General features: G+C 70.4%; 43 protein-coding genes, 1 tRNA gene and 1 pseudogene (1 of these 45 running past the window's edge). 17 read left to right on the top strand and 28 right to left on the bottom strand.

All coding sequences use genetic code 11. The features are described 5' to 3' along the window. The 7 genes from glgB to ACLBX9_RS32085 all read right to left on the bottom strand — a co-directional run. A protein-coding gene (glgB, locus tag ACLBX9_RS32115) for a 1,4-alpha-glucan branching protein GlgB (protein WP_447721745.1) crosses the window boundary here: on the bottom strand, window positions 1-2169 show its 5' portion. 114 nt of this gene lie to the left of the window's left edge; only the first 2169 of its 2283 coding nucleotides appear in the window; its start codon is at window positions 2167-2169; the stop codon falls past the left edge of the window. Continuing rightward, window positions 2166-5444 (bottom strand): maltose alpha-D-glucosyltransferase, encoded by a 3279-nt coding sequence (gene treS, locus ACLBX9_RS32110; RefSeq protein WP_447721744.1) that lies wholly within the window; start codon window positions 5442-5444, stop codon window positions 2166-2168. The genes glgB and treS overlap by 4 nt, the downstream gene beginning before the upstream one ends. 149 nt (window positions 5445-5593) lie before the next feature. After that, complete coding sequence (locus ACLBX9_RS32105; RefSeq protein WP_010687038.1) at window positions 5594-8989, bottom strand: maltotransferase domain-containing protein; 3396 nt, start codon at window positions 8987-8989, stop codon at window positions 5594-5596. Between the two features lie 235 nt (window positions 8990-9224). After that, window positions 9225-14138, bottom strand: a complete 4914-nt coding sequence (locus ACLBX9_RS32100; RefSeq protein ID WP_447721743.1) for a malto-oligosyltrehalose synthase — start codon at window positions 14136-14138, stop codon at window positions 9225-9227. Further along, on the bottom strand, window positions 14135-15940 hold the full coding sequence (treZ, locus tag ACLBX9_RS32095; protein WP_447721742.1) for a malto-oligosyltrehalose trehalohydrolase: 1806 nt from the start codon (window positions 15938-15940) through the stop codon (window positions 14135-14137). Before treZ ends, ACLBX9_RS32100 begins: the two co-directional genes overlap by 4 nt. Window positions 15941-16162: 222 nt before the next feature. Continuing rightward, the gene (glgX, locus tag ACLBX9_RS32090) at window positions 16163-18289 is read right to left on the bottom strand and encodes a glycogen debranching protein GlgX (protein ID WP_010687035.1); all 2127 of its coding nucleotides are present in this window, start codon (window positions 18287-18289) and stop codon (window positions 16163-16165) included. A 66-nt stretch (window positions 18290-18355) separates the two neighbouring features. Then, the gene (locus tag ACLBX9_RS32085; RefSeq protein WP_039894761.1) at window positions 18356-19780 is read right to left on the bottom strand and encodes an alpha,alpha-trehalose-phosphate synthase (UDP-forming); all 1425 of its coding nucleotides are present in this window, start codon (window positions 19778-19780) and stop codon (window positions 18356-18358) included. Window positions 19781-20312: 532 nt separating this feature from the next. On the opposite strand from ACLBX9_RS32085, the gene ACLBX9_RS32080 reads away from it, so the two are divergent. From ACLBX9_RS32080 to ACLBX9_RS32065, 4 genes are all read left to right on the top strand, one after another. Then, complete coding sequence (locus ACLBX9_RS32080; protein WP_010687032.1) at window positions 20313-20846, top strand: hypothetical protein; 534 nt, start codon at window positions 20313-20315, stop codon at window positions 20844-20846. 4 nt (window positions 20847-20850) lie between these two features. Continuing rightward, the gene (locus ACLBX9_RS32075; RefSeq protein WP_010687031.1) at window positions 20851-21276 is read left to right on the top strand and encodes a phage holin family protein; all 426 of its coding nucleotides are present in this window, start codon (window positions 20851-20853) and stop codon (window positions 21274-21276) included. Window positions 21277-21281: 5 nt separating this feature from the next. Further along, window positions 21282-21653, top strand: a complete 372-nt coding sequence (locus ACLBX9_RS32070) for a DUF3618 domain-containing protein (protein WP_447721741.1) — start codon at window positions 21282-21284, stop codon at window positions 21651-21653. Window positions 21654-21755: 102 nt separating this feature from the next. Beyond that, window positions 21756-22550, top strand: coding sequence for a hypothetical protein (locus tag ACLBX9_RS32065; protein WP_447721740.1), 795 nt, complete (start codon window positions 21756-21758; stop codon window positions 22548-22550). Window positions 22551-22735: 185 nt separating this feature from the next. Here ACLBX9_RS32065 and ACLBX9_RS32060 read toward each other — a convergent pair whose 3' ends face one another. Further along, a complete protein-coding gene (locus tag ACLBX9_RS32060) occupies window positions 22736-24265 on the bottom strand; it encodes a malonate--CoA ligase (protein WP_447721739.1) in 1530 nt (509 codons plus the stop codon). Between the two features lie 74 nt (window positions 24266-24339). After that, complete coding sequence (locus ACLBX9_RS32055; protein ID WP_447721738.1) at window positions 24340-24837, bottom strand: monooxygenase family protein; 498 nt, start codon at window positions 24835-24837, stop codon at window positions 24340-24342. A gap of 45 nt (window positions 24838-24882) precedes the next feature. On the opposite strand from ACLBX9_RS32055, the gene ACLBX9_RS32050 reads away from it, so the two are divergent. Next, the gene (locus tag ACLBX9_RS32050; protein ID WP_447721737.1) at window positions 24883-25470 is read left to right on the top strand and encodes a TetR/AcrR family transcriptional regulator; all 588 of its coding nucleotides are present in this window, start codon (window positions 24883-24885) and stop codon (window positions 25468-25470) included. A 113-nt stretch (window positions 25471-25583) separates the two neighbouring features. Here ACLBX9_RS32050 and ACLBX9_RS32045 read toward each other — a convergent pair whose 3' ends face one another. Together ACLBX9_RS32045 and ACLBX9_RS32040 are read right to left on the bottom strand one after the other, a co-directional pair. After that, window positions 25584-26993 carry a malonyl-CoA decarboxylase gene (locus ACLBX9_RS32045; protein ID WP_447721736.1) on the bottom strand — a complete coding sequence of 470 codons (1410 nt, stop codon included), beginning with the start codon at window positions 26991-26993 and terminating at the stop codon, window positions 25584-25586. Between the two features lie 257 nt (window positions 26994-27250). After that, window positions 27251-27442: a hypothetical protein gene (locus ACLBX9_RS32040; RefSeq protein ID WP_010687024.1), complete on the bottom strand. Its 192-nt coding sequence runs from the start codon at window positions 27440-27442 to the stop codon at window positions 27251-27253. 355 nt (window positions 27443-27797) lie between these two features. Here ACLBX9_RS32040 and ACLBX9_RS32035 point away from each other — a divergent pair, with 355 nt between their 5' ends. Then, complete coding sequence (locus ACLBX9_RS32035) at window positions 27798-28973, top strand: MFS transporter (protein WP_039894739.1); 1176 nt, start codon at window positions 27798-27800, stop codon at window positions 28971-28973. On the opposite strand, the gene cobD is transcribed toward ACLBX9_RS32035, so the two are convergent. Next, window positions 28966-29985, bottom strand: a complete 1020-nt coding sequence (cobD, locus tag ACLBX9_RS32030; RefSeq protein ID WP_447721735.1) for a threonine-phosphate decarboxylase CobD — start codon at window positions 29983-29985, stop codon at window positions 28966-28968. The two genes, ACLBX9_RS32035 and cobD, sit on opposite strands and share 8 nt — an antisense overlap. Between cobD and cbiB the strand changes: the two genes are divergently transcribed. Both cbiB and ACLBX9_RS32020 read left to right on the top strand, forming a co-directional pair. Next, window positions 29977-30972 carry an adenosylcobinamide-phosphate synthase CbiB gene (gene cbiB, locus ACLBX9_RS32025; RefSeq protein WP_039894737.1) on the top strand — a complete coding sequence of 332 codons (996 nt, stop codon included), beginning with the start codon at window positions 29977-29979 and terminating at the stop codon, window positions 30970-30972. The two genes, cobD and cbiB, sit on opposite strands and share 9 nt — an antisense overlap. 77 nt (window positions 30973-31049) lie before the next feature. Continuing rightward, window positions 31050-31964, top strand: coding sequence for an NAD(P)-dependent oxidoreductase (locus ACLBX9_RS32020; protein ID WP_447721734.1), 915 nt, complete (start codon window positions 31050-31052; stop codon window positions 31962-31964). Between the two features lie 142 nt (window positions 31965-32106). Here ACLBX9_RS32020 and ACLBX9_RS32015 read toward each other — a convergent pair whose 3' ends face one another. The 5 genes from ACLBX9_RS32015 to cobU all read right to left on the bottom strand — a co-directional run bounded on the left by ACLBX9_RS32015 (window position 32107) and on the right by cobU (window position 36417). Continuing rightward, a complete protein-coding gene (locus ACLBX9_RS32015) occupies window positions 32107-32283 on the bottom strand; it encodes a hypothetical protein (RefSeq protein ID WP_010687019.1) in 177 nt (58 codons plus the stop codon). Between the two features lie 101 nt (window positions 32284-32384). Beyond that, window positions 32385-33731: an MFS transporter gene (locus ACLBX9_RS32010; RefSeq protein WP_010687018.1), complete on the bottom strand. Its 1347-nt coding sequence runs from the start codon at window positions 33729-33731 to the stop codon at window positions 32385-32387. 78 nt (window positions 33732-33809) lie between these two features. Further along, window positions 33810-35252, bottom strand: a complete 1443-nt coding sequence (locus tag ACLBX9_RS32005; protein WP_447721733.1) for a cobyric acid synthase — start codon at window positions 35250-35252, stop codon at window positions 33810-33812. A 23-nt stretch (window positions 35253-35275) separates the two neighbouring features. Beyond that, a complete protein-coding gene (gene cobO / locus ACLBX9_RS32000) occupies window positions 35276-35878 on the bottom strand; it encodes a cob(I)yrinic acid a,c-diamide adenosyltransferase (protein ID WP_447721732.1) in 603 nt (200 codons plus the stop codon). After that, entirely contained in the window at window positions 35875-36417 is a 543-nt protein-coding gene (gene cobU, locus ACLBX9_RS31995) for a bifunctional adenosylcobinamide kinase/adenosylcobinamide-phosphate guanylyltransferase (protein WP_191991858.1), read from the bottom strand. The genes cobO and cobU overlap by 4 nt, the downstream gene beginning before the upstream one ends. Window positions 36418-36523: 106 nt before the next feature. Between cobU and ACLBX9_RS31990 the strand changes: the two genes are divergently transcribed. Next, window positions 36524-36599 (top strand) — tRNA-Glu (locus ACLBX9_RS31990). 221 nt (window positions 36600-36820) lie between these two features. Continuing rightward, complete coding sequence (locus ACLBX9_RS31985; RefSeq protein WP_447721731.1) at window positions 36821-37423, top strand: sigma factor; 603 nt, start codon at window positions 36821-36823, stop codon at window positions 37421-37423. Between the two features lie 264 nt (window positions 37424-37687). Here the strand turns inward: ACLBX9_RS31985 and ACLBX9_RS31980 are convergent, their stop codons facing one another. The 3 genes from ACLBX9_RS31980 to ACLBX9_RS31970 form a co-directional block, all read right to left on the bottom strand. Next, window positions 37688-39556, bottom strand: a complete 1869-nt coding sequence (locus tag ACLBX9_RS31980) for a hypothetical protein (RefSeq protein ID WP_447721730.1) — start codon at window positions 39554-39556, stop codon at window positions 37688-37690. A gap of 290 nt (window positions 39557-39846) precedes the next feature. Further along, entirely contained in the window at window positions 39847-41208 is a 1362-nt protein-coding gene (locus ACLBX9_RS31975) for an HlyD family type I secretion periplasmic adaptor subunit (RefSeq protein ID WP_447721729.1), read from the bottom strand. 3 nt (window positions 41209-41211) lie between these two features. Then, window positions 41212-42975 (bottom strand): type I secretion system permease/ATPase, encoded by a 1764-nt coding sequence (locus ACLBX9_RS31970; RefSeq protein WP_447721728.1) that lies wholly within the window; start codon window positions 42973-42975, stop codon window positions 41212-41214. A 362-nt stretch (window positions 42976-43337) separates the two neighbouring features. Here ACLBX9_RS31970 and ACLBX9_RS31965 point away from each other — a divergent pair, with 362 nt between their 5' ends. Both ACLBX9_RS31965 and ACLBX9_RS31960 read left to right on the top strand, forming a co-directional pair. Next, the gene (locus ACLBX9_RS31965) at window positions 43338-43664 is read left to right on the top strand and encodes a helix-turn-helix domain-containing protein (RefSeq protein WP_010687177.1); all 327 of its coding nucleotides are present in this window, start codon (window positions 43338-43340) and stop codon (window positions 43662-43664) included. A gap of 808 nt (window positions 43665-44472) precedes the next feature. After that, the gene (locus ACLBX9_RS31960) at window positions 44473-45147 is read left to right on the top strand and encodes a sigma-70 family RNA polymerase sigma factor (RefSeq protein WP_447721727.1); all 675 of its coding nucleotides are present in this window, start codon (window positions 44473-44475) and stop codon (window positions 45145-45147) included. Window positions 45148-45427: 280 nt separating this feature from the next. Here ACLBX9_RS31960 and ACLBX9_RS31955 read toward each other — a convergent pair whose 3' ends face one another. Both ACLBX9_RS31955 and ACLBX9_RS31950 read right to left on the bottom strand, forming a co-directional pair. Beyond that, complete coding sequence (locus tag ACLBX9_RS31955) at window positions 45428-45652, bottom strand: hypothetical protein (RefSeq protein ID WP_010687175.1); 225 nt, start codon at window positions 45650-45652, stop codon at window positions 45428-45430. 566 nt (window positions 45653-46218) lie between these two features. Continuing rightward, window positions 46219-46473 (bottom strand): hypothetical protein, encoded by a 255-nt coding sequence (locus tag ACLBX9_RS31950; protein WP_447721726.1) that lies wholly within the window; start codon window positions 46471-46473, stop codon window positions 46219-46221. Between the two features lie 259 nt (window positions 46474-46732). Between ACLBX9_RS31950 and ACLBX9_RS31945 the strand changes: the two genes are divergently transcribed. Further along, on the top strand, window positions 46733-47968 hold the full coding sequence (locus ACLBX9_RS31945) for an MFS transporter (RefSeq protein WP_447721725.1): 1236 nt from the start codon (window positions 46733-46735) through the stop codon (window positions 47966-47968). Between the two features lie 195 nt (window positions 47969-48163). On the opposite strand, the pseudogene ACLBX9_RS31940 reads toward ACLBX9_RS31945, so the two are convergent. From ACLBX9_RS31940 to ACLBX9_RS31930, 3 genes and pseudogenes are all read right to left on the bottom strand, one after another. Then, window positions 48164-48428 (bottom strand): annotated as a pseudogene (locus ACLBX9_RS31940) (integrase core domain-containing protein); the annotation flags it as partial. A 37-nt stretch (window positions 48429-48465) separates the two neighbouring features. Next, a complete protein-coding gene (locus tag ACLBX9_RS31935) occupies window positions 48466-48963 on the bottom strand; it encodes a CinA family protein (protein WP_447721724.1) in 498 nt (165 codons plus the stop codon). Window positions 48964-48977: 14 nt separating this feature from the next. Next, window positions 48978-49199, bottom strand: coding sequence for a hypothetical protein (locus ACLBX9_RS31930; RefSeq protein ID WP_447721723.1), 222 nt, complete (start codon window positions 49197-49199; stop codon window positions 48978-48980). A 218-nt stretch (window positions 49200-49417) separates the two neighbouring features. On the opposite strand from ACLBX9_RS31930, the gene ACLBX9_RS31925 reads away from it, so the two are divergent. Next, window positions 49418-49732: a hypothetical protein gene (locus ACLBX9_RS31925; RefSeq protein WP_010687170.1), complete on the top strand. Its 315-nt coding sequence runs from the start codon at window positions 49418-49420 to the stop codon at window positions 49730-49732. A 1050-nt stretch (window positions 49733-50782) separates the two neighbouring features. Next, window positions 50783-51382 (top strand): hypothetical protein, encoded by a 600-nt coding sequence (locus ACLBX9_RS31920; protein WP_447721722.1) that lies wholly within the window; start codon window positions 50783-50785, stop codon window positions 51380-51382. 86 nt (window positions 51383-51468) lie between these two features. On the opposite strand, the gene ACLBX9_RS31915 is transcribed toward ACLBX9_RS31920, so the two are convergent. Together ACLBX9_RS31915 and ACLBX9_RS31910 are read right to left on the bottom strand one after the other, a co-directional pair. Then, entirely contained in the window at window positions 51469-52359 is an 891-nt protein-coding gene (locus ACLBX9_RS31915; RefSeq protein WP_447721721.1) for a polysaccharide deacetylase family protein, read from the bottom strand. Window positions 52360-52418: 59 nt separating this feature from the next. Next, window positions 52419-53366, bottom strand: a complete 948-nt coding sequence (locus ACLBX9_RS31910) for a UDP-glucuronic acid decarboxylase family protein (RefSeq protein WP_010687166.1) — start codon at window positions 53364-53366, stop codon at window positions 52419-52421. Window positions 53367-53800: 434 nt separating this feature from the next. Here ACLBX9_RS31910 and ACLBX9_RS31905 point away from each other — a divergent pair, with 434 nt between their 5' ends. Both ACLBX9_RS31905 and ACLBX9_RS31900 read left to right on the top strand, forming a co-directional pair. After that, complete coding sequence (locus ACLBX9_RS31905) at window positions 53801-54976, top strand: glycosyltransferase (protein WP_010687165.1); 1176 nt, start codon at window positions 53801-53803, stop codon at window positions 54974-54976. A 799-nt stretch (window positions 54977-55775) separates the two neighbouring features. Next, entirely contained in the window at window positions 55776-56666 is an 891-nt protein-coding gene (locus ACLBX9_RS31900) for an SMP-30/gluconolactonase/LRE family protein (protein ID WP_447721720.1), read from the top strand. A 194-nt stretch (window positions 56667-56860) separates the two neighbouring features. On the opposite strand, the gene ACLBX9_RS31895 is transcribed toward ACLBX9_RS31900, so the two are convergent. Beyond that, the coding region (locus ACLBX9_RS31895; protein WP_447721719.1) for a bifunctional allantoicase/(S)-ureidoglycine aminohydrolase at window positions 56861-57671 on the bottom strand (811 nt) is incomplete at its 5' end.

Raw genomic sequence — 57671 nt, 5'->3', positions numbered from 1 at the left:
GTTCGAACCGCCGTAGATCCCGGCATCCGAGTTGAACGCCTCGCGGTAGAACCCCGCCTGCGGCACGCCGATCCGGTAGCCCTCCCGCGGCACCGGCGTGAAGTTCGCCACCACGATCGCCACCTCGCCGGGCTTGGCGCCCTTGCGGGCCCAGGCGATCACGCTGTTGTCCTGGTCGTCCGCCACCAGCCACTGGAAGCCGGTATGCTCGACGTCGCGGCTGTAGAGGGCGGGCGTCGCGGTGTAGAGCCGGTTGAGGTCGCGGATCACGCTCTGGACGCCCTTGTGCAGGGGATCCTCCAGCAGGTGCCAGTCCAGGCTGTTGTCGTGGTTCCACTCCCGCTCCTGGCCGAACTCACCGCCCATGAACAGCAGCTTCTTGCCGGGATGCCCCCACATGAAGCCGTAATAGGCGCGCAGATTCGCGAATTTCTGCCAGCGGTCGCCCGGCATCTTGCCGAGCAGCGAGCCCTTCCCGTGCACCACCTCGTCATGGGACAGCGGCAGGATGAAATTCTCCGAGAAGGCGTAGAGCAGCCCGAAGGTCAGGTTGTGGTGGTGGTAGCGGCGGTGGATCGGATCCTCCTGCATGTAATGCAGGGTGTCGTGCATCCAGCCCATGTTCCACTTGAAGCCGAAACCCAGGCCGCCCGTGTAGGTCGGGTGCGAGACGCCGGGCCAGGAGGTCGATTCCTCCGCCACCGTGATCGTGCCCGGGGCGTGGCTGTAGGTCGCCTCGTTGGTCTTGCGCATGAAGTCGATGGCGTCGAGATTCTCGTTGCCGCCGTAGCGGTTCGGGATCCACTCGCCCTGGCGCCGCGAATAGTCGAGGTAGAGCATCGACGCCACGGCATCCACCCGCAGGCCGTCGAGGTGGTAGTGCTCCAGCCAGAACCGGGCATTGGCGGCGAGGAACGTCGCCACCTCCGTGCGCCCGAAATTGTAGATGTAGGTGCCCCAGTCCTGGTGGAAGCCCTGCCGGGGGTCGGCGTGCTCGTAGAGGTGGGTGCCGTCGAACAGGCCGAGCCCGTGGGCGTCGAGGGGGAAGTGGCCCGGCACCCAGTCGAGCAGCACGCCGATGCCGGCCTCGTGCGCGGCGTCCACGAAGGCCGCGAAGTCCTCAGGGCTGCCGAAGCGGCTCGTCGGCGCGAACAGCGAGACCGGCTGGTAGCCCCAGGACCCGTCGAACGGGAACTCGGTGATCGGCAGCATCTCGATATGGGTGAAGCCGAGATCCTTGACGTAGGGGATCAGGCGCTCGGCGAGTTCCCGGTAGGTCAGGTAGCGGTTGCCCTCCTCGGGCACCCGCGCCCAGGAGCCGAGATGGACCTCGTAGACCGAGATCGCCGCGTGGCGGGGGTCCTTGGCGCCGCGGGTCGTCATCCAGCCGGAATCGCGCCAGTCGAACTCCCCGGTCCCGTGGGTGACCGAGGCGGTCTCCGGCGGGTGCTGGGCCGCGAAGGCGACCGGGTCGGCCTTGAGCGGCACGAGGGCGCCGTCGGGGCCGCGGATCTCGAACTTGTAGCGCACGCCGGCCTTGAGGCCCGGCACGAACAGCTCCCAGATGCCGCCGTCCTGCCAGAGGCGCATCGGGTGGCGCCGTCCGTCCCACTCGTTGAAGTCGCCGACCACGCTGACCTTGCGGGCGTTGGGCGCCCAGACGGCGAAGCGGAAGCCGTCGATGCCGTCGAGCTGGCCCGACTGGGCGCCGAGCATCCGGTAGACGAGGTTGGTGCCGACCTCGCGCAGAGCCGCCACGTCGTACTGCTCGATGGAGGAGCCGAAGCCGTAGGGGTCGTAGCGGCGGCGCTTGGCGCCGTCCCAGGATTCCACCTCGATCTCGTAGAGGGGCCGGTGCTCGCCCTCGGCCTTCGCGACCCAGAACCCCTCCGGGTGGCGCTTCTCGAACGGCACGGTGCGGCCGTCCATGACCAGGGTGGCGGCCCGCGCCTCGGGCAGCACGGCGCGCACCTCCCAGGCCTTCGGCCCGACCCGGTGGGGGCCGAGCACCGAGAAGGGATCGCCGTGGTTGGCCGCCATCAGCGCGGCGATCGCGTCCGGATGGACGCTCGGCGGCTGCGCGGCGCCGGAGCCCGGGACATCCGCGGACCGCGCCGTCGCCCCCTCCGGGTCGACCCGCGTTGCGAAGGTCTCGTCGATCACCGTCATTCAGATGCTCCGGGCTCGTGTCCGTCCGTGTCCAGAATGGTGAGAACCCCACGGGCGGGGATTTCGATCCAGTCCGGCCGGTTGTTGGCCTCGTAGTCGACCTCGTAGAGCGCCTTGGTCAGCAGGCAGAGGCGCAGCAGCCGGGTCCGGCTCTCCGGATCGGTCACCGCCGCCCGGGAGCCCTCGACGGCCGCCTCGTAGCCGGCGAGGAAGGCCGCCTCGATCATGCCGCGCCACGCGGTGGCGGCGCCCCGCGCCCGCTCCTCGGCATCGGCGAACCGGGCGGCGATCTCGCGGGTCACGGTCTCGGCGCCGTACGCGAAGGAGCGCATCAGTCCGGCGACGTCGCGCAGCGGCATCGACTTGGCCCGGCGCTCGTCGGCCGGGCGCGAGGGCTCGCCCTCGAAGTCGACGATGATCAGGTCGTTCTCGGCGACCAGCACCTGACCCAGGTGGTAGTCGCCGTGGATGCGGGTCTTGTGGGCGCCCCGCACCGGTTCCGCGGAGAGCGCCGCGATCAGCGCCTCGACCTCGCTCCGGCGCTGGCCGAGTTCCGCGCAGGCCGGCTTGCCGGCATCGAGGCCCCGGTCGGCGAGGCCCTTCAGAGCCCGGAAGGCGCGCTCGGCCTGATGGCGCGCGTCGCGGGCCAGCACCGCGAGGTCGTCCTCGCCGAAGGGCTCGGCCGCGAAGGCCGGGTCGTCGGTCCCGATGGCGAGCGCCGCGTGCAATTCGGCGGTGCGCCGCCCGAGCAGGTCCGCCCAGGGCCGGTGGGCCTGGAACGCCTCCTCAGGCGTAGCGGCCTCGCTCTCGGGGGTGAGCACCACGGTCTCGAAGTCCCGGCGCAGGCCCTCCAGCATCAGCGTCCAGGCGTCGCCCTGGTTCATGACGAATTTCTGGAGCACCGCGAGGGCCGTGCGGGTGCCGTCCTCGGCCACGTGTTCGAGCGTGCCGAGCAGGGCGGGCGTATTGGAAAAATCCGCCTGCTCGGTGAGGAAGCGCCCGACCTCGATCTCGGGATGCATGCCCGGCTGCAGACGGCGCAGGAGCTTGAGCATCATCTTCGAGCCGATGGCGATCGAGGTGTTGCTCTGCTCGGCCGAGAGCCGGCGGATGTCGGCCACGTCGACCGTGACCTCCGGGTCGAAGGCCGAGGTGGTGGCGAAGACCAGCCGCCCGCTCTCGGTAGGGATCTCGGTGCCCTCGCGCATGTCGTCGATCAGGCAGGCGGCGAAGTCGTTGGAGCCGGCCGCCCCGTAGAGCAGGCCGGTGCGGGGGCCGCGGCGCACCCGCGCCACCGCGAAGGGCAGCAGCGTCTCGTCCTCGCGGCCCTCGTCGACGCCCACGGGCACGAAGTACTCGTGGCTCTCGCCGTTGGCGAGCTGCACCTGCAGCCGCGGCAGCAGGAAGCGCGCGCTGCCGTCGACGTCCTTCAGGGCGGCGCAGTCGATGACCTTGGTGGCCCTGATCCGCGAGCCCTTGGCGCCGAACCAGCGCCGGCTCATCAGGAACGGCGGCACCACGGTGCGCTCGAAGGCGACGCGCTCCCGCCCGCTCATCAGGGTCTCGATGCCGCCGGTGAGCACCAGGGTGAACAGCTCCGGCGGCTCCTGCTGCGGCCCGACCGCGCCGGAGCGGGCGGCGCTCAAGCTGAACCAGTAGAACCCGTAGGACGGCAGGGTCAGCAGGTAGGGCAGGTCGCCGATCGGCGGGAACTCGGTGCCGCCGGTCAATTCGATCGGCACCGCGGTGCGCAGCTCCGACAGGTCGAGCTGCACCGCCTGCGGCGCCCGGGACAGGTTCGCCACGCACAGGATCCGCTCGTCCTCGTGCTCGCGGATCCAGGCCAGGACCTTGCGGTTGCCCGGATAGAGGAACTGGATCGTGCCGCGCCCCAGGGCGACGCTGTTGTTGCGGATCGCGATCATCCGCCGCGTCCAGTTCAGCAGGCTCGTCTGCGCCTGGGTCTGCGCCTCGACGTTGATCGCGTCGAACCCGTAGATCGGGTCCTGGATCGCCGGCAGGAACAGGCGCTGCGGGTTCGCCCGGGAGAAGCCGCCGTTGCGGTCGGGGGTCCACTGCATGGGCGTGCGCACGCCGTCGCGGTCGCCGAGGTAGATGTTGTCGCCCATCCCGATCTCGTCGCCGTAGTAGAGCACCGGCGTGCCGGGCATCGACAGGACGAGGGACTTCATCAGCTCGATCTTGCGCCGGTCGTTCTCCAGCAGCGGCGCGAGGCGGCGGCGGATGCCGAGGTTGATCCGGGCGCGCCGCTCGGCGGCGTAGAACGACCAGAGGTAGTCACGCTCCTCGGCGGTGACCATTTCCAAGGTCAGCTCGTCGTGGTTCCGCAAGAAAATCGCCCACTGGCAGCCCTCGGGGATCTCCGGGGTCTGGCGCATGATGTCGGTGATCGGGTGCCGGTCCTCCCGGGCGATCGCCATGTACATCCGCGGCATCAGCGGGAAGTGGAACGCCATGTGGCATTCGTCGCCGTCGCCGAAATACTGGGCGGTCTCCTCGGGCCACTGGTTGGCCTCGGCGAGCAGCATCCGGTCCGGGTAGCTGGCGTCGAGCGCGGCGCGGATCGCCTTGATGACGTCGTGCGTCTCGGCGAGGTTCTCGCAGTTCGTGCCGTCGCGCTCGATCAGGTAGGGGATCGCGTCGAGGCGCAGGCCGTCGACGCCCATGTCGAGCCAGTAGCGCATGACCTCGATCACGGCCTCCAGCACGGCCGGGTTGTCGAAGTTCAGGTCCGGCTGGTGGCTGTAGAACCGGTGCCAGAAATACTGCTTGGCGACCGGATCCCAGGTCCAGTTCGAGGCCTCGGTGTCGAGGAAGATGATCCGCGTATCCTTGTACGGCTCGTCGGTGTCCGACCAGACGTAGAACTCGCGCTCCGGCGAGCCGGGGGGCGCCTCGCGGGCGGCCTGGAACCAGGGGTGCTGGTCGCTGGTGTGGTTGATGACGAGCTCGGTGATGACCCGCAGGCCCCGCTCGTGCGCCGCCTCCACGAAGGCCTTGAAGTCGTCCATGGTCCCGTAGGACGGGTTGATGTCCCGGTAGTCGGCGATGTCGTAGCCGTCGTCGCGCAGCGGCGAGGGGTAGAACGGCATCAGCCAGATCGCCGTGACGCCGAGGTCCCGGACGTAGTCGAGGCGCTGGGTCAGGCCCTCGAAGTCCCCGATCCCGTCGTTGTTCGAGTCGAAGAACGACTTGACGTGGATCTGGTAGATGATGGCGTCACGGTACCATTGCGGGTCGCTGCGATCGATCATCGCGTCGCTGCCTCATCGGTCGAATCTGACGGAACCGGCGGGGGGACCGGCCGGGACGCGGGCGGTGGGCCGCCGCGCGGGGTGCAATGGTCGGCGACGGACAAGCCGCCGCCGGTCTCACGTGTCATGGTCGAGTGCCACGGGCGGCCTCAGCCCGCAACCCGCCGCGGCGCCCGGAGGCGCCAGATGACGCAGGACCGCTCCGCCGGGTCGAGGGCGATCCGGTGGGTCTTGCCGCGCAGCTCGAACCGGTAGCCCTGCAGCAGATCCTCGACCTCGACGGCCCCGTCATCGGGCAAGCCGAACAGCCAGAGCGGCACCTCGTAGGTGCATTCCTGGCGGTTCTTCGGATCGAGGTTGACCATGGTGAAGATGCAGTTGTCGCGCTCCGGCGTCGCCTTGGCGTAGGCGATGATCTGATCGTTCCAGGCGCCCGTGAAGGTGACGTTGCGGAAGTCCCAGAGGGCGGGATTCTCGCGCCGGATCCTGTTGAGCTTGACGATGTGCTCGCGGATGTTGCCGGGCCGGTCGTAGTCCCAGGCCTTCAGCTCGTACTTTTCCGAGTTGAGGTACTCCTCCTTGCCCGGGTACGGCGCGGCCTCGCACAGCTCGAAGCCGTTGTAGATGCCGTAGACCGACGAGAGGGTCGCGGCGAGCGTGCCGCGGATGACGAAGCCCGCGCGCCCGCTGGTCTGGAGGAAGTACGGGTTGATGTCGGGCGTGTTGGCGAAGAAATTCGGGCGGTAATACTCGCCCATCTCGCCGGCCAGCTCCAGGGCGTAGTCGGTCAGTTCCTGCTTGGTGTTGCGCCACGTGAAGTAGGTGTAGCTCTGCTGGTAGCCGGCCTTGGCGAGCTTCTTCATCATCTTCGGCCGGGTGAAGGCCTCGGCGAGGAAGATCGCGTCCGGATAGCGGCCGTTGACCTCGCCGATCACCCATTCCCAGAACGGGATCGGCTTGGTGTGCGGGTTGTCGACCCGGAAGATGCGCACGCCCCGGGCGCACCAGCCGAGCAGGATGTCGCGCAATTCGATCCAGAGCGAGGGCAGGGCACCGCCGTAGAAATGGACGTTCGAGATGTCCTCGTACTTCTTCGGCGGGTTCTCGGCGAATTTCAGCGTGCCGTCGGGGCGCCACTCGAACCATTCCGGGTGGTTCTTGATCCAGGGATGGTCGGGCGAGCACTGGATCGCGAAGTCGAGGGCGATCTCCATCCCGTAGGCGTGGCTCGCCGCGACCAGCCGCTCGAAATCCGCGAGCGTGCCGAGGTCCGGGTGCACGGCCTCGTGGCCGCCCTCCTCCGAGCCCACCGCGTAGACCGAGCCGACATCGCCGGGCTCGGCCTTGAGGGTGTTGTTCTTCCCCTTGCGGTTGGTGCGGCCCACGGGATGGATCGGCGTGAAGTAGAGGACGTCGAAGCCGAGCTCGCGGATCTCGGGCAGGCGCCGGATGACGTCGTCGAAGGTGCCGTGGCGATTCACGTCCATCGACTGGGAGCGCGGGAAGATCTCGTACCAGGCGGAGAACCGGGCCGCGAGGCGGTCGGCGATCACCGGCAGGGTCACGGGATACCGGGTGAGGTTCACCCGCTCGGCGTTCCGGCGCACGAGGCGCGACGCGTCGGGCTGGAGGATCCGGTCGAGCTGGGCGGCCGAGCCGGTCTCCTCGGCGGCGAGCGCCGCCACGAGCGCGGCGAGGCGCTCGGCGTCGCGGCCGCCCCGGGTGCGCGCCAGGGAGGCGGCGGTCCCGACCAGCGCCACGCCCTCGATCGTCTCCAGGCGGACGTCGACGCCGGCGGCGCGCTTCTTCAGGGTGTCGCGCACCCAGGACGAGAACGCGTCGCGCCACGCGATCAGGGTGAACTCGTAGCGGGCGTTCCGCTCCAGGGGGAAGTGCCCGGCCCAGCGGTCGTTGTCGACGAAGACCATCGGGTCCTCGCGCCAGGTCTCGCCGCCGGACTTGTCGCTGCCGGCGACCCGCGACAGGATCGCGGCGTCGATGATCTCGTGGCCGTCGGAGAAGATGTCGGCCTCGACCCGCAGGGACTCGCCGACGATCCGCTTCACCGCCGAGCGGCCGCCGTCGAGTTCGGGGCTCACCGCCTCGATCACCACCCGGCCCTCGCCGTCCGGGATCCCGCGGGCGGGAAGCCGGGCGACCTCCTGGGCGTTGGCGGCGAGGATGCGCAGCTCGCCGGGCATCAGGTCGATGGCGCTGCCGGGGTGGAAGGCGATCGGCTCGGCCTCGGGCGTCCGGTCGACGAAGGCGCCGAGCAGGCCGCCGGTGCGGGCGATGAGCGCGCCGGCCTCCACCGGCACCGGCTTGTCGGTCGGGTTGTAGAGCACGATCAGCCCGTGCCGGGCCGAGGCCGGGTGGCCGGTGTCGAAGCGGGCGAGCGCCACGAGATCGCTGTCGGGGGATGAGATCCGGACCTGCGCGCCCTCGACGTTGGCGGCCGGCAGCTCCGCCCGCAGGGCGTTGATCGCCCGGATGGACGCGGAGATGTCGATGCCGGTCTCGTTCTCGCGGTCACGCGGGGTGGTCTCGACCACGTGCAGCGCCCGGCGGTAGCCCCACTCGTAGCCGATCGGCATCAGCACGCCCGCCGAGAAGAAGGCGGCCAGCGCGTAGCGGGTGCGCAGGTGCTGCGCCACGGCCTCGGGGCCGCCGCCGATGTCGGCGGCCAGCCGCTTCATGTCGTGGTTCTCGGGGAAGGCGATGGAGGGGGCGAGCACCCGCAGGCGCTCGTACTGCTCCAGCGCCCAGGGCTTCTTCAGGTCCCACCACGCGAAGGAGTTGAACAGGTAGTCGAAGCCGGCGCCGGCCGTGGCCCGGGCCTCCTCGAAGGTGCAGCCGAGCGTTTCGGCGGCGAACAGGCAGGCAGCGTCGCGCTCTTTGGCCTGCCCGATCAGCACCCGCCACGTCTCCGGCGGCACCTTGTAGGCGGCGTCGCACCGGAAGCCCTTCACGCCGAGCCCCTGGAGATGCGCCACGTAGGCGCCCCAGATCCGGGTCAGCGTGTCCCGGGCGGCCGGCGTGTGATAGTCGAGCTCGGCCAGATCACCCCAGACGGTGCGGATCGACGGGTCGTCCGGGTCGACGGCGGCCGGGTGCATGATCGAGCCGTCGGGCTCCTTCATGAACAGGTCGGGCCGCTCGGTGGCGAGCCGCGCGTCGTCGGCGGTGTGGTTGATCACGAGGTCGGTCATCACCGACAGGCCCAGCGCCTGTGCGGCGGTGCAGAAGCGGCGGATCTGTTCGTCGTCCGGCGTGCCGTCGGGGTCGCGGAAGCGCTCGTCCAGCCGCTCCGGATCGGCCACCGCGTAGAGGCTCTTCGATCCGCCGGTCTGGTGGAACGGGTTGAGGTAGATCCAGTCGAAGCCGAGGGCCGCGATCCGCGGCAATTCGGCGGTCCAGTCCGCGACGCGCCCGACCAGGAGCGGGAACAGGTTGTAGATCCGCGGCCCCTCGGCCCGGGGCGCGAGCGAGGCCGGCAGGACGGCCTCGGCTCCGGACGTCGCGGCGGCTTTGGTCGGTGCGTTCATGCGGCCCCTCGGCTCCCCTTCCCTGTGTCGTAACGCCCGAACCGCGCGGGTGTGCCGCGCGGATCGGCCCGACATGTCTCAGCAGAGTTGCGTGACACGGCTGCGGAGGGAGAGCAGGTCGAAACACCCCGACCGCCGCCATCCCTGCGAGCGCAGCGAAGCAATCCAGAAGCGCCACGCCTGCCGAGGTCGCGTGTCCCTGGATCGCTTCGCTGCGCCCGCGATGACAAAGGGATCACGCGTCCCGCCGCAGCACCGCGTAGGGCAGGTCGCGCAGGAGGGTGCCGAGATCGGCCCCGTCGCCTTCCCCCTGCCCTTCGATCACCCGCCCCGTCGCGAGATCCCGCCAGCGGGTCCCGGCCCCGAGATCGACCCGGGTGCCCGCGAAGGCCTCCCCCGACCAGACCGCCTCCCCGACGAAGCCCGCCACCAGCCGCGGCACCGCCACGAACAGGTCGCCGCCCTCCTGGCCGGGATCGGTCCGCCGGTAGGCGAGCACGTGGTCGGCGCGCGAACCCGTCGCGTCGACCGGCTCGTAGGCGGCGCTCGCATAGAAATCCGGGCGCTCGGCCCGCTCGGCGAGGAGCCGCGTCAGGGTCGCCTGCTTGACCCGCCCGTCCGGCCAGTGCGCCAGAAGCGCCGCCGGTTCGCCGCCCTCTTCCAGCATCCGCTCCAGGGCCGGGTAGTCCACCGGGCGGCGGTTGTCGGGATCGACGAAGGAGAAGTCCCAGATCTCGGTGCCCTGGTAGGTGTCGGGCAGGCCCGGCAGGGTGCATTTCAGGACCGTCCGGCCGAGGCTCGCCAGCATGCCGAGATGGGCGAGCCGCCGGGCGAAGGGCCGGAGCTCCGCCAAGAAATCCGAGCCCGGGGCGATCAGCGCCGTAAACAGCTTCCGGACCGCGCCCTCGTAGACGTCGTCGACGTTGACCCAGCTCGACCGGCGCTTGCCCTCGCGCATGGCCTTCTCGCCATAGGCGATCAGACGATCGCGGAAAGCCTCGATCGCCCCGGGCTCATCCCGCTCCAGCAGCTCCAGGGGCCAGGCGCCCAGGATGGCCTGGAAGAACATCCACTGGTCGTTGGCGTCGGGGGCCGGCTCGCCGTCGATGCGCGCGAGGTGGGGACCGGCCGTCCGCTGCCACAGGTCCCAGGCCTTGGCCCATTCCTCGGGGATCTCCGAGAGGGCGAGCAGCCGCGTGCGGGCATCCTCGCCGCGCTTGGTGTCGTGGGTCGCGGTGGTGATCATGGCGCTCGGCCAGTCGCGGGCGCGGGCGGTCTGGAGGTCGTGGAAGTGCTCGGCGTCGATGCCGTACTCGCCCGGATCGCCGCCGACCTCGTTGAGGCCGAGGAGACAGGCGTAGCGGTAGAACAGCGTGTCCTCCAGGCTCTTGGCCATGACCGGGCCGGTGAGCTGCTGGAACCGGCGGCGGTAGCGCAGGGCAACCCGCGGGTCCGGCCGGCCGGGGCCCGACGTCTCGATCCGCCCGAGCAGGACGTCGGCGGCGAAGTCGTGGACCGAGCGGTCCGGCAGGCTCGACCAGCGCTTGGCCTTGGCGACGGCGCCCTCGATCAGGCGCACGTCCTCGGGCTCGACCTCCCCCTCCTCCAGCTCCGGCGGCAGGTAGCTGCGGTAGGTCGGGAAGCGCGCGATGATCTCGATCAGCGCCCGGCGCAGCGCGTTGACGGTGAAGTCGCGGGTGCGCCGGTCGGCGTCGGCGACCTCCTTCAGGTCGGAGGTCAGCACCTCCAATTCGCTCGCGAAGCTGATCTCCAGGATCTCGGCCTTGGCGGCGCGGAGCTGGAACCCGTAGGGCTCGTCGAAGCCCGTGGCCCAGGTGTAGAGCCGCTCGACCTTCCCGCGCCGGGATTTGTCGACCAGGATCCCGTCGAGCTGGTTGAGCACGTCGTAGCCCGTGGTCCCGGCCACCGGCCAGGGCCGCAGCCGCTCGCCCGGCTCCAGGATCTTCTCGACGACGACGTAGAAGCCCGGTCCGACCGCTGCCTGGAGCGCCCGCGCGTAGCCCAGCGGGTCGGCGAGGCCGTCGATGTGGTCGATGCGCAACCCGTCGATCCGGCCCTCGCGGACGTGCCGGAACACGGTCTCGTGCGAGCGGTGGAAGATGTCGGACAGCTCGACCCGTAGCCCGGCCAGAGAATTCACGTCGAAGAAGCGGCGGTAGTTGATGTCGCTCGACGCCACCCGCCAGTGAGCGAGCCGGTAGGCCTGCGCCTCCAGCAGCCGGTGCAGCGGCCCGAAACTGTCCGGGCGGCCCTTGAAGCCGTTGAGCAGCGCCAGCGTGCTGGCGGTGGCTTCCTGGATCAGCGGCGACACGCCGTAGATCTCGGCGAGCCGGCGCTTCAGGCCCTCGGCCTCCTCGGGAAAGCTCCTTCTGCGGGTCTCGTCGGGGTCGATGGACATCGCCCGCAGCCGCTCGGAGATGGCGAGCAGTTCCGCGGTGGTGTCGTCGTCCACGGCCCCGATGGCGGCGATCACCCGGTTGAGGATCGTCGGATAGCTCAAGGGGCGGATCGGCAGCTGGTGCTCGTAGTGCCAGACGCTGAAGGCGCCCTTGTCGGGGTCGAATTTCAGCTCCAGCGTGCCCTTCTCCAGGGCTTCGCCGTAGCGGTCGCCGAGGAACGGGATCACGAGGTTGCGCCCGGCCCCGAGCCGCTGCCAGTCGATGTCGAAGGCGTCGGCGAACGGCGACAGCGAGCCCCATTCGAGCACCGAGAGCCACCACGGGTTGTCGGCGCCGCCGACGCCCATGTGGTTCGGGACGATGTCGAGCAGCAGCTTCATCCCGTGGGCGTGCAGCGTCTCGGAGAGCCGGATGAAGCCCTCTTCGCCGCCGAGTTCCGGGTTGATCGCGCCGTGGTCGACGATGTCGTAGCCGTGGGTCGAGCCGGGCCGCGCCGTCTGGAGCGGCGAGGCGTAGACGTGGCTGATCCCGAGCCGGCGCAGGTAGGGGACGATCCGGCCCGCATCCGCGAAGGTGAAGTCCTTGTGGAACTGCAGCCGGTAGGTCGACCGCGGCGGCGGCGCGGCGAGGCGCGCGGCGCCCGAGCGCGGGCCGCGCGCTTCGGCCGAGAGGGCGGCCGCGAGCTTCGCCAGGGGGCCGCCGGGGGCGGCGATGTCCACGAGGTCCCGGTCGAGCTTGCGCCGCCAGTTCGGGTAGCCCTCGGTCGAGCCCGGCACGTTGGCCTGGGCGAGTTCCGAGACCACGTCCTCGTACTGGACCGCCGTGAGCATCGCGGGCGCGCGGGCGAGGTAGCGGGCGGCGGCCTCGAAGGGCGCGGCGTCCGGCGGCTCGGCGGCGGGCAGCAGCTGCTCGGCCGCGAGCGCCTCGGCGAGGCGGCGGCGCTCGACGATGCGCTCGCCCCGCTCCGCCTCGGCCCGCTCCTGGTCGTAGAGGCCGAGCGACTGGCGGGTGTCGGTGTCGACCCCGCGCCACCAGCCGACGAAGGTCGGCAGGTCGTGGGTGGTGATGGCGGTGAGCGCGTCGCGCGGATAGGCCGAGGGCGGCTTGAACCGGCCGTCGGCCTCGCGCTCGAAGGCGAGGATCCGGTAGCTCAGCACCCCGGCCCGCATCAGCGCGTCGGAGAAGCCCTCGGGCGCCGTGCCGAGGTCTTCCGCGATGACGAGGCACTTGTTGCGGTGACTCTCCAGCCGCAGCACCGCCAGCATCGGCTCGAACGGCATGGCCACGTAGGCGCCGGCCTGGGCGCCGGCGCCGAGCGGGATCAGGAACAGGCGAGCGAGCTGGAAGGCGTGGTCGATCCGGATCGCGCCGGCGTGGCGCATGTTGGCCTGGACCAGGGCGCGGAAGGCCGCGAGCCCGTCGCGCTCCATCGCCAGCGGGTCGAAGGCCGGTAGGCCCCAGTTCTGGCCCTTGGGCGCCAGCAGGTCCGGCGGCGCGCCGATGGAGACCTTGTCGGCGAAGCGCTCGGGATGGGACCAGATCTCGGATCCGCCCCGGTCGGCGCCGACCGCGAGGTCGCGGTAGAGCCCGACCCGCATGCCGGCACCCAGCGCCGCCGCGGAGGCCTCGGCGAGCTGCCGGTCGGCGAGGTATTGCAGCCACGCGTGGTAGCCGACGAGCTCCGCGTTCTCCGCCGCGAAGGCCCGCACCGCGTCGGTGCCGGCGCGGCGGTAATCCTCCGGCCAGTCGCCCAGCCAGTGCGCCCCCTGCCCGCGGAAATGCTCGGACAGCGCCTCGAACAGGGCGTGCGATTCGAGATCCTCGCCGCCCTCCTGGCGGAAGCGCGCGAAGCCCGCATCGGTGCCGGCCCGGGCCGGCGACTCGGCCCAGAGGGCCCGGAGCACCGGGTCGAGCACGTCGTGGACGCCCTGGTGGTCGACGAGGGCCGCCTCCCGCAGCGCCGTGATCGCGTCCGCGCGCTCGGCGAGCAGCGCCTCGGCCCGGGAGCCCGCGAGCCCCGGCAGGCTGCGCGGCGCGATGAACAGGGTCTCCAGGAACAGGCGCGAGGACGGCGAGTAGGGCGAGATCTTGGTCCGGTCGGAGCCGAACAGGGCGTGGACCGGGCTCAGCCCCAAAAAGGCCGCCCCGCGCAGGGCGGCCTCGCGGGCGGCCTCGCCGGCATCCGCGTAGGTGCCGATGCCGATATTGGTGGCCGAGCGCAGGCCGTAGAGCTGGGCGGCGAGCCCCCAGTCGGAGGCCCCCTCCTCCGTGTAGGGGCGCGGGCGCCAGCAGCGCTGCGGCGCGGCGATCACCCAGGCCTCGGTGCGGGTCTGCCCGGCCTGCACGGTGAGGCGGTGATAGCCCGGCGTCAGGGGCGGCAGCTCGAAGCCCGGCTCCGCCCCTTGCGGGTTCGCCCGCCCCTCGCGGGCGGTGCCGCGCTCGTCCACGAGGCGCCAGACCAGGGTATGGGGCGCACCGTCCTGCAGGCGCACCGGCACCCGGGCGGCCCGGCGGGCCTCCACGGGCAGGAGCGGCGGGATCAGGCCGCGGCGCAGGTGCTCGACTTGCGCCAGGCTCCCGGCGATCGCCGCCTCGTCCTCCACCGCGAATCCGAGGGCCGCCAGCAGGCCGCGCCGCACCTCCGGCGGCGTCTCGACAGGCTTGCCGAAGGCGTCCGTGTAGCCGGATGCGACGCCGACGAGATCGGCGAGTCTTTCGAGAAGGCTCACGCGCGGGGCTCCGTCAGGAACACGCCGGTCCAGGAGGGCAGATCGCGTCCGGCCCCGTCCGGGGCGTTGGTCCAGACCACACGGGCGCCGCCCGGATCCAGCGCGAAGGCCGCAGCGCCGACATTGGCGACGAAGCGCAGGGTACCGGTGCCGAAGCGCCACGTGCAGTCGACCACGTCCGCCCGCGGCATCGTGGCGGCGGCGCCGTCGTAGCCGGACTTCGCCAGGGGCACGACCACATCGCGGCGCAGCCCCAGGAGCCGCGTCGTCTCGGCAAGCACCTCCCGGTGGGGCGAGCGCTCCCGCTCGGACCAGTCGAGCTTCGAGGCCTCGAAGGTCTCGCGCTCGGTGGGGTCGGGGATCTTCGAGGTGTCATCCGCGAAGGCGGCAAAACTCTTGAACTCCCGGCGGCGGCCGTCGCGCACCGCCTTGTTCAGGTCCTCGTCCGGCGCGAAGTCGACGAAGAACAGGAACGGCGCCGAGGCCGACCATTCCTCGCCCATCCAGAGCATCGGAATCTGCGGCGCCAGCAGGAACCCGGCCCGGGCGAGGTCGAGCTTCTTGGGATCGGCCAGATGGTTGAGCCGCTCGCCGAGCGCCCGGTTGCCGACCTGATCGTGGTTCTGGAGGAAGGTCACGAAGGCGGAAGGCGGCAGGTGCCCGGAGGGTTCGCCGCGGGGATGGTTGCCGAGGGTCGAGAACGGTTCGCCCTGATACGCAAAGCCCTCCGCGAGGCAGCGGGCGAGGTGGGCGACCGGTTTGTCGGCAAAGCTTTTATAGTAGCCGGCGTCCTCGCCCGTCAGCAGGACGTGCCAGCAATGGTGCAGGTCGTCGGCCCACTGCGCGTCGTGCATCTTCGGGCGCCCGGCGGCGTCCCGCTCCAGCCAGCGGGCCTGGTTGGCCTCGTTCTCCAGCATCAGGTGGATCTGCCGGTCGGGGAAGGTTCTCCGGATCGTCTCGCCGAGTTCGGCCAGGAAGTGGCGGGGCGAATCGTCGAGGATCGCGTGGACGGCGTCGAAGCGTAGGCCGTCGAAGCGGTACTCCTCCAGCCAGTACAGGGCGTTCTGGATGAAGTACTGGCGCACCGTGGCGCCGCTCTCCTTGCCGTCGAAGTTGATGCCCGCGCCCCAGGGCGTCTGGTGGCGCTCGGTGAAGAAGGTCTTGGCGTAGGCGTGGAGGTAGTTCCCGGCCGGGCCGAAATGGTTGTAGACCGCGTCGAGGTAGACCATCAGCCCGAGCCCGTGGGCGGCGTCGATCAGGCGCTTGAGGTCGTCCGGGCGGCCGTAGGCGCCGTCGGGGGCGTAGGGTTGGACGCCGTCATAGCCCCAGTTGCGCGAGCCCTTGAAGTCGGCGAGCGGCAGCAATTCGATGGCGGTGACGCCCAGCGCCTTGAGGTCGGGCAGGCGGCCCTGCAGACCGGCATAGGTGCCCTCCGGCGTCGCCGTGCCGACATGGCACTCGTAGATCACCGCCTCCTCGAAGGGCCGCCCGGCCCAGGCCTCGTCGGACCATTCGAAGGCGCGCGGGTCGATCACCTCGCTCAAGCCCGAGACGTCGTCGGGCTGGAAGCGGGAGGCGGGATCGGGGGCGATCAGGTCGCCGTCGATGCGGAAGCCGTAGCGGGCGCCGGGCTTCACGCCGGGCAGGGCGGTGCGCCGCCAGCCGCCGCCGGATTCGGGCAGCGGGTGGTCGACACCGTCGACGACGAGGTCCACGTTCTGGGCGGTGGGCGCCCAGAGGGCGAAGCGGACGCCGCCCTCGACCATCTCGGCCCCGAATTCCATGCTGTGGGCGCGCCGCATCGGGCCACCGTCCTCGTCGTTGGCCGCGCGGAGCGCAAGCGCGGCAGGCTCATCTGTCGTGGGAGAAGGCCCCGGGGTCGATCCGGTTCCCGCAGTGCAGCTATGGCGGATGCGGTGTGTGGCAATGGGGGATGGCGCGCGCGCGTCACCCTCCCCCGCGGAGGGGGGCGGGAGAGCCCGTGGGGCGGTCACCGATCTCATCCTCGAACGGTTTTGCCCCTGTCACCCCGGCACCCACCCGCCCCGGCTCCCGTTCTCCGTCCCGGCCGCCGTCAGCACCAGGACCGTGCGGCCGGGCAGCGGCACCGCGGCTCCCGCTTCGTAGGATGCGGCGTCCGGCGGAAGCGCGCCCTCCGGCGCGCCGGTGTCGAAGACCGGCCTCCACGGTCCGCCCACCACCGGGACGAGGCGGAACGTGACGGCCCCCTCTCCGGCGTTGAACAGCATCAGCAGGCGGTCGCCCGGCCCGCCGTCGTTGCCGATCTGCATGCCGAAGACCTGGAGCCCGTCATCGGACCAGTGGCGCACCTCCATCTCGGTGCCCTCGGGTGCCAGCCAGTGCACGTCGCGCAGGGGCTCGTCCGGATCGATCAGCGCGCCGGTGAAGAAGCGCCGCCGGCACAGGGCCGGCTGGGCGTGGCGCAGGGCCAGCAGGTTGGCCACGAACCCCGTGAGCGCGGGGTCGGGATCGACGCTCCAGTCCATCCAGCTCGTCGGATTGTCCTGGGCGTAGGCGTTGTTGTTGCCGCCCTGGCTGCGGGAGCGCTCGTCGCCCATCAGCAGCATCGGCACGCCCTGGGCCAGAATCACGGTGGCCAGCATGTTGCGCTTCTGCCGGGCACGGACCGCCAGGATGGCCGCATCGTCGGTGTCGCCCTCGACGCCGTAGTTGCGGCTGACGTTGTGGTTATGGCCGTCGCGGTTGTCCTCGCCGTTGGCCGCGTTGTGCTTTTCCTCGTACGCCACCGTGTCGGCGAGCGTGTAGCCGTCGTGGCTCGCGATGAAGTTGACGCTGGCCAGCGGCGAGCGCCCGGAGGGCGCGAACACCTCCCGCGAGCCGGTCAGCCCCTGCGTGACCTTGGCGAGCGTGCCGGAATCGCCCTTCCAGAAGCCGCGCGTCGCGTCGCGGAACTTGTCGTTCCACTCGCTCCAGCCGCGGGGATAGCCGCCGAGCTGGTAGCCCCCCTCCCCGATGTCCCAGGGCTCGGCCACCATCTTGACCCGGGCCAGCACCGGGTCCTGCGCCACCGCCTGGAAGAACGCCGCCCGCGCGCTGAAGGCCAGCGGCGCGCGCCCGAGGCTGGAGGCGAGGTCGAAGCGGAAGCCGGCGATCCCGTAGGCGGTCACCCAGTGGCGCAGGGAATCCAGCACCAGCTGCATCACCCGCGGGTGGCTCACGTCGAAGGTGTTGCCGCAGCCGGTGCAGTCGATGGTGCGGCGCGGGTCGGCGGTGTCGAGCTTGTAGTAGCTGGCGTTGTCGATGCCGCGGAACGACAGGGTCGGGCCGGTATGGTCGCCCTCGGCGGTGTGGTTGTAGACCACGTCGAGCCAGGTCTCGATTCCGGCGGCGTTCAGCTCCCGGATCGCCGCCTTAAGGCTGCCGAGGCCCCCCTCCCCCAGGTAGCGCGGGTCCGGGGCGAAGTAGCCGACGGGTTGATACCCCCAGAAGTTGACGAGGCCCCGCTCCACCAGGAAGCGGTCATCCGCGAAGGCCTGGATCGGCAGGAGTTCCAGGGCGGTCACGCCGAGCTTCACGAGGTGGTCGATGATCGCCGGGTGGGCGAGCGCCGCGTAGGTGCCGCGCTCCGCCTCGGGGATGTCGGGATGGGTGCGGGTCAGCGCCTTGACGTGGGCCTCGTACACCACCGTCTCGGCGAGCGGCCGGCGCACCGGCGTGAGGGCGAGGTCGGGCACCTCGGGGGCGGTGACCACGCATTTCGGCATGTAGACCGCGCTGTCGCGCCGGTCGATCCGGTCCTCCCGCCGGCTCTCGCCGCCCCGCCGGTGCCCGTAGAGCGCGTCGTGCCAGCGGATCCGGCCGCGGATCTCCCGGGCGTAGGGATCGAGCACCAGCTTCGAGGGGTTGAAGCGGTGCCCGGCGGCCGGGTCCCAGGGCCCGTGCACCCGGTAGCCGTAGAGCTGCCCCGGCAGGACCCCGCGCAGATAGCCGTGCCAGACGTCGTCGGTCCGGCACGGCAGCCGGACCGTGCGGGTCTCGTGCCGCTCGCCCGGCTCGAACAGGCAGATGTCGACCGCGGTGGCGTGCTCGGAGAACAGGGCGAAGTTGACGCCGCGCCCGTCGAAATGCGCGCCGAGCGGCGCCGGCACCCCGTCGTCGACGGCGATCATGCGGGGCGTCCGGTCTCGAAGGGGGGCGCGGATGGGGAGGCGCGGGAGGTCAGCGGACGGAGCCGGCTATTCGGCCGCCGCCGCCGTCGTGGTCGGGGGCTCACGCTCGACCGTGCGGAAATTCTCCAGCTCCGCCAGGAAGTTGCGCGCCCACCAGTCGACGTCCTCGCGGGTCATGCGCTCGACCATCGGCTTCCAGCGCGCCAGCCGCTCCGCCTTCGGCATGTAGAGCGCGGCCCGGATCGCCTCCGCCACCTCGAACTTGTCGTAGGGGTTGATCAGCAGCGCCTCGGGCAGCTGCCGGGCGGCGCCGGCGAATTTCGACAGGACCAGCACGCCCGGATCGTCCTCAGCCTGCGCGACCACGTATTCCTTGGCGACGAGGTTCATGCCGTCGCGCATCGGCGTGACGAGCCCGACCCGGGCCGCCCGGTACAGGCCGGCGAGCACGGGGCGCGGATAAGCCTTGGTGATGTACTGGATCGGCGTCCAAGCGGGGTCGCCGAGCGACCCGTTGATCTCGCCGACCTTCTCGTTCACCTCGCGGGCGAGTTGCTCATATTCCGGAACCTCGCTGCGGGATTTGGGCGTGATCTGGATGTAGGTGACGTTGCCGCGCTGGTCTGGGTTCGAGGCGAAGAAGCTCTCCACCGCCTCCATCCGCTCGGGCACGCCCTTCGAGTAGTCGAGCCGGTCGACGCCGATCAGCAGCTTGCGGGTGCGCAGGCCCGCCATGGTCTCGCGCACGACCTTGTTGGCGTTGGCCTTCTCGGCGGCCTCCTTGAAGCCCGCCACGTCGATGCCGATCGGGAAGGCGCGGATCCGGGTGCGGCGGCCGTCGACCATCAGCGAGCCGCCGCCCAGCGGGATCGCCCGCTGGGTATCGACGAGGTTGCGCTGCAGGTTCTGGACGTCGGCCTCGGTCTGCAGGCCGATCAGGTCGTAGTCGACGATGGCGCGCAGCAGTTCGGTGCTGGCCGGCAGCGAGTTGAACACGTCGGCGGCGGGCCAGGGGATGTGGTGGAAGTAGCCGATCGGGTTGTCGAGCCCGAGGCCGCGCAGCTCGGCCGCCAGCGGCAGCAGGTGATAGTCGTGAACCCAGATGATGTCGTCGGGCTCCACCAGCTTGGCGAGGGCGCGGGCGAAGGTCCGGTTCACGCGGCTGTAGCCGGCATAGTCCGAGCGCGAGAACGCGCCGAGACCGAGCCGGTAATGCATGATCGGCCACAGGGCCCGATTCGCGAAGCCGGCGTAGTACTCCAGGTGGTCCTGCGGCGAGAGGTCGACGACGGCGTACTGGACCCGGCCCCGGTCGATCAGCGTCGGCTCCTCGGAGGGCTCCTCCGTGATCGTGCCGCTCCAGCCGAACCACAATCCCTCGTAGGCCGTGAAGGCCTCCTTGACCGCGACGGCCAGGCCGCCCGCCGCCACCGCCTTGCCGCCCTCTTCCGGGACGGCGACGCGGTTCGATACGATCACAAGGCGTGCCACGCGGGTCGGCTCCGGATCAGGGGCGCGGGTCGAGTCGGGATCTCGCCGCGCCTGCATCGGGACATCAACTATATGTCAGAACGCGCGGGGGTCCTGCGCGATCCTTTGTTGTTTCTTAGGGCAACCCGAGTGGGCAGCCCAAGTTGGGGCAACCCAAGCGTGAAGCCGGGCGCGGGTCAAGTCGAGGCGGCGCCCTGCCAGGACAGGGCGATCGCTCCGTTCCCGCGCTGCGTCACGCGCCCCGGCCGCCGGAGGGTACTGGCCGGCGATTTCGGGCGCGTTGTGCAAGCGTGGCGGTTCTGCCAGACAGTGTCTGAACGCAGACTGAGCGTCGCATGAGCGCCGCCTGAGCGCCGCGCCGAGGTGGAGCCGGGTGCAGGCATCCGAGAAAGAAACCCAGGCAGCGCGCAGCCCGCGCCGGCAGCGCAAACGGTGCCGGAACCGGTGAGTGCCCAATCGGTTACTCAGCCATCGCGGGGGCCGCGGTCGCCGCAAGCGGCGCCCACCCTGCGTCGCGAGGAGTGTTTTCGACATGGCCGGCAACGAGTTCCCGCAGGACGCACCCAAGGACCCGCTCGCGGATCCGCTCCACGAGACCTCGCATCAGGCGTCGCACGGGGCCGCGGACGAGCGCGCCCAGTGGCGCGCCCTGCAGGGCGATGTCGAGGGGCTGGCCGATGTGGCGGCCGAGCGCGGGCGGGGGCTCATCGACGCGGCGCGCCTGCAGGCGCAGAGCTATGTCGAGCAGCGCAAGAGCGACGCGGCGCAGTCGGTCCACGACCTCGCCCAGACGATCCGCAATTCCGGCCGCGACCTCGGCGACAAGCCGAACGTGCGCGCCTTCTTCGACAGCGCCGCCGACGGCCTGGAGCAGCTCGGCACCTCGATCGAGCGACGCAGCCTCGGCGACTTCTACAGCGAGGCCGAGTCCTTCGCGCGCCGCGCGCCGGTGGCGGTGGCGGTGGGCACCTTCGTGGCCGGCCTGATCGCCGCCCGCTTCATCAAGTCGTCGAGCTTGCCGCCCGAGGCGCCGGACGGCGACGCCCGCGACAGCTTCCGGGCCTGACGCCATGGCCCAGGGTCCTGATCCCCGCCAGGCGGGCGCCGCCAACGGCGCCTCCAGCATCCAGAGCCTGATCGGCGACGCTCTCCGGGAGACCAACGAGCTCGCCCGCAAGGAGATCGCGCTGTTCCGGGCCGAGATGGCCGGCAACCTCCGCCAGCTCATCGTCGGGCTCGCCTGCATGGTCGGCTCGGCGGTGTTCGCCGTGGTCGCCCTGCTGGTCCTGATCGGTGCCTTCGTGAAGTGGCTCGCCACGATCGTCGGCTCCGAGTGGCTCTCGGCCCTGATCGTCGGCGGCGTGCTGCTGGTCCTCGCCCTCGGGATGGCCCTGTGGGCGCGCAGCGTCCTCTCCCTCTCCACCCTGGCCCCGACGCGCACCACGCGCCAGGTCCGCCAGGATGCCCAGGCCCTGTCGGAGCGCGTGTCCGGATGAGTACGATGAACGACCTCGAGAAGGAGATCGAGGAGAGCCGCGCCCGGCTCGACGACACGATCGACCGCATCCAGGGCCGGCTCTCGGTGCCGAACCTCGTGGACGAGATGCTGGGCAATGCCCGGCGGGTGCCGGCCCTGAATACAACCTACGACAGCGCCCTGGAGGCGGTGCGCCGCAATCCCGTGCCGGTGCTGCTGATCGCGGCGGGCGTCGGACTGCTGTTCAACCGGATGGCGAAGGACGCCCAGCGTCGGCGCACCGAGGTCTCGGCCGCGCGCGTGCCCACCCTGAACACCGGCGCGGCCCGCGGCTACGACCCCGATCTTCCGACGGTTCGCCCGGTCCGCGATCCGCTGGACAAGGCCGAGATCTGACGTCCGGGCGAGGCCGGGACGAAACTTTCACGCGCCCGGCCTGGAGCCGGGCAGACCGGCGCCGAAGGCGGGCCGCCGGGACCGACATCCGAGGACAGCGTCATGACCGACAAGCCCGGCAGCTCTACCCCTTCCAGCACCCCCGAGAAGCTCGCCGCCGAGGCGGGGATGCCGCACGGCGCCGGCGACCGGAGCCTGCGGCCGGATCCGGCTGGCCTCGGCGATCCAGGCGCGCCCGGCACGGCCGCGGGCGACTTCACCCTTCGGCCCGATCCGCGCGGCCTGCACGACCCGCTCCGGCCCGGCGCGGCGACGGGCTCGCACGATGCACCGCATGATGCCGCTTCTGCCGCGAAGGACGGCGTCCGGGCGGCGGGCGACCGCGCCGCCGACCTCGCCGGGCAGGCGCGCCGGACCGTGTCGGACCTCGCCGACGACATCAACGACCGCCTCGGCGGCGCGGCCGACCAGGCGCGCGACCGCGCCTCCGCGGCCTACGACGACGCCCGCGAGCGGGCGGGCGCCCTGCATCGCCGCAACATGCGGGCGCTCGACGACCTGACGAGCCAGGGCATCGACGGGCTGCACCGCGGCCGTACCGCCGTCGAGCGCTTCGTGGACGACAACCCGCTCCTCGTCGGCGTGGTCGGCGTGGCCGCGGGCCTGCTCCTCGGGGCGCTGCTGCCGCGCACCCGCCAGGAGGACCGCAGCATCGGCCCCTGGGCCGACGAGGTCCGCGATCAGGGCCTGCGCTACGCCCGCGAGGTGACCAATATCGGCCGTGAGTTCGTCCAGACCGCCCTGGATCCGGACAACCTCAATGCCGCCGCCCGCAAGGTGGTGGATCCGGACGGCCACAAGCCGCCAGAGGGGGAGCGGACGCAGCATAATCTCTGATCCGGATTTCGGTTCAGGCGCGTCACGCCCACACCGTCATCACGAGCGGAGCGAAGTGACCCAGGGTCGCGCCACGTCCGGAAGCGTGGCGCCGCGCTGGATCGCTTCGCGCCGCTCGCAAGGACGGTGCGGCTTCGATCCCCGGTTCGGTACCCTTTTACCGATGGACCGACCGGGAACCTGAATCAGTCCCGGTACAGCCCCGCATGCGCCTCCCGGAGCAGGTTCTTCTGAACCTTGCCCATGGTGTTGCGCGGCAGCTCGTCCACGAACAGGACGCGCTTGGGGCATTTGAACCGCGCCAGACGTCCCTCCAGGGCGGCCTGCACGCCGGCCTCGTCGGGGCAGCCCGGCCCGCCCACCACCACGGCGGTGACCGCCTCGCCGAAATCCGGGTGCGCCAGCCCGATCACGGCGGATTCGACCACGCCCGGCAACGCGTCGATCTCGGTCTCGACTTCCTTTGGGTAGACGTTGAAGCCACCCGAGATGATCAGGTCCTTGCCCCGCCCGACGATGTGGACGTAGCCCCGGGCATCGACCTTGCCGAGGTCGCCGGTGATGAAGAACCCGTCCGCGCGGAACTCGGCCGCGGTCTTCTCGGCCATCCGCCAGTAGCCCTGGAACACGTTCGGGCCCTTCACCTCGATCATGCCGACCGCATCGGGCCCGAGCATCGCGCCCCCCTCCGGATCGACCACCCGCAGCGACACCCCCGGCAGCGGGAAGCCCACCGTGCCGGCGACCCGGTCGCCGTCGTAGGGGTTCGAGGTGCTCATGTTGGTCTCGGTCATGCCGTAGCGCTCGAGGATGGCGTGACCGGTGCGGGCCTGCCATTCGCGATGCGTCTCGGCGAGCAGCGGCGCCGAGCCCGACACGAACAGGCGCATGCCTCGGGCCGCCTCCGGCGTGAGGCCCGGCTCCTTGAGCAGGCGGGTGTAGAAGGTCGGCACACCCATCATCACGGTCGCCCGGGGCATCAGGCTCAGGATCAGCTTCGGATCGAGCCTGGGCAGGAACAGCATGGAGCCGCCGCTCGCCAGCACCGTGTTGGTCGCCACGAACAGGCCGTGGGTGTGGAACACCGGCAGGGCGTGGATCAGCACGTCGTCGGCGGTGAAGCGCCAATACTCCACCAGCGTCCGGGCGTTCGATGCGAGGTTGTCGTGGGTCAGCATGGCGCCCTTGGAGCGCCCGGTCGTGCCCGACGTGTAGAGGATCGCCGCGAGATCCTCCGGACCCCGGGGGACATCGGCGAAGGCGGCGCCCGCCTCCCCGACCCGGTCCGCCGCCCGGTTTGCGGCTTCCGCGGCGCTGCCGCCGCCCGACCCGTCGAGGGTCCAGATCTGGCGGACCTTCGCGGCGACCTCCGCCAGCGCGTCGCGCCGGCCCGGATCGCAGACGAACACGGTGGGCTCCGCGTCGCCCAGGAAGTAGCCGATCTCCGCCGGGGTGTAGGCGGTGTTGAGCGGCAGGAACACGGCGCCGGCCCGGACCGCGCCGAGATACAGGAAGATGACCTCGGGGCTCTTCTCGACCTGCACGGCCACCCGGTCGCCCGGCTGGACGCCCGCCGCCTGCAGGGCCGCCGCGTAGGCGCCGGAGCGGGCGATCAGGTCCGCGTAAGCGTAGCGGCGCCCGTCGGGCGTCTCGATCACGGTCTTGGCGGGATCGCGGACGCCGTCACGGATCAGGGAGAAGAGGTGGTTCGTCATCGTGAGCTTGAGCTATCACGGGCTGTGTGTCCCGCGCACCCATAGCCGCCCGAATACCCTCTCGGCGAGCCCTTTCAGGCGGCCAGCCGCTGCCGCGAGGACAGGAAGGCGCCTTCGGGCGCGCGTTCTGGTGCGAACAGCCCGAGTCCGGTGGGCGCGGGCATCCCGACATAGATCGCCTCGACCCCGCCCCGGCTATAGGCCTCGTGCCAGAAGCCGGAGCCCTTGGAATCCCGGGAGAAATCCCGCCACCATGTGCGGTGCGGCTCTGAGCGGGTGAAGTGTTCGAGGCTCTCGAGGTCCCGCCAGTACTGTCGCAGGCCGACATGGCTCAGCCCGAAGAACAGGTTCTCGTGCGCGAGCAGCCCGTCCGGCCGGCTCTGCACCGAGGCGGCGATGCCGCGCCCGAGCCCCATCAGGGCGAGCAGGCCGCGCCAGCGCGTCACGCGGAAGCCGAGATAGACGACGACGAGGTCGGGATAGGCGGACAGGTCCACCGAGCGGCGGGCGGGGGCGGCTTGCCGGGTGGCATGCCGGATGGATTGCCGAGACGATGGCTGAGTGGCTTGCACGGCGCGGCCTCCTGCGCTTTGCTTACGGTGTAAACTTGGCGCGTGATGCTTACGGTGTCAACATTGGATCCGGAGAAAAGCTATCATCACGGTGACCTGCGCGCGGCCCTGGTCGCGGCGGCCCTGGACCTGCTCGAGGCGGGTGGCGAGGCGGCGCTCTCGTTGCGGGCGGCGGCGCGCGCCTGCGGGGTGTCGGCGATGGCGCCCTACCGGCATTTTCCCGGCAAAGACGATCTCCTCGAAGCGGTGGCCGCCCGGGGGTTCGAGGATCTCGCCGCGGAGCTGGAGACGGCCGATAGCGCCGCGTCGGGCAGCGAGGCCCTGGCCGCGCAGGGGGCGGCCTACGTGGCCTTCGCCCGACGACGCCCGGCCCTGTTCCGGCTGATGTTCATGCGACCTTGTCGGAAGCCGGGCGCGTCGCGGGCCTACGGAATCCTGGAGCGACGGGCAGCCGCCCTCGCCGGCCCGGGCATGCCCGCCGCCGACCTGACGCTCGCTGCGTGGTCGCTGGTGCACGGGCTCGCAGCGCTGATCCTCGACGGCCGGGTGCCCCTGGAAGGCGAGGCCGCGGAGGCCGCCGCCCGGCGCATCACCCTGGCCTTCGCCACCCGGTTGAACGCGAAGCTCTCATGATCCAGCCATGAACCGTCTCTGCGCGCAGCGAGGCGATCCGGCCGGTGCCGCGCTCACCGAGGTCGCGCGCACCCGGCTTGCTTCGCTGCGCTCGCAAGGACGGGGTTCCGGTCCTACGCCTCGGCGAGCACCACGGCCCGGGGCGGCGGCAGCTTGGCGCGCAGCTCCCGGGTCACCGCTGGGGCCGCCACCACGGTTCCGAGATTAGCGTAGGTCTCGTGATTCCGCTCGATGGCGGCGAGGTCGTACAGGTAGTTGACCATCAGGCCGTGGGACTGCGCCAGCCCTTTCTTCGAGGTGTCGCCCAGGAAGTTGATCCGGTCGAGGCGCGCGCCGTTGCCGAGGTGGAACCGGGCCACCGGGTCGAGGGGGCGCCCGCGCTCGTTCTTGGCGCGCAGGAAGTAGGCGGCCGCCGCCGGGATCAGCGCCCGCCGCACGGTCTCGGCGCGGGCCTTGTCGGCGGCCCAGTCCGGATCGTCCAGTGCCCGCAGGGTCTCGACATCCTCGGGCAGGAGGCCCTGCGGGCTGTCAGCCCGTCGCTCCCGAGCGAGCCACGCGGCGAAGCCCGGCACCGGCGAGAGCGTCACGAAGGTCTTGAGCGTTGGAATCTCGCGGGTGAGATCCTCGACCACCTGCTTGATCAGGAAGTTGCCGAAGGTGACGCCGGCGAGCCCCTTCTGGCAGTTCGAGATCGAGTAGAAGATCGCCGTGGTGGCCGCCTGCGGCTGCAGGGGCTTGCGCGCCTGTGACAGGATCGGGGCGATCGCCGGCGCGATCTGGTCGGTGAGCGCCACCTCCACGAAGATCAGCGGCTCGTCGGCGAGCGCCGGGTGGAAGAACGCGAAGCAGCGCCGGTCCGGCGGCTCGATCCGGGCGCGCAGGTCGTCCCAGTCGGCGATGGCGTGCACCGCCTCGTAGCGGATGATCTTTTCCAGGATGTGGGCCGGCGTGGTCCAGTCGATGTGGCGCAGCACCAGGAAGCCGCGGTTGAACCACGAGGCGAACAGGTGCTCGAAGTCGCAGTCGAGGCTGTCGACCGCGTCGAGCAGGGCGGGCTCGGCCGGGTCGCCGCCCCGGAGCGTCCGCCGCAGGTCGAGCAGGTCCTCGCGCATCCGCACGAGGCTGAGCGTGCCGCCGCGGGCGAGGTTGAGGCGCCGGATCAACTCCTGGCTGCGCGGCTCGGCGGCCTCGTGCAGGCTGCCCAAGCGGGCGCGGGACGGATCGGCGCGGTAGGCGGCGATCGCCTCGTCGACGGCGGCATGGTCGGCGTCGAAGTCGAGGGCGATGGCCCGCAGGAAGGCGTGGCGCTCCGCTTGGCCGAAGCTGGCGTAGCGGTCGAGGATCAGGCGGGCCAGCGCCACGCCGGAGGCCTCGCCGCGCCGGGAGATCAGGTCCTCGCACAGCTTGACGAGGTCTCCGGCGCTCGCCCGGGACGCGATATCGCCGCGGGCGATCCCGATCAGGTCGCGGCCGCGCTCGCTAATGGTCTGAAGCAGGTCGCCGAAGAAGGAGATCGCCGCCATGACCTTCGCACTGACCCCGCCGGACCGGACTTGGCGCGCTTCCGGGCCCCCGACGCCGGCTCGTCGGTCGGGCGCGCGCAGGGCCGGGAGCCATCGTTCCCGCCGCGGGGATGGATCTCGCTCCCGATCCTGCCGTCACTCTACGGCGGCGCGGCCGCTGCGACCAGAGCTTGGCCGGTCCCGGATGACGGCTCCCAGCCTGCGGTCGTGGCGCGAAGGTTGTGTGACGGCCGGCTCCGGGTCGGACCAGCGTCGGGTCAGAGCCGCTCGGCCACGGTGGCGAGATCGGCCCGCTCCCGCCAGTCGCCGACGCCGTGCTGGCGGGCGAAGCGGAGCTCGGCCGCACGGCGGGCGCGTCCGGAATCCCGGGCCCGGGTGATCTCGACGGACCCGACCGTGAAAGGAACCCCGAGGATCTCCTTGGCGAAGTCGACGCGGTAGTTCGGCATCCCGTACTCCCTGCTGTGGCGGTTCCGGACGTGTCCGCACGGAACGAAACCGCCCTCTCGTTCGTAATCCGGTGCGGAAGCCTACCGGCCTTGAGGTCCGGATTCTGTGCCTTACGGCACCCGCGCGTGCACCACGCGTGTGCCGGCGGCGCGGACATTGTCGATTGCATATGGTGCGCTGCCGGCTCCGGTGAAGGGCCTGCGGCGTGATGGCGGGTGCCGGCAGGGATGCAGCGCCGCCGCTTGCCGTGCGGCGCGCTCTCCCCGTATCGCTCCGGCCGGATCTTCACCCCGCACCCACGGACCCGACCATGGCCCTCCCGCGGCGGCGCGTCTGCCTGCCCCCGACCCAGCCGTGACCGCCAGCCTCGACGCGAAGGCCAGACTCGGCCTGACGCTGATCGCCGGCGGGGCCGTGGCCAACATCTACTACAACCAGCCCCTGCTCGGCCTGATCGTCGCCGAGTTCGGCGACCGCGCCGCCCTGTGGGTGCCGACCACGGCGCTGGTCGGCTACGGGCTCGGCATCGTCGGACTCGTGCCGCTCGGCGACGCGCTGCCGCGCCGCGCCCTGATCGTGGGGCAGTGCCTCGGCCTCGCCCTGGCCTTGCTCGCCGTGGGCCTCGCCCCGAACCTCGCGAGCCTCGCGCTGGCCCATCTGGTGGTCGGCGTGCTGTCGTGCGCGGCGCAGCAGGCGGTGCCGTTCGCGGCCGAGCTCGCACCCGACGCGAGCCGCGGGCGGATCGTCGGTCAGGTCATGACCGGGCTCCTGACCGGCATCCTGCTCGCCCGGACGGCGAGCGGGTTCCTGGGCGCCCATCTCGGCTGGCGGCCGGTCTTCCTCGTCGCGTCCGTCCTGGCGCTCGCCATGGCGGGCATCGCGCGGGCCACCCTGCCGCACACGGTGCAAACGCATCCCCTGCGCTACCGCGCCCTGATGCTGTCGATCCTGCATCTCGCGCGCACGCAGCCGGTCCTGCGCACGGCGAGCCTGTCGCAGGCGCTGCTGTTCGCGGGCTTCAACGCCTTCTGGGCGACGCTGGCGCTGCTGGTGGAGGGTCCGCCCTTCGGGCTCTCCGCCGCCGGGGCGGGCCTGTTCGGGGTGATCGGCGTCTGCGGCGCCTTCGTGGCCCCCATCTCGGGCCGCTTCACCGACCGGCGGGGGGCCAAGCCCGTCGTGCTCGGCGGCAGCCTGATGGTCGCCCTGTCGTTCGGGATCCTGTGGGCCGGGGGCACGTGGTCGCTCGTCGCGGTGGCGCTCGGGGTGCTGCTCATCGACATCGGCATGAACGGCGCGCTCATCGCCAACCAGACCCGGGCCTACGCGCTGGTTCCGGGGGCGCGGGGCCGCATCAACACCGTGCTGTTCACGACCCTGTTCGTGTTCGGGGCACTCGGCGCCTATGCCGGCTCGCAGGCCTTCCTGCTGGTCGGCTGGCCGGGCGTCTGCGCGGTGGGGCTCGCCTTCTCGGCGCTGGCCGTGATCGTGGCGGCCCGCGACCCGCATCCGCCGGGTGTGCGGTCTACCTGAGAACCCGAGACAGCCGGCACCACGCCGCCTTCCCCGCCGGCAGGCCGAAGCGCAGACGCTCCGGGCGCTCCGCGAAGCGGCGCACCGCGATCCCCGCCGCCGCGAGCCGCCGGTAGAGATCCGGCCCATCCGAAAAATCGGCGGTCCGGAACAGGCTGGTGCCGCCGACGATCCGGCCGCCGCCCCGCACGATCATCCGGTCGAGGCGGCCCGCGTCCGCCGCCCGGGCGCGGGCCGCCTCCGCGCGCCAGCCCGCATCCGACAGGGCCGCGCACCCGATCGCCAGGGCCGGGCCCGACACTGCCCAGGGCCCGAGGGCCTCGGCGAGCCGCATTGCCGTACCGGGATCCGCGACCGCGAAGCCGAGGCGCAGGCCGGCGAGCCCGTAGGTCTTGCCGAAGGAGCGCAGGACCACGAGGCCGGGGGCCACATGCTGGCACAGGCTCGCCACCGGCTCCAGATCCGCGAAGGCCTCGTCGGCCACCAGCAGGCCACCGCGGGCCTGCAGGGCCTCGGCCAGGGCGCGGCGCGCGGCGAGCGGAAACGTCCGCCCGTCCGGGTTGTTGGGATCGACGATCACCGCTACCCGGGCGTCGCCGAGGGCGTCGACGCTCGGAACCTCCGCCACCGCGTGCCCGGCCCGGGCCCAGGCGGCGGCGTGCTCGGCATAGGTGGGCCCGAGGACCGCCACCCGGGTCGGCGCCAGGAGCCGGGGCAGGGCCTCGATCAGGATCTGCGTGCCGGGGGCAGGCACCACATGGGCCGCGTCCGGTGCCCCGTAGGCCAGGGCGGCCGCCTCCCGGAGGGCCCGGACCTCGGCGGCCTCGGGCAGCCGCGTCCAGGCGCTGGCCTCCACGGGCGGCACGGGATACGGGACCGGGTTGATCCCCGTCGAGAGGTCGAGCCAGGGTTTTGGCGCATCGGGAAAGGCTTCTCGGAGCCCGCCCAGATCGCCGCCATGGGCGATCGCGGCGGGCTCCCGCGCGGAAAAACTCCACACCGAATGGTCCATCTGCCCGGTACGTTCGCCGACACGCTCGCCGTCCTCATCCTCGCCCTTGGGATCGAGGCGGTGGCCGGCTATCCGGACGCGCTCTACAGGGCCCTCGGCCATCCTGTCACCTGGATCGGCCGGCTCATCGCCGCCCTGGAGCGCGGCCTCAACCGCGGCTCGCCGCGCCGTCGCCGCCGCGCGGGCTGCCTCGCGCTGGCGCTGCTGCTCGCCGCCGTGGGCGCGGGCGCCTGGATCCTCGCCGCGCTCGCGGGACTCACCGGTCCCCTCCCCGCCCTCCTGCTCCTCGGCCTGCTCTGCGCGAGCCTGCCGGCGCAGCGCAGCCTGCACGACCACGTCGCCGCGGTGGAGACGGCCCTGCGGACCGGCGGCCTGGAGGCGGGGCGCCGGGCGGTGTCGATGATCGTCGGGCGCGACCCCGAGCGCCTCGACGAACCGGCGGTCTGCCGCGCCGCCATCGAGAGTCTTTCCGAAAACTTCTCCGACGGGATCGTGGCGCCGGCCTTCTGGATCGGCGGCCTCGGTCTCCCGGGCGGCGCGCTCTACAAGGCGATCAACACCGCCGACAGCATGATCGGCCACCGCAGCCCGCGCTACGAAGACTTCGGCTGGGCGGCGGCCCGGCTCGACGACGGCGTGAACCTGCCGGCCTCCCGGCTCGCGGGCCTGCTGATCGCCGGGGCGGCGGCCCTGCGCGGTGCGGATGCGCGCGGTGCGCTCCGGGCGATGGTTCGGGACGCGCGCCGCCACCGCTCGCCCAATGCCGGCTGGCCGGAAGCCGCCATGGCGGGGGCGCTCGGACTCCGGCTCGCCGGTCCGCGGGTCTACGACGGCACTCTCGTCCCGGACGCCCATATGGGCGACGGCCGGGCCGAGGCCACGGCGGACGACATCGCCCGGGCGCTGACGCTCTACCGCACGGCCTGCTGGCTCCAGGGCGGGCTGGTCCTCGCTCTCCTCGTCCTCTGTCTGGCCCTGGCCGACTGAACCGCGCCGTCAAAGCCAGGGCTTGGCAGGCCTCCGCTCCGGACGCATCGTGGGCGACCGGGACAGGAAGGAAGCCGATGCGCGCGGTGTTCGTGGATGCGAGCGAAACCCTGGCGGCAGTGGCGAGGCGCCTGCTGCGCCCGGACGATCCGCCCTTCGCCATCCACCCGGATCCGGCCATCGCCCCGGAGGACCTGCCGGGAATCCTGGCCGGGGCCGAGATCGCGGTGATCGACCACACCGCCCTCCCCCTCGCCGTGGCCCGCGCCTGCGAAGGGCTGAAGCACGTGGTGTTCCTCGGCACCGGCGCGCGCAGCTACATGGACCCGGAGGCGCTCGCGGCCGAACGCGGCGTCACGGTCCACACGATCAAGGGCTACGGCGACACGGCGGTCGCCGAATGCGCCTTCGCGCTGATGTGGGCGGCCGCCCGGGGCCTGCCCGAGATGGACCGGGCCATGCGCGCCGGGACATGGCTGCGCCGGGAGGCGATCCAGCTCACCGGCAAGACCGTCGGCCTCGTGGGCTTCGGCGGGATCGCGGCCGAGTTGGCGCGGCTCTGCGGAGGCATCGGCATGCGGGTGCTCGCCTGGAATCGCACGCCGAAGGCGCATCCGGGCGTCACCTTCGTGCCCCTGGACCAGCTGCTCGCCGAGAGCGACGTGGTCTCGCTCCACCTGCTCCTCACCGACGAGACCCGCGGCTTCCTCTCCGCCGCGCGCATCGCCGCGATGAAGCCCGGCGTCCTCCTGGTCAACACCGCCCGGGGCGCGGTGATCGACGAGGACGCCCTGGTGGCGGCCCTGCGCCGTGGGCACGTGGCGCAAGCCGGGCTCGACGTGTTCACGGTCGAGCCCCTGCCGGCGGATCACCCGCTGGCCGGCCTGCCGAACGTCACCCTCTCGGCGCATTCCGCGTTCCGCACGCCCGAGGCCAGCGACAACCTGATCGGCGCCGCCCTCGACCATTGCCGGCGGATCGCCGCCGACTGAGGGCGGTCGAATCAGGGTCTCGAAAGGCCGAGACCTTTCGCGGGTCCAGGGCAGAGCCCTGGGGTCCGCTAGGGCTCTGCCCTGACAACCCACCAAAGGGCTGAAGCCGTTTGGAAACCCAAGATCCGGGTCAAGCGGGCGCTCAGTGCTCGGTGCCCTGCATGTTCGGCCGGGGCTCACCGCCGTGGTGGTGGATGACGCTGGAGCGCTCCGGGCTCCCCTTCGCGTCGGCGACCTGCTTCCGGGCCGCGGCGGCCAGGAACCAGATGCCGCCGAGTGTGCCGAAGGCGAGGATCATCAGCGGGAATCCCTGGCTCATCGCGGTACCCTCCTCGACGATGGCCCGCGGGCCTGCGGGTTTGCATCATCGTGCCGGTCCGTCCGGCTTGAGGAAGGATAACGCACGAAGCCGGCCCCCGTTCAGGCCGGTCGCACCACCGCCGGGGCAGCCCGCTTCGCGGCGTCCCGACGCAGGACGGACAGCACCACGAACATCAGGCCGGCGCCCACAGCGAGGCAGGCCGACAGGAACAGCATCGGCACGAGGTCGCTCTTGGTCTGGTCGCGGATGAAGGGCACGGCGTTCTGGGCGACGAAGCCGCCGAGATTGCCCACCGAGTTGATCGCCGCGATCCCGGCGGCCGCCGTGGCGCCGCGCAGGAAGGTCCCCGGCACCGACCAGAAGACCGGTTGCGCCGAGAAGGTCCCGGCCGCCGCCACGCACAGGCAGGCGAACTTCACCGCGTTGCCCGGCAGGATCACGGAGAGCGCCAGGCCGGCCGCGCCGACCAGCGCTGGCCCGACCACGTGCCACGTGAGCGCGGTGCCCTGCGCGCCGGTGCGGGCCGCGTGGCGCGGGACCCACCACAGGGCGAAGGCCGTCGCCATCCAGGGGATGATGTTGAGGAAGCCGTTGGTGAGGTTCGAGACGCCGAATCCCTTCACCACGGTGGGGAGCCAGTAGCCGAGCCCGTAGGCGGCGAGCGGCAGGGAAATGTAGACGCCGGCGAGCATCAGCACCCGCCGGTCGAGGAGCGCGGCGAACGGGTTGCTGTGATCGACATGGCCGCCCTCCTCCCGCTCGGCCCGGAGCGTGCGGGCGAGCCAGTCGCGCTGGGCCTGCGACAGCCAAGGGGCGCTCTCGGGCCCGTCGGGGAGGACCACCAGCACCACCGCGGCCATGAGGATCGCCGGCGCGCCGGTGGCCAGGAACACCCACTGCCAGCCCTGAAGGCCGAGGAGCCCGTCGAGTCCGAGCAGAGCCCCGCCCACAGCGGCGCCGACCGCGTTGGCGATCGCGCTGGCGATCATGAACCAGCCGATCATCCGCGCCCGGTGTGCCTGCGGGAACCAGAGGGTCAGCGCGAACAGCACGCCGGGGAAGAAGCCGGCCTCGGCGGCGCCGAGCAGGAAGCGCAGCACGTAGAACATCGCCGTGCCCTGCGTGAAGCCGAGGAGCACCGTGACGATCCCCCAGGTGATCATGATCCGGGCGAACCAGAGCCGCGCTCCGACCCGCTCGAGGAAGACGTTGGCCGGCACCTCGAACAGGAAGTAGCCGAGGAAGAACAGCGACGCCCCGAGCCCGTAGGCGGTCTCGCTGAGGCCCAGGCTGCCGACCATCTCCAGCTTGGCGTAGGAGACGTTCTGCCGGTCGATATAGGCGATCAGGTAGAGCAGGCCGAGGAGCGGCATCAGCCGCAGCGTCACCGTGCGGACGGTGCTCTCGGCGAGATCCCCCTCGACGGGCGATTGCGTGGGCGGCATGGAGCGTTCCTCCGAGCGCGTGCGGCCCTTCGTGGCGGGACCGGCAGGACAGGGAGGAATTCCTGGCGCGGCGCCGGCCTATCGGGCAAGCGCCAGGAGACGGTCGCAGTCGACATGAGCCGCGATGTGTCGCGCGAGTCCGTCCAGCGCCGCCTCGACCCCGGCCTCGTAGCCCGCGCCGTCCGACGCCGCCCCGAGGCGCGCGAGCCACGCCGCCCGCTGGGCATCCTGCGCGAACAGGCCGTGGACGTAGGTCCCGGCCACGCGCCCGTCCGCCGAGACCGCGCCGTCCAGGCGCCCGTCGGCGAGCCGCAGCAGCGGTCGGGCCGCGTCGGGGCCGTCCGTCGCGCCGATATGCATCTCGTAGCCGGCGAACGGCACGCCGTCCGGCAGGCTCGTGCCGGTGACGGCGGCGAGGCGCTTGTCCGGCGTCATCACGGTGTCGACGGCGAGGAGACCGAGGCCCGGCACCGTCCGGGGCGCCCCCTCGATCCCGTGCGGGTCGGCGAGGCTTTGTCCGAGCATCTGGTAGCCGCCGCAGAGCCCGAGCACGCGCCCGCCCCGGCGGACATGGGCGCGCAGGTCGATGTCCCAGCCCTGTTCGCGGAACGCCTCCAGGTCGTCGATCGTGGTCTTGGAGCCCGGCAGGAGCACCAGGGCGGCCGCGGCGGGGATCGGTGTGCCGGGCCGAACCAGAACGACGGAGATTCCGGGCTCCGCCCGCAGCGGGTCGAGGTCGTCGAAATTGGCGATGCGCGGCAGCACCGGCACCGCCACCGTGACGGCCCCGTTCTCGCGCGGCCCGGAGCCCGCCAGTCCCAGCACGTCCTCGGCCGGCAGGCGCGCGGCGTCGGGGAAGTGCGGCACGAGGCCGAGCGCCGCCCAGCCGGTGTGCTCGGCGATCAGCCGCAGACCGTCGGCGAACAGGCTCGGATCGCCGCGGAACCGGTTGACGATGAAGCCGGCGACCAGCGCGGAATCCTCCGGCGCGATCACCGCCCTGGTGCCGACGAGGCTGGCGATCACCCCGCCCCGGTCGATGTCGCCCACCAGCACCACCGGCGTGTCGGTGGCCCGGGCGAAGCCCATATTGGCGATGTCGCCCGCGCGCAGGTTCACCTCGGAGGCCGAGCCCGCGCCCTCCACGAGCACCAGATCGGCCTCCGCGGCGAGGCGGTCGAAGCTGTCGAGGACGGCGGACAGGAGCCGGGGCTTCCAGGCCTGGTAGTCGCGCGCCTTCACGGTGGCGACCATCCGGCCCTGCACCACCACCTGGGAGCCGACCTCGCTCTGTGGCTTCAGCAGCACGGGGTTCATGTGGACCGAGGGCGCCACCCGGGCGGCCCGGGCCTGGAGTGCCTGCGCCCGGCCGATCTCGCCGCCGTCCGCGGTGACGGCGGCGTTGTTCGACATGTTCTGCGGCTTGAACGGCCGCACCCGCAAGCCCCGCTCCGTGAAGGCGCGCGCCAGCCCCGCCACGAGCAGCGACTTGCCGACATCGGAGCCGGTGCCCTGGATCATCAGGGCCTTCGCCCGCGGCGCGCTCAGAACTCGATTCCTTCCTGCGCCTTCACGCCGGCGGCGAAGTGATGCTTGACGCTGCCCATCTCGGTGACGAGGTCGGCGGCCTCGATCAGGGCCGGCTTGGCGTTGCGGCCGGTGACGACCACGTTCAGGTCCGGCCGCCGCGCGCGGAGCGCGGCCAGGACCGCGTCGAGGTCGATGTAGTCGTAGCGCAGCGCGATGTTCAGCTCGTCGAGGACGAGCAGGCGGATCGTGGAATCAGCCATCAAGCCCTCGGCGACGTCCCAGGCGTGGCGGCAGGCGGCGATGTCCCGGGCCTTGTCCTGCGTCTCCCAGGTGAATCCCTCCCCGAGGGTATGCCACACGACCCGGTCGCCGAAGGCCGCCACGGCGTGGCGCTCGCCCGTGTCCCAGCCGCCCTTGATGAACTGCACCATGCCGACCCGCCAGCCGCGGCCGAGCGCCCGCAGCATCAGCCCCAGAGCCGCCGTGCTCTTTCCCTTGCCGGGGCCGGTATGGACGAGGAGCAGACCCTTCTCGATGGTCTTGCCCGCCACCTCGGCGTCCTGCACGGCCTTGCGCTTCTCCATCTTGGCGCGGTGGCGCGCGGCATCGTCGCTCATGCGGGGGCTCCTGGGGTGAGGGACTGCGGCTTCACGACCAGCGGCAGGCCCGCCACGGTGAGAACGACCCGGTCGGCCCGGGCGGCGAGCCGCTGGTGCAGGCGGCCGGCCTCGTCGCGGAAGCGGCGAGCGAGGGCATTGTCCGGCACGATCCCGAGTCCGACCTCGTTGCCGACCAGGACCAGCGGACCCGGCGCCCGGTCGCAGGCGGCGCTCAGCCGCTCCGCAGCCTCCGCCGGATCAGCCTCCGCCAGGATCAGGTTGGTGAGCCAGAGTGTCAGGCAATCGATCAGGACGGGCCCCTCGGACGCGGCGACCGCCTCCGGCAAGGCCAGCGGCACGTCCCGCGTGCGCCAAAGTCCGGATCGCCGGGCGCGGTGCTGGGCGATGCGGGCCACCATCTCGTCGTCGAAAGCCTGCGCGGTGGCGAGATAGAGCCACGGGCCGGGGCAGGATTCGATCAGCCCCTCGGCGTAGGCGCTCTTGCCGGACCGCGCGCCGCCGAGGACGAGGGTCATGCGGGGAGGAAGCTGTGGCATGTCCCTCCATTGCCTCAACCCGGCCCAGGGTCAAACGTGAGTTCCGCCGCGCATGAGCGGTTGCCGGCTGCCCGCGCTCCGACTATAGAACCCCGGCCCAGCCAGTGCGCCCTTCGTCTAGCGGTCCAGGACGTCGCCCTTTCACGGCGAAAACACGGGTTCGATTCCCGTAGGGCGCGCCAGGGTTTTCAAGACTCGAAGGCGTGTCGCCCGCGTTCGGGGCGGCAACAGCGAACCGTCTGCCCGCGCGGAAGGGTTCACGCCCGAACACGACGTGTCCAGAAATTCGCACGTGCAGCGCTTTTGGAACATGAAAACGCGCCTGCGCCACCAGTCCCGACTCGCTCGCACGGGAAGCATGATCCTCCCTCGGCTGCGCGGACACCCCTGATACGCTCCAGCGATGGCCGCAGCGCGCCGCGGGCGTATGCCTGGATGGCCATACAGCGAACCCTTATTATATATTCGCTGTATGATTTCGCGGGGTGGGATCAGGGTCGAGCACCGCATGCCGTTCCATCCGGACACCCGATCAGGGCAACGCGCCGATGAGTTGGGATCGTCGCCTGACACGAAGGAAAGCGACTGGCCACTTCCGCCGCGGGCGCAGACCTGCATGCCGGAAAGCCGCCCGCGCGGTCAGCCCGCGCAGGTTTCTCGGGGGTCCGCGGGGTCGTCACAGACACCTGACCCGGACCTGTTTCGTGACGACCTTCTTCGATGGCTGCCTGAATTGAGAGGATTTGCAAATTCGATCACGGCGACGGCAACGCAGGCTGAAGATCTCGTCCAAGAGACCCTCCTCCGGGCTTGGCAGGGCCAAGATCACTATCACCTTGGAAGCGACTTGAAGGCATGGGTCTTCGCGATGATGCGGAAAAGCTCCTCCTGTCAGACGCGCAAGGCGGAACGCGAGGTTCCTGACGTCGATCGCCTTCGTGAGCCGCCTCAGGGTAAGCCTGTTCGCGCGTGCACGCTTGGCAGAGCCCCCGATAGGGAGCCTTGACGCTCGCCGAAGTGGAAGGAGGTCTCTCGGGCGCCCCTCCACGCTCTGATACACTTTCTGGTTGATACCCGTGGCTCCGCCGCCTTCGCGCGTGATGACGGCACGGACAAGCCAACCGGTGCCAACCGGTGCGTCCAAACGGAAGCCGTATGCGATGCCACCGTGATCCGGCACAGCGCTCGGGAGGCTGAACGCGGAAAAGCGGTCCTGAAATTTCGGTCAGCCCGGACGCTTTGGTAGTCGTCGCGGGAGTCGACCGCACTTTCAGGAGTGTAGATCGAGGTGGTGCGCGTTCGTGCCGTGATCCGAAAGTCCGATCAGCCCAACGTCGCCATGCGCTCCAGCATCGGCCGGTGTATGGCTCGGTGCCGCAGCAGGCCCGTGCTGCCCATTGGATGAGAACACGATGTTTCCGGTCACGTCGACGTGCGCTGCCGGCGGGTTTGCCGGATTGTGTCCGTCGGCCTGGGGCGTCTGAGTCATCGAGGACGGATGATTGCCGCTCACGGTGGCAGGTGTACCTGGGCCTGGAGGATCAGTCGGCCGACCTGAACTGACTTGCGGCCCGAGATCTGCCGCTGCAGCGCCCTTGGCGTGAGGTGCGCCTTGAGCCTCGGTGCCGGGTTGAGCGTGGCCCGGATCCGCGCCGTTCGTCCCGGCCTGTGGCGGGCTTGGCAAGGCTCCGTTCGCGCCGTCGGCTGCACCGTGACCGACAGCGGCGTGGGCGTCCGATCCGGCCTCCTTGAGCTGCCCCGGCGCTTCGGCGCTCTTGCCGGGCGATCCGCCGGCCGGGGCGGCGTTCAGATCCGCGCCGCTCGCCTCGGCCGGCGATGCGCCTGACTGATGGCCGGCGTTCGCACCGTCGGCTGCACCGTGGCCGACAGCGGCGTGGGCGTCCGATCCGGCCTCCTTGAGCTGCCCCGGCGCTTCGGCGCTCTTGCCGGGCGATCCGCCGGCCGGGGCGGCGTTCAGAGCCGCGCCGCTCGCCTCGGCCGGCGATGCGCCTGACTGATGGCCGGCGTTCGCGCCGTTGGCTGCACCGTGACCGACAGCGCCGGGCCGGTTCTGATCGAGTTCGCTCGTGCCGGAATGATCCGCATCAGCAACGGTGCTCGCGGCATGCGAAGCGCCTTCGTCCAAAATCAGGCCGTCTTTCGCGGTGTGATCCTGTCCTCTGGAGCCATCCTCCCGCTGCGGCGATGCCAATCGGCTCAGAGCGAGCTGCGGCAGTGTGGTGACCCCATCGATCTGCGCTGACGGCATCTCGGAAGCCGAATGCCCGTTAGCCAGCGTTGCGCTCGGGGTCTGGGACGCAGCCTCACCCGTTGTGGCGGGCGAGGGATCCGCCTGTCCCGTGCCTTCGGCGCTGCCCGATGCGTCCGCGCCGGCGTCCGCTCGGGTCTCAGGCGAAGGCGAGGAACCCGCGGCGCGGGTTGTGCCCGCCTCCGCAGCTTGAGCCGAGGCCTGATGCGCGGGCTCCAGGCTCGACTGTGAAGGACCGTGTCCGAGCGTCGGGTTTCCGAGGCCGAGGGCTCTGAGATCAGCATCGCCGGGCTGGGGATGCGCGGTCGCGGCCGCATTCGCCTCCGCAGTCGTGAAACCGGATGTACCGTTCGGCGCGTGGTCGCGTGTGCCGGCGGTGAGCGGAACACCCGCATCCGCGGAGCGTGCCGCCTCGCCTGCCGGCACCGGGGAGCCGCCCTGTTCCCACGCGGCGACACCGTTGCCGCCCTGTGAGCCGTCGGTCAGGCCCGGCGCAGTCCCCGGCTCGACATGGTCGGCGGCGAAGGCATCGGCGGCGAAGACCATTGCCGAGAACACGATGACCCCGAACTGCTTGCGATGGCTGTCGCGCTCATCGGCATCGCCGGCATCTCCGGCGCCGGGCGCTCCCGTGGGGAGCATCTGGCCGGCTTGGTCGGCCGGACCCGGCTCGTTGCCCGAACGCTCCTGGTCAGCCGCGAACGCATCCTGGGGTGACAGGCTCAACGCCGCAGCCGCGACGAGGGCGGCGAGCAGGGCGGCCGGATGGACCGAGAGCTTCGTTCCGTCGGCGCCCTGCGGAATCGGGAGGAGGCCCGGGTAGCGTTGGGCGACTTGATTGATGAGGGCGCGGAAATCGCTGCCCCGCATCGGGCTGTCCAGAACCTCCGAGGCGATGACGTAGCTGCCGTCGATCCTGGCGAAATGCATGATCGCGTCGCCGTCCGGCCGGCAGAAGACGAACCAGGGCTCCGCCTCGTCGCTCAGACCCTGTTCGCTGCCGATCTGCAGGCCGGCCCGGATCAGCGCGGCCTCGACGCGGTAGAACTCCGCGAGCTCCTGCTGCGACCAGCCACCCTGGCTGGTCGATGCGGGCCGGAAGAAGGAGATGACCGCACCCATCGGGACCTCACTTCCGCACGTGGACTGACGAACGGGCTTTATCGTTCATGGAAACCGTGTCCGAGGGCCTCGAAGAAGGGTGCAACCAGGTAGTCGAGCGCGGTGCGCTCGCCGGCCGATACGACGACCTCGGCGGGCAGGCCCGCCAGGAGACGGGGCCGTACGTCCTCCGGCAAATGGTGATCGTCGATCTCGACCGTGCCGGCGAAATAAGGTTGCTTCGTCCCCTCATCGAGCAGGCGGTCGCGCGAGACCATGGTCAGCCTTCCGAAGATGGCCGGCGTGCGGCGCGTCTGGAAGGCCGGGAACTTGACCTCGGCCCGCATGCCGGCATGGACAGCCTCCAGATCGTTCGGCGCGAACTGGACGCTGATCACGAGCCGGTCGTTGGTCGGGACAATCTCCATCAGCGGCTCGCCGGAACGGATCACCTGCCCGATCGTGTAGACCTTCAATCCCTGGATGACACCCTGATGCGAGGCCCGGACCTCGTGCCGCCGGAGAACATCCTGGGCGACGATGAGCTTCTCACGCAGTTCGGCGATCTTCTGGCGCGTGTCCAGAAGCTGTGCCGTGAGCGCTTCCTGAAGCTTCTGCTTGAGTTGCGCCGCCTGCAGGCCCGCCTCGTTGATGCCGTTCTGCGCCTTGGCGGTCTCTGCCACGGACCGCCCGATCACCCCCTCAAGGCGTGCGTGCTCGCGTTCCATCATCAGGACGCGGGAGAGGGGGATGAGGTTCTTCTCGCGCAGACCACGCAGGCCTTCCAGCTCCTGCTGGATCAGGGCGACCTGTTGCTCGACCGAGGCCTTCTCGACGGCGAGACCGGAAATTTCCGTCTTCAGCTGCGTGACGCGCGCCTGAATGAGCTCAAGCTGGGCCTGAAAGGACGTGCGCCGCTCCGACAGCTGACTGGCTTGGTCGTCGATCATGCGGGCGACTGCTCGGTCGTCTCGTCGCGACGCGATCTCCGGCGGCAGGACCAAGTCCGAAGCCTGATCCTGCTCGGCGCGCAACCGCGCCTCAAGGATCAGGGCCGCGTCGAGCTGACCGCGCAGCAGGTCGTTGCTGGCGCGCGACTGCACGGGATCGATACGCAGCAGGACGTCGCCCGCGTGGACGGTCTGCCCGTCCCGCACCAGCACCTCCTGCACGATGCCGCCTTCGAGATGCTGCACCACCTTGCGGCTGCCTTCCGCGACGATCACGCCGGGACTGATGACCGCCCGGTCGAGGCGTGCGGTGGCGGCCCAGCTCCCGACGACACCGAACGTCGCGACGATGACCGCGTAGCCGGCGACGGCGTACACGCGCCAGTTGGTCGGACCGCCGCCCGCCCGCTCCACGTCAGGCGTTCGCCGCAGGGGCGACAGGCTCGGCATCGCGGCTCGCGAGTGGGTCATCGCCTATCCCGCGCTCCGCTGTGCCTCGGCATCCCGGCGGCTCTGGGAGGCCTGGGGGCTGACGGACGGCACCAGGGTGGGGACCGGGCGCGGGCCGGTGACCTGTGACAGAACCTGCTCCGCCGTGCCGTCGATCTGCAAGGTGCCCCCGCTCATGAGCAGGACGCGGTCGGCCTCCGCCAGCAGGCTCACCTTGTGGGTCACAATCACCACCGTCGTGCCCGACTGCTTCAGCTCCGCCAAGGCCCGCATCAGCGCAGCCTCGCCGAGCTGGTCGAGACTCGCATTCGGCTCGTCCAGAACCACCAAGCTCGGCTCGCCGTAGAGGGCGCGGGCCAGCGCGATGCGCTGACGCTGGCCGCCGGACAATCCCTGTCCATCCCGCCCGATCACCGTGTTGTACCCGTCCGGGAGGGACTGGATCAGCTCGTGACAGCCCGCCCTCCGGGCAACCTCAATGACGCGCGCGTCGTCCACGTCGGCGAACCGCGCGATGTTCTGCGCCACCGTGCCGTCGAACAGCTCCACGTCCTGAGGCAGGTATCCGACGTGCTGGCCGAGCGCCTGCTTGTCCCAGTGACGCAGGTCGGAGCCGTCGATGCGCACGGTGCCGTCGAGCAGGGGCCAGACCCCGGTCAGGGCGCGCACAAGAGTCGATTTGCCGGCCGCGCTCGGTCCGATGATGCCCACGAGGCTGCCGGGCTCGAGCCGGAAGCTCACCGCGTTGAGGATCGGCTGCGTCGAGCCGGGGGCCGCGACGGAGATGTTCTCGGCCTGGATCGCGCCCTGCGGGCGCGGCAGCATCAGGCGGCGGGTCTCCGGCTTGGCGACATCGATGAGATCCGTCAGCCGCCGGTAGCTGGCGCGGGCGGCCGTGAAGCCCTTCCAATTGCCCACGACAGCCTCGATCGGCGCGAGGGTGCGGCCGATGATGATCGACGCGGCGATCATCGACCCGGCGGAAATCTCCCGGTGGATGGCGAGGTACGCGCCCGCCCCCAGAACCAGGGTCTGCAGGAGCATGCGGACGAACTTCGTCACGGCGACGATCAGGCCGGCGCGATCGCTCGCACGGGCCTGAAGGGCCAGGACCTCATCGTGGCGCCGGCGCCAGAGACCGCGCAGGGAGGCCAGCATGCCCATGGCCTGCAACACTTCCCCGTTCCGGAAGACCGCGGCGGCCTGCTGTCCCGCCTCCCGCGAAGCCCGGCTGGCGGCTTCGAGGGTCCATCGCGTCGCGATCTCGTTGAGCAGGGTCAGCCCGAGAATCGTGCCGCCCCCCACCAGAGCCATCCAGCCGAACCAAGGATGCAGCACGAAACAGGCGAGCAGGAAGATCGGAATCCAGGGCAGGTCGCAGAACGCCAGCATCCCGCCGCCCGTCAGGAACTCGCGCAGGATGTCCACATCCCGCAGCGCCGTGTCGTGCCGGGCCCCGGGCCGGATCAGCATGCCGCGATGGGCGGCATCGAAGATCGGATCGGCGATCTCCTGGTCGAAGATCACGCCCCCACGCACCAGAAGGCGCGACCGCAACATGTCCAAGGTCGCATAAACGGCAAGACCGACAGCCGCGATCAGCGTAATCCCGACGAGCGTCGTCTCACTTCGGCTCGGGATGACGCGATCGTAAATTTGAAGCATATACAGAGGACTGACAAAGAGCAGAAGATTGATGAACAATCCAAAGATCACAGCCGTTGTCAGGACGGGCCGGAGTGCACGCAGGCCCGTGGTCAATGTCGACTGCAGCGAATGATCGCCCATATCGCTTTCTTCCTGCAATCGGCCAGCGCATCAAAGGCCTTGGTAAACCCACCTCGGGCCATCATCGTGTCGAAGGCCATCGGGAGCCGACGTCCGCGCCCGCGAACGCAGGGTCTGGTCGTCGACATGTCCGAGCGGCCGATGCGAAAGACCATACGGCAGTCTGGCCATTGGCACCCTCCTTCATGCTGGCCCCTGAGGTCGACATGATAGGGCCATTCAGTGGGCTGCCAAGCATCTTGTCGCGGGGGCGACCCAGTCCGCCGGCTTGTGTCTGGACAGCGCGTAGCCGTCACAGCTATATGGTTTTTACTGTATAGCACCGCGTGCAGCCGCGATCGCGCGCAGGAAGGCAAAACCTCGTGTATGCGCATTACCAACGCCTGGATTCGGAGGAGGTGCTGGAGCTGCGTCGCGAAGGTGGGCGGTATCTGAAGGAATTGCGGGAGGCGCAGGGTCTGTCACAACGACAGCTCGCCGCCCTCGTGGGTGCGGAATACTATACATTCATTTCGCAACTTGAGACGGGGCGCGGCCGAATCCCTCCGGATCGCTACCGGGCCTGGGCGGATGCGCTGAAAATCGAGCCCCGGGAATTCGTCCGGAACGTGATGCGCTTCTACGATCCGATGACTTACGAGATCCTGTTCGGCGATCCCACGAACCCTGGCACGGACAACGAAGCCTAAGGCCCGTCATCCATCCTCAGAGACTTGATTCATCCTCTGAGACTTGGGCGCGTCGATGGGAAGGGTCTGAAAGCGGACAGAGGCGGGGCGCCTGTTCAAGGCGTGGTCTGGTCGGCATCGTGTGCCGTCTGCGGTCCGAACCGCGACGCGTCCCGCGACGCTTTGTCGGCCGACGATACGGGCGCACCGATCGCGGCCATAAGGATCCGTAAACCATCAATCCAGGTATCGGCCTCGGCGCGTGAGATACATCCCGAACGCTTGAAGATCCTGCCGGACTCGAGCGTTACGATAACGTCGAAACAGCCGTCCGATCTGTCTTCTATCCAGTAGACTACGTTCTGCGGCATTGTCGCTGCCTGGCGGCTCCTCTTCGAACAACGGCAGGAGCCTCTTGAACCTGCTCCGTGGCCTCGCTCCGATCCGGCGCCGTTTCAGGCCCCTCCCCCTAAGTTTTGCACGGCCTGAGGCCACACGGGCGCGCCGAAGGCAGCGCCGAGGCCCGGGCCTCCCCGGACGCGGCGAACCTCACGGCTTGCGCTCGCCCCACCGACCCCGACGCTCACCGAACGGAGCCCCCACAAACGCACAAGGTTCAGAGAACGATCCTCCGGTTGCGGGGTTAGATGTTCACTGTACAGTCAGGTGGCGGGGCCGATGCCGAAGGGTGGACGCTTGAAGACGCGCATTTTCGGCAAGCCTTCGCCGGATGACCGGTCGCGCGTCGCCGGCACGCCGGGCACGCGGTGAACCTTGGTTCGCCAGCACAGCTGATGCTTCGAGAGGACATGTTTTGACGGACAGGGTGATGAGCGAAGGGACGGTGCCTGATCGGCCGAGACCACCCGCCCCGCTGGATGCGGCTTCACTTCCTGCCGGGGTGCGGGATCACCTCGGCGCTCACCTGCGCGTCGCCTACGAAGCGCTGGCGAGGCCGCAAACGCCGCAGCGCCTGCTCGATCTCGTCGCGCAGCTTGACGCCGTTCTGGAGGGGCAAAGCCGCGAGAGAGCCTTGGCTTTTCGCGCAGAGCTGACCGAGGCGCTTCCTGGACTTCGCGCGTTCGCTCTGTCGCTCATCGCCGACGCCTCGCGCGCCGACGACTTGGTGCAGGAGACCGTCCTGCGGGCCTGGGCTCGCCAGGAACTGTTCACCCCAGGCTCGAACCTGAAGGCGTGGCTCTGCACCATCCTGCGCAACCAGTTCTATTCCGAATGCCGCAAGCGGAAGCGCGAGATCGAGGATGTGGACGGCGCAGCTGCGGCGCAGCTTACCGCTCCGGCCGCCCAAGAGCACGGTTCCGACCTGCACACGGTCTGGTCCCATATCGGCAAGCTGCCTGAGCTTCAGCGCGAGGCCCTGCTGCTCGTGGGTGCACAAGGCCTCACGTATGAGGCCGCCGCCGAGGTGATGGGTTGCCAGACCGGCACAGTGAAGAGCCGGGTGAGCCGCGCCCGAGCCCTGCTCGTCGCGGAACTCGCCTAGGACGCGCAACGTCATCTTCATAGGCCCGGCCGCCGACGAGATCGCGGACGCCATCCCGCGCTGGGTCGGAGCGGCCGGCGGCGGGGTCATCAAGCCCGGTCAGCGGAGTGCTGCCCACACGAACGCCCCGTCCAGCGCGCGGTCCGTCCAAGCCCGGTTGTCGGGGGCGGAATGTCGCCCTCCGGCGCTTCGGTTGCCCGCGCGAACGAGAGGATGTCGAAGGGCCGAGAGCGCAGCGAATATCCCGCGGTGATCTTCGCCCTGCTTCTCGAAGCTTGCTTCAGGCAAGATCGAGTTCGAGAACCAAATCCGTCAGGTAGAAGGCGATGCGGCGGCTCGCTTCGCGATCCTCGCAATCGACGCAGAAGCCGACTGTGAAAGGCTCACCTTCGTAGCGGCGCAAGACGGATTCGGCCATCAGGGCGGCCTCGCGCTCCGCTGCCGCGGTGAGGACGCGTCGGCCATCGCGGGTTTCCAGCGTCACCCGGAACTGATTGTGAGGCATCTCAGGGTGGTCCCCAGCCAATGCAGGCGGCCTTAGTCGGACCGGTGCATGGGCCCTCTAACGTCCCCGGCGGCCAAACCGATCCAGCGCCGTACAGCAAAACTGCGATACGGTCGGCGCGGGCGTTTTCAGCCGAGGGTCGCCTCCGGCATCGGTGCGCGGTGTTCATTGATCACGCGGGCCAAGGCAGCACGCGGACGACGTTCCAAGTTGCCGTGCCCTTCGATCTTTTTCGCTGTTCTGGCGGGTCGCCACGGTCGTCAAGCTGGGCAATCAGCCGCTTCCCCGCCCTTCGCACCGTGCCTGCGGCCTGTCTGCCTGGGCCGACACCCAATCAGCGGCGATCCTGTGAAGGCATGGGTGAAAACATGGGTGAAGGCTTGGGTCTTGGCTGGCCCACCATCAGGCGGCCATGACGAATCTCGTATGTCACAAGACTTTCGACGCCGCGTGCTGCGAGGTCGCAGCCGGCTGCAGCCGCACGGTCCTCGGAGGCTGACGGCCAAAAACGAAGACGGGGCGCCCCATAGGGCGCCCCGGGAGATTCTCCGAACGGAATCGGCCGCTCAGTCGTCCCAATCGTGATGGCGATGGTAGCCGCCGTCGCGACGCTCGATCACGCGCACGCCCGGGCGATCCCAGTCGCGATGCCGGAAGCCAACTCCGCGGTAGCCGTCGCGATGGTTCTCCCGCACGATGACGCGGGAATGGCCGTAGCCCGGTCCATAGCCATAGCCGCCGCCCCACTCGTGGGCCTGGGCCGTCGAGGCGGCGCCCACAAGAGCGGCACCGGCAGCAAGGGTCAAAGCGATCTTCTTCAAGTTGAGTCTCCGGTTCAGCGATTGCTCCAAGAACGTCATCGTCTGGAAAACGGTTCCATGAAGTATGGCTCCGGATCTGGCGGTGCCGTTAACCTTTTTCGGTCCCGGTCTCGCCAGCAATCTACCTGACATCGCGGGCAGCGCGCCCGACACAGAACGGTTTAGGTTGTCCGGGCGTCTCTGGTGACCTGTCGTCGCGCATCAAGCGCGGGCTACGATGCGCGTCCTCTGCGGGATCGTGGCACATGGGCCTGAGAGCATGCTCGCCACCACCCACCTTGCCCTGATCAACGTCTTCACCGGTGACATCCAGGGCGGACTCGGTCCCTTCCTGGGAACCTGGCTCGCCGAGACAGGGGGATGGTCGCCGGCGCGGGTCGGGTTCGTCACGACGCTGGTGGGCGTCGGCGCGCTGTGCCTCAGCGGGCCCGCCGGCGCCCTGGTCGACCGGATTGGACGGCCTCGTCTCCTCATTGCCGCAGCCTGCGCCGCGATCCTGGCCGGCACGCTGCTGGTCATGCCGGCCAAATCCTTCCCGGCCGTGTTCACCGCCCAGATGCTGGCGGCCGCCGGTGGCGTGCTCCTTCTCCCTGCTGTCACCGAATTGACCCTCGGCATCGTCGGCAAGGACCGATTCCCGAAGCAGCAGGGTCGCAACCAAGCCTGCAATCACCTCGGAATCCTCGTCGCGGCGGGCCTCATCAGCTTCGGCTCCGTCCCATTCGGGCCCGCCGTCGCCTTCTGGGTGCTCGGTGCCATGGCCTTGCTGGCCATCGCGGCCAGCGTCACAACCCCAGGCCACTGCTACAACGGACGCCGCGCGGTCGGCTGGAAGGAGGACGATCCGGACGACAAGCCGGAACGGGCGAGCTCCCGCAGCGTGCTCTCGAATCGCAAGCTGATGGTGCTGGCCGTAGCACTCGCGCTGTTCAACCTCGGCAACGGCGGCATGTTGACCTTGCTCGGGCAGAAGCTCGTGGCGGCTGGCACCGACGCCACGGCTTGGACAGCCCGCTACGTCATGGTCGCGCAGTTGGTCATGATCCCGGTGGCCCTCTTCGCAGGCTCCCTCGCCGACAGGCGCGGGCGCCGCAAGCTCCTGCTGGTCGCCCTGGCTGCGTTGCCGGTGCGGGCGGTCCTGTCCGCCTTCATCGATGACCCGGTGTGGCTTATCGCGGCCGAGATCTTCGACGGCGTGGCCTCGGGCATCGTCGGGGTCGCCGTGCCTGTGGTGGTGGCGGATCTCACCTGGGGCTCGGGCCGCACCCAGACGGCGCTCGGCACCGTCAACGCGGTACAGGGCATCGGCGGCGCGCTCTCGGCCTGGTACGGCGGCCTGGCCCAGTCGATGGTGGGCTGGACCGGCTCGTTCCTGGCACTCGGGGCCCCCGCGCTGATCGCCCTCGCCCTGGTCGTCTGGCTTGACGCGACCTGCGAACCGGGACGCCGCTCGCGCCGGCGCGAGCGCGCGGCCGCGAGCCTGCAGCCTGCCTGACCCGGGCGCGGATGGCCCACACGTTCATGCGTCGGCCTCGCCGAGGCGCGGTGCTCGGCGATTCGGCGCTCCGCGGGAAGCGTGCGCGCTCGGACTGGGATTGTCCCGCCTTTGTGGACCGTGAGGGGACTTCGCTGAGCAGGCTTGGTTTGGACGCCTCCGGGGCAGTTTCCTGCTCATGGGCAGTGGATGAGCGGTATCCGGGCGCCGAGTGGCGACGCAGTGGATTGTAGAAGCCCTCGACGCAGCTGGAGCGGGCCATCCGAGCCTCGGCCTGCGAGCGGAAGCGACGGCGGGCGAGCAACTCGCATGCGAGGGTCGAGAAGAAGCTCTCGGCCATGGCGTTGTCGGGGGCGTCGCCGACCGAGGCCGTCGACGGGCGCACACCCGCCGCTCGGCGCCGCCTTCCGAAGACCACCACGGTGTCCTGCGAGCCTTGAACCGAGGGGTGGATCAGTGTCGGTGGCTCTCCCGCCGCTCCTGCTGGGCACCGGACGTCAGGCCATCGAAGACCTCGTACCCAGCGCTTCGCCGAGCAGATCGAGCAGGCCGACCGCGAAAGTCCGCATGTTGGTGAGGCGGTCGGCCATGCCGGTTTCGATCGTTGCGACCCATTCGCCGGGGCCGCTCACGGCGATGCAGGTATGGCCAGCGGCATCGCCGTAGCGATTGCCGCTCGGACCGGCTGCGCCGGTCTCCGCGATGCCCCAGGTCGCGCCGTGGCGCTCACGGACCGTTCGGGCCAGGAGCATTGCGTACGTCTCCGAGGCCGAACGCAGGCCGGCCATCTCCGCCTCCCCGATGCCGAGTAAGGCCGATCGGGCGGTCGCCGTGTAGATCACGGCGCCGCCGAGGAAGTACGCGCTGGCGCCAGGAACTGACAGCAGAGCCGCCGATACCAGGCCGCCGGCAGATGATTCCGCCACAGCGATGGTCTGGCCTCGCTTGGTCAGAATGGCGCCGATCCTGTCGGCCTTCGACACCAGATCGTCCATCGCGCGCTTCTCTGCTACCGCCCGCTCGCCGGCCACGTCGCTACGACATCACCGTCGGCTCGCAGCTCGACCCGGTGGCTATGCGCATCGTCGCGCGCCTTGCACAGGTCGATCGCCGAAGCGAAGCGGGTCCGAGCGGCAAGCTCGGTCTCGACATCCTCGGAGATCACCTCCTGGTCGTCGCGGAAGGTCATCACCCGGAAGGGCGGGCGGCACTCCAAATCGCTGGCTTCCATCGTCGCTCCCGGGCCTGATCGAGTCCGAACGCGCCTCGGCCCACGATGATCCCGGTCATCCTTGGGTGTTGCGGTCGCCGGGCCGGAGATCCACGGATGCGCCACGGGCTCGACGTCCTGCCCGTCCCATTGCTACCGAACTTCGCCATCGCGGATCCCAACCGATCGTTAACCATGATCGCTGAGCCTCGCTGCATCTTCGAAGCAGCGAGGCAGCCATGGCGCTCGATGGAAACCGACCGCATCCGGGAGCCCTGGCGAACTACCCCATTCCGATCGAGTTGATCGCCTCCCTCTTCAAAGCGGACCCCGGAGAGCGTGATCGCCTCCTCTCCAATATGCCGGTCTATGGCCGGGCTCGGATCGCCACCTACTGTGCGGCGCATGCGCGGCTGGAGGAGCTCGGCCTTCAGGTCGCTCGAACCTGCGATGAGGCAACCCTCCTGAAGGCCGCAGGGCCGAAAGTCGGCCTCGACCTGTTCACCCGATCGCGGATCGAACCTGTCGATGAGATCCGGCTCCGAGCTGCGTAATGGATCCATGCCTCCGCGCTTGTGCGGAGCCGGCCGCGTCATCGACCTCTCCATGCATGGCTGCGTCGCAGACCTCGAGCGACCACTGCGCGTGTTGGAACTGTGCTGTGAGGGAAATGATATGCGTAGGGTCCAGGGTGTATGATCTTGGATAGGCGTAACTTAAATTTCAAATCTCCATTCCGAAGGCCCGCGCCCTGAACCCAAAGCAAGTGCCGCCGCGCTGTCGGCGATCGCTGAATGGCCGCAGGCCCCATGCCTCTCAAGCTGCATTGCGTATTGGCCCAACTCGCACATTGATGAGATCGGAGGCTACGCCTGTGGGTCGGATACGACCCCATCGTCGATCAGCGGTACGACATGTCGGGCTTTTGCGCCGGCTATATCTTCGGGGCTACCGGAGCCTGTCCGGACGGCGCGCGTACCGCCCGCAGGTCCCCCCGCGAGGCCGAGCCCGACGTCCAGCCGGGCTGTCCGAGCACGTCGGCGCGCCTGTCTCTGGAAAGACACAGCCGCGGCCATTCCGGACTCATCGCCGCCGCGCGCACCCCGCCGGTACAGCGGCTCGGCCCCTCAGGCTTCCAAGACGGGAGGGGCGTGGGGCTTGAAGAAATACAGCACGCCGATGCCGCCGGGACCCGATCTGCTTGATCAGGCAACACCGTCGATGTCGCGCAGGCGCTTGATTGAGGTCTCCGGGCACGGGTGCGGGTCGGGTTTAGAGTCTGCCGAGCCGCTCGCTTCACGTCCGTTGCGGCGCGACCCGACGCGCGCAAGCTCGGAATCGTTGATCCGATCACCGTATCAGAGGCGATATTTGTCTCTTTATTTCCGTGTGGCACGCTTATTCAAATGTTAAGATCAAATCATGTTGGATTAATTTCGATCGTGCGCCGACAAGACGATAGATCGGAACCTGCCTCTCGCCGATGGGGTACCAACAGTCTCTGTTGAAACGGATCAGACACAATCATGCCCGCTCGCGGGCGGCGGCAGTGATTGGACTTCGCGTGCCGAAGACTGATATGGCTAAGCTCAAGCTTGGCTAGAATGGCCGAGCGCGGCACGAGAGCGGCTATGACTCTAAAACGGATCGGAACTCTCGCGGCGGTGTTGCTGACGTCGGGCGCATGTTCACATCTGCCGATGGGGCCGACCGCCTACAGCGCCCTGCCGTCGGCGGCACCGGCCGGCCCTCAGCCCGTCGCAGTTCAGAGCGCCGGATCGGCGGCACGGCCGGCCGAAGGTGACGTCGGTCTGGCCGCTCCCGTCACCGCATCCCCCGTCTCGGCCCCTCCCGTTCTGGCTCCGGTCGTCATTCCCGGCATGCCGAAGCTGCAGGAGGCCGACACGGGCCGGGGCGGCTCGAACCCCTCGGCGGTTCTCGATGCGTCGACGCGCACCCGCATGGCGTGGAAGGCCCTGCACCCGGAGAATCTGACGGAACGGTCGATCCTGGCGTCGCGGTCCACCCGAATGACCGGCGCCGACACCGTGACGATGTCTGCCGCGTCGAACGCCAGGGGGGGGGCGGCCGACCGGTCCCTGACCTCGACCGGGTCTCCGGCGACCTACGATCGCGATGCGGCCATGAGCGCCCTCTTGAAGGGGGGGCAGGACGCCGCGCGACCCATCTGCTCGGGGTGCTGACGGCGCCGCGCGGCCAGGTTCCCGTCCCCGTCCCCGCGATGACGGTGCGGTGAGGAGCGCCGGGTTGTTCCACTGGAAGCGCTGCGTCAGCGCGGCTCGGCCGTCTGGGCCACGATGTGGTCGGCGACGGCGCCCGCGGTCGTGAGCCAGATATCGGCCCGGCGCTTCGCGATGCGCTCCAGCGCCTGGCGCAGGGGTCGCAGCCGGTGCGGGCGCCCGACAATGTAGGGATGGAGCGCGATTCCCATGACGAGGGGCGCGGCCTGCGCCTGCTCCAGCATCTCGTCGAAGGCGTCCGCGATGGCGTCGGCGAACTGGCGGCCCGTCTCCTTGCGGGCCACGACGGCGGGGATGTCGTTGAGTTCCTGCGGATAGGGCACAGACAGAATGCGACCGCCGCCGCGGGTCGCGAACCAGGTCGGCTGGTCGTCGTGGTCCCAGTCGAGCAGATAGCGATAGCCGGCCTCGGCCAGGAGGTCGGGCGTCACCCGCGACTGCGAGATCCATGGCCCGAGCCAGCCGGCCGGCTGCCGTCCCTCCCGCGCGGCGATCGCCGCCGTCGTCTCAGCGATCAGCGCCCGCTCCGCGGCCTCGTCGAGGGTGCCCTGCCGCTCCGCGTTGGTCCGCCCGTGGGCGACGATCTCGTCGCCGCGGGCGCGGAATGCCTCGATCAGCCCGGGGCAGTCCCGGTAGAGGTTGCTGTTGACGAGCACGCTCGCCGGCATGGCCAGTGCGTCCAGCATCGCGGCGATCCGCCAAGCGCCGACCCGGTTGCCCCAGTCCCGCCACGCGTAGTTGAGCACGTCCGGCTGCGGGCCCGCCGGCGCCAGCTCCGCGCCCAGGCCCGCGCCGAACGCGAAGGTCTCCAGGTTCAGCCCGATATAGACGGCGAGCCGCTTTCCCCCCGGCCAGTCGAAGACCGGGCGGTCCGGCAGGGCGCTGTACCTGTAGCGGCCGTGGCCCGCATCCGTATCCATACTGTGTCCCCGTTCCGCCGCACCGCCACGGGCGGCGGTCCATCCCCTGTCGCCGGCCGTCAGCCCAGGTCCCGGAAATAGGCGATCGTCCGTTCCAGCCCATCCCGGACGGACACGGTGGGTTCCCAGCCCAGCAGGGCTCTGGCCTTCGTGATGTCCGGGCGGCGCTGGCGCGGGTCGTCGGGGGGGAGCGGCCGCTGAACGATGCGGGAGCGCGAGCCGGTCAGGTCGATCACCAGATCGGCCAATTGCCGGATCGTGAACTCGCTCGGATTCCCGATGTTGACCGGCCCCGTCAGCTCGGGCCCGCTTCCCATCAGTCGGACGATCCCGTCCACGAGGTCGTCGACGTAGCAGAAGGACCGGGTCTGCTCCCCGTCGCCGTAGAGCGTGATGTCCGCGCCCCGCAGCGCCTGGACGACGAGGTTCGACACGACGCGCCCGTCGTTCGGGTGCATCCGCGGGCCGTAGGTGTTGAAGATGCGCGCGACCTTGATCTCCAGCCTGTGCTGCCGGTGGTAATCGAAGAACAGCGTCTCGGCGCAGCGCTTTCCCTCATCGTAGCACGAGCGGAAGCCGATCGGGTTGACGCGTCCCCAGTACGCTTCCGGCTGCGGGTGCACCTCGGGGTCGCCGTACACCTCGGAGGTCGAGGCCTGGAAGATCTTCGCGCGCAGCCGCTTCGCGAGACCGAGCATGTTGATCGCCCCGATGACGCTCGTCTTCGTCGTCTGGACGGGATCGTGCTGATAGTGGATCGGCGAGGCCGGACAGGCGAGGTTGTAGATCTCGTCCACCTCGACATAGAGGGGGAACGTCACGTCGTGGCGCAGGACCTCGAAGCGGGGATCGCCGAGCAGGTGGGCGATGTTCCGCCGCCGCCCCGTGAAGAAATTGTCGACGCACAGGACGTCGTGGCCCTGGGCGAGCAGTCGCTCGCAGAGATGTGAGCCGATGAATCCTGCCCCGCCGGTGACCAGGACGCGCTTCGTGTCGCCGTAGGGCAAGGATATGTATCTCCGCGGTCGATCTATCCTTGCCGCATCCGCGAATGATTCTTCATGTGTGTGCGGATATTGGACAAGCGCAATCAAAAATAGATTGCGGCACTTGCAGCGTCAAGGTCGCGGACGGGTCCGGACCGATCGTCCGCGACAGCCTGCGGCGACCGGAGGATCGACCTCCCCCGTGCGAGCCGCCACGGACGAGCGGACCTGCGGCCGGGCCGTGCGGCCGCACGGCCCGGCGGGCCTTCCCGATAGTTTCTTTCGGCGCGGCGTCGGTGCAATTCGGGCACATTGGCGCCGGAAGATTGATTAAGCCGCCGGAACTCTCCCTATCGGACGCAGTCGGCGAAGACGGGATCCGATTTTCTCGTTAAGCGGACCCGGCGATGGGAGGGGCGCCGCGCCGCCCCGTCTTGCCGAGGGGCAACAACGTCATGGCGTTCTTCATGCATGGCCTGATCGCACTCTGGCTCACGCTGCTGGCCGGAGCGGTGTACATGGCCTGGCAGTTCCAGCGCGGCATCGGGAACCGGGTGGACCTCGCGCGCGAGCCGCGGGTCGTCGTCATCGCGCCGGTCAAGGGCTCCAATCGGCACCTCGCGGACTTCGTCGCACGCCTGCGGGCCCAGCAGTACGGGCACTACCGCATCGTCGCCGTGGTCGAGGCGGAGACCGACGCGGCGCTCCCGGTCCTGCGGCAGGCGTCGGCGGGACCCGGCGCGCCCCTGTCGATCGCGGTCGCCGGCCTCGCGGTGGACGAGGGCCAGAAGATCCATAACCTGCTCCACGTCCTCGACCGGCTCGACGGCAGCGACGAGATCGTTGCGTTCATCGACGCCGATACGCGGCCCGCGCCGGACTGGCTGCTGCGCCTCGTCGAGCCCCTCACCCGCGGCGACATCGACGTGGTCACCGGCCATCGCTGGCTGCTGCCGGTGCGCGGCGACGTGCCGAGCGCCCTCGCCGCGGCCGCCACCAACTCCCTGGTGGGGGCGGTCCGGGTCTTCGACGTGGTCTGGGGCGGAACCTGCGCGCTGCGCTGGACCACGATCGAGCGGATCGGCCTGCGTGACCGCTGGCGGGGTTCCATCGTCGACGACGTGCACCTCAGCCGGATCCTGCGCGAGCATCGGCTGCGCCTGCTGACGCCGCGGAGCCTGATCGTCGCCTCGCCGGTCGAGCACAGCTACCGCTCCGCGTTCGCGTTCGGGCGGCGCCAGTACAAGTTCGTCCGCTGGTACCTGCCGGCGGTCTGGTGGATCGGGGCCGCCATGACCGCCCTGTTCCTGGTCGCGGGCGCGAGCGCCCTCGGGCTGGCGCTGTCCGGGGATCGGTTCGCCCTGGTCGCGCTCGTCCTGGCTTTCCTCCTGGGTCAGGCGCGGGCCTCGGTCCGCCTGATGATCGTCCGCAAGGCGTTCGACGGCGAGGCGGCCGCGGCCTATCGCGGCAACGCCGATGCCGCCGTGCGCTGGCTCGCGCCGGCCTGGATCGCGCTGCACGCCGCCTCCGCTTGGAGCACCCTGCTCTCGCGCAGCCTCATCTGGGCCGGCGTGGTCTACGAGTTTCGCGGGTACCGCGAGACCCGGGTCGTCTCGCGGGCCGCGGTCTAGAATCGCGCCCGATCGCGAGGCCGCCGGGCGCGGCTCCAGGGCCGGTTCATGAGGCCCGGCCGCGAGCCCGGGGCCTGCAGGCGCCCGCCCAAGCGGCGGATGGGGCCATGAGCCCCGGCGGACGCACGAGGTTGTCGGCGGCCGTCGCGAAGGTGAACGGCGCCGGCAGGCCAGCATTCGATTGCCCCCCGCCCCTGCCCGCGCGGTCCGTCGAGGCTTCATTCCGGGTTGAGGGGCGTGCGGCCGGGCGAGGGCCGAACTTTAATCCACGGCGGTGGGTGCGCGGCGGCACGTCGCGAAGGACAATAATGGCTCACACCGTTCGATGAGAGCACAGATCAGCCGAATGATCTGTATTGGACTTGCGGAGGATCGACGAAGACCGGTCCTGATTGAGCGCGGCCGCGATGCCGCCCCGCCGGACGATGACGCTCAAGGTCATGGATCTGCAGGGCTCACACAGGATGCGAATGGATCGGAGGAGGATCTCGAAATGCCCCGCCTGAGCCGCCGTTCACCGCCCGTCATTCTGGCTCTGCTCGCGTATATGGGTGCGGCTCACGCCGGGCCTTATACGGGCACGGGGGGCGGGCCCGAGACGACAATCAACGCGCCCTACCGGTCTGCCGTGGGGCAGACGGTGCCGCCAGGCGCGGCGGCCGCGCCCCGGCACGATCCGGACAAGCGCACGCAGCGGCAGAAGGACCTCGATGCCGTCCTCGGCAGCATCTGCAGGGCGTGCTGAGGCATCGCGGCAGATCCACCACGATCACCGATCGGAACGCACGGGATTGATCTCTTGGATTGTCTGCAGCACGTCCGCATCCTCAGCCAGGTCCGTTGCCGCCTCGGCGAGGGACCGAGCTACGATCCGCGCACGAACACGGCGTGGTGGGTCGACATCCTTGAGGCGCGCCTGTTCGAGATGCCGGTCGGCACTGCCCAGAAGGCGCTGGTCCACGTCCTGCCCATCCAGGTCAGCGACATCGCGGCGATCGACGGCGCGCATCAACTGCTCTCGGCCGAGGACGGGCTCTATGTCCGGGCGATCCGCGACGGGGACATCCGGATGCTGTGTCCCCTCGAGGAGGACATGCTCGGCAACCGCTCCAATGACGGCCGCGTCCATCCCAGCGGGGCGCTCTGGATCGGCACGATGGACCGCGACGCCGCCAGGGGGCGCGGCGCGATCTACCACGTGGCCGGAACGCGGGTGCGCCGCCTCTTCGGCGGCCTGACGGTCCCGAACGGCATCAGCTTCTCGCCGGACGGCGCGACCGGCTACTTCGTCGATACCGAGGTCGGCGTGCTGCGCCGCGTGGCGCTGGATCCCAGGACCGGGCTGCCGAAGGGGCCGCCCGAAACCCACTTCGATCATCGCGGCGGCGACGGCGGCATCGACGGCGCCGCCGTCGATGCCGAGGGCCTGATCTGGACGGCGCGCTTCGGCGCCGGCTGCCTCGATGCCTACAGCCCCGCGGGCGAGCGGGTGCGCACCGTCCCGGTGCCGATGCGGCAGCCGACCTGCCCGACCTTCGCGGGTTGCGCCCTCGACCGGCTGCTGGTCACGTCCGCCTACGAGGGCATGGACGAGGCCGGCCGGGCCGCCGACCCGGAGCACGGCCGGACGATCCTCGTCGATGTCGGCGCGCGCGGCCTGCTGGAGCCGGCCTTCCGGCTCGGCGCCTGATCCGGCCGACCCGCCGGACCGCGACCCGGGACAGGGTTTCTCAGGCCGTCAGCCGATCGTGCCAGCGCGCGTCGCGCGGCGACGGGGGCGGCGGCGTTCCGGCAGGGCGCGCCTCGGCGGCCTCGCCGCTCCGCAACAGGGCCACGAGGCGCGCAACCCCACGTGGCGGATCTCGCCCGACGCGGACCGGCCGCTCAGAAGGCCGTCCGGGGCCGGAGGGCCGCGTGGCGGTTGACGTCCTTGTAGAGGAGGTAGCGGAAGGGTCCCGGTCCGCCGGCGTAGCAGGCCTGGGGGCAGAAGGCGCGCAGCCACATGTAGTCGCCGGCCTCGACCTCGACCCAGTCGCGGTTGAGCCGGTAGACCGCCTTGCCCTCCAGCACGAACAGCCCGTGCTCCATGACGTGGGTCTCCTCGAACGGGATCGAGGCGCCCGGACGCAGCGTCACGATGTTGACGTGCATGTCGTGGCGCACGTCGTCGGCGGCGACGAAGCGGGTGGTGGCCCAGGCCCCGTCCGTACCGGGCATCGCCGCGGGCGTGACGTCGGCTTCGTGGGCGAGGAACGACGGGGGCGCGTCGAGGCCGGGCACGCGCTCGTAGGCCTTGCGGATCCAGTGGACGCGGGCGGGCTCGCCGCCGTCGTTGCGCAGGCTCCAGGCCGCCCCGGGGGCGAGGTAGGCGTAGCTGCCGGGCCGCAGGGCGTGCGCGCGCCCGTCGAGGACGAGCCGCAGCTGGCCGCCGACCACGAAGAGCACGCCCTCGGCCTCGGGATCCGGCTCGGGCTGCTCGCTGCCGCCGCCGGGGGCGATCTCCATCAGGGCCTGCGCGAAGGTCTCCGAGAAGCCCGAGAGCGGCCGGGACAGCATCCAGGTCCGCGTGCCGGTCCAGAACGGCAGGACGCTGGTGACGATGTCGCTCATCACGCCCTTCGGGATGACTGCGTAGGCCTCGGTGAACACGGCCCGGCCGGTCATCAGGGCGGTCTGCGGCGGAAGGCCCCCGCAG

Source organism: Methylobacterium sp. A49B (genome assembly GCF_053346215.1).
This window is presented reverse-complemented; position numbering and strand designations above follow the sequence as displayed.

What these genes read in the sequence shown, in the direction of transcription:
- ACLBX9_RS32065 (WP_447721740.1), top strand. Translation starts at nt 21,756, where the DNA reads ATGACCGACAAGCCCGGCAGCTCTACCCCTTCCAGCACCCCCGAGAAG.
- ACLBX9_RS32040 (WP_010687024.1), bottom strand. Translation starts at nt 27,442, where the DNA reads ATGCCGAACTACCGCGTCGACTTCGCCAAGGAGATCCTCGGGGTTCCT.
- treS (WP_447721744.1), bottom strand. Translation starts at nt 5,444, where the DNA reads ATGATCGATCGCAGCGACCCGCAATGGTACCGTGACGCCATCATCTAC.
- ACLBX9_RS32005 (WP_447721733.1), bottom strand. Translation starts at nt 35,252, where the DNA reads ATGATCCAGGGCACCGGCTCCGATGTCGGCAAGTCGCTGCTCGTGGCG.
- ACLBX9_RS31905 (WP_010687165.1), top strand. Translation starts at nt 53,801, where the DNA reads ATGGCGTTCTTCATGCATGGCCTGATCGCACTCTGGCTCACGCTGCTG.
- ACLBX9_RS32080 (WP_010687032.1), top strand. Translation starts at nt 20,313, where the DNA reads ATGGCCGGCAACGAGTTCCCGCAGGACGCACCCAAGGACCCGCTCGCG.
- ACLBX9_RS31915 (WP_447721721.1), bottom strand. Translation starts at nt 52,359, where the DNA reads ATGGATACGGATGCGGGCCACGGCCGCTACAGGTACAGCGCCCTGCCG.
- ACLBX9_RS31925 (WP_010687170.1), top strand. Translation starts at nt 49,418, where the DNA reads ATGGCGCTCGATGGAAACCGACCGCATCCGGGAGCCCTGGCGAACTAC.
- ACLBX9_RS32060 (WP_447721739.1), bottom strand. Translation starts at nt 24,265, where the DNA reads ATGACGAACCACCTCTTCTCCCTGATCCGTGACGGCGTCCGCGATCCC.
- ACLBX9_RS32010 (WP_010687018.1), bottom strand. Translation starts at nt 33,731, where the DNA reads ATGCCGCCCACGCAATCGCCCGTCGAGGGGGATCTCGCCGAGAGCACC.
- ACLBX9_RS32105 (WP_010687038.1), bottom strand. Translation starts at nt 8,989, where the DNA reads ATGAACGCACCGACCAAAGCCGCCGCGACGTCCGGAGCCGAGGCCGTC.
- cobU (WP_191991858.1), bottom strand. Translation starts at nt 36,417, where the DNA reads ATGCCACAGCTTCCTCCCCGCATGACCCTCGTCCTCGGCGGCGCGCGG.
- cobD (WP_447721735.1), bottom strand. Translation starts at nt 29,985, where the DNA reads ATGGACCATTCGGTGTGGAGTTTTTCCGCGCGGGAGCCCGCCGCGATC.
- ACLBX9_RS31920 (WP_447721722.1), top strand. Translation starts at nt 50,783, where the DNA reads ATGGCCGAGCGCGGCACGAGAGCGGCTATGACTCTAAAACGGATCGGA.
- ACLBX9_RS31945 (WP_447721725.1), top strand. Translation starts at nt 46,733, where the DNA reads ATGCTCGCCACCACCCACCTTGCCCTGATCAACGTCTTCACCGGTGAC.
- ACLBX9_RS31970 (WP_447721728.1), bottom strand. Translation starts at nt 42,975, where the DNA reads ATGGGCGATCATTCGCTGCAGTCGACATTGACCACGGGCCTGCGTGCA.
- ACLBX9_RS31960 (WP_447721727.1), top strand. Translation starts at nt 44,473, where the DNA reads ATGAGCGAAGGGACGGTGCCTGATCGGCCGAGACCACCCGCCCCGCTG.
- ACLBX9_RS32070 (WP_447721741.1), top strand. Translation starts at nt 21,282, where the DNA reads ATGAACGACCTCGAGAAGGAGATCGAGGAGAGCCGCGCCCGGCTCGAC.
- ACLBX9_RS32075 (WP_010687031.1), top strand. Translation starts at nt 20,851, where the DNA reads ATGGCCCAGGGTCCTGATCCCCGCCAGGCGGGCGCCGCCAACGGCGCC.
- ACLBX9_RS32020 (WP_447721734.1), top strand. Translation starts at nt 31,050, where the DNA reads ATGCGCGCGGTGTTCGTGGATGCGAGCGAAACCCTGGCGGCAGTGGCG.
- ACLBX9_RS31935 (WP_447721724.1), bottom strand. Translation starts at nt 48,963, where the DNA reads ATGGACGATCTGGTGTCGAAGGCCGACAGGATCGGCGCCATTCTGACC.
- ACLBX9_RS31975 (WP_447721729.1), bottom strand. Translation starts at nt 41,208, where the DNA reads ATGACCCACTCGCGAGCCGCGATGCCGAGCCTGTCGCCCCTGCGGCGA.
- ACLBX9_RS31985 (WP_447721731.1), top strand. Translation starts at nt 36,821, where the DNA reads ATGGCCGCAGCGCGCCGCGGGCGTATGCCTGGATGGCCATACAGCGAA.
- ACLBX9_RS31930 (WP_447721723.1), bottom strand. Translation starts at nt 49,199, where the DNA reads ATGGAAGCCAGCGATTTGGAGTGCCGCCCGCCCTTCCGGGTGATGACC.
- ACLBX9_RS31980 (WP_447721730.1), bottom strand. Translation starts at nt 39,556, where the DNA reads ATGCGGGGCAGCGATTTCCGCGCCCTCATCAATCAAGTCGCCCAACGC.
- cbiB (WP_039894737.1), top strand. Translation starts at nt 29,977, where the DNA reads ATGGTCCATCTGCCCGGTACGTTCGCCGACACGCTCGCCGTCCTCATC.
- glgX (WP_010687035.1), bottom strand. Translation starts at nt 18,289, where the DNA reads ATGATCGCCGTCGACGACGGGGTGCCGGCGCCGCTCGGCGCGCATTTC.
- ACLBX9_RS32045 (WP_447721736.1), bottom strand. Translation starts at nt 26,993, where the DNA reads ATGGCGGCGATCTCCTTCTTCGGCGACCTGCTTCAGACCATTAGCGAG.
- cobO (WP_447721732.1), bottom strand. Translation starts at nt 35,878, where the DNA reads ATGAGCGACGATGCCGCGCGCCACCGCGCCAAGATGGAGAAGCGCAAG.
- treZ (WP_447721742.1), bottom strand. Translation starts at nt 15,940, where the DNA reads ATGCGGCGCGCCCACAGCATGGAATTCGGGGCCGAGATGGTCGAGGGC.
- ACLBX9_RS31955 (WP_010687175.1), bottom strand. Translation starts at nt 45,652, where the DNA reads ATGCCTCACAATCAGTTCCGGGTGACGCTGGAAACCCGCGATGGCCGA.
- ACLBX9_RS32050 (WP_447721737.1), top strand. Translation starts at nt 24,883, where the DNA reads ATGCTTACGGTGTCAACATTGGATCCGGAGAAAAGCTATCATCACGGT.
- ACLBX9_RS32015 (WP_010687019.1), bottom strand. Translation starts at nt 32,283, where the DNA reads ATGAGCCAGGGATTCCCGCTGATGATCCTCGCCTTCGGCACACTCGGC.